The 47,452-nt window shown below is 70.6% G+C and carries 44 protein-coding genes; 24 read left to right on the forward strand and 20 right to left on the reverse strand.

Annotated elements, in window-relative coordinates; all coding sequences use genetic code 11:
- The first annotated feature begins 239 nt into the window (after positions 1-239).
- Together AC1DXK_RS13940 and AC1DXK_RS13945 are read left to right on the forward strand one after the other, a co-directional pair.
- Entirely contained in the window at positions 240-845 is a 606-nt protein-coding gene (locus tag AC1DXK_RS13940) for a sulfite oxidase-like oxidoreductase (protein WP_457104523.1), read from the forward strand.
- Positions 820-1,557 carry an FAD-binding oxidoreductase gene (locus AC1DXK_RS13945; RefSeq protein WP_457104522.1) on the forward strand — a complete coding sequence of 246 codons (738 nt, stop codon included), beginning with the start codon at positions 820-822 and terminating at the stop codon, positions 1,555-1,557. The genes AC1DXK_RS13940 and AC1DXK_RS13945 overlap by 26 nt, the downstream gene beginning before the upstream one ends.
- Before the next feature lie 10 nt (positions 1,558-1,567).
- Here AC1DXK_RS13945 and AC1DXK_RS13950 read toward each other — a convergent pair whose 3' ends face one another.
- Positions 1,568-2,665, reverse strand: a complete 1,098-nt coding sequence (locus tag AC1DXK_RS13950) for a calcium:cation antiporter (RefSeq protein ID WP_457104521.1) — start codon at positions 2,663-2,665, stop codon at positions 1,568-1,570.
- A gap of 258 nt (positions 2,666-2,923) precedes the next feature.
- Here AC1DXK_RS13950 and AC1DXK_RS13955 point away from each other — a divergent pair, with 258 nt between their 5' ends.
- Complete coding sequence (locus AC1DXK_RS13955) at positions 2,924-4,678, forward strand: DEAD/DEAH box helicase (protein ID WP_457104520.1); 1,755 nt, start codon at positions 2,924-2,926, stop codon at positions 4,676-4,678.
- A gap of 115 nt (positions 4,679-4,793) precedes the next feature.
- Here the strand turns inward: AC1DXK_RS13955 and AC1DXK_RS13960 are convergent, their stop codons facing one another.
- Complete coding sequence (locus AC1DXK_RS13960) at positions 4,794-5,699, reverse strand: hypothetical protein (RefSeq protein WP_477298074.1); 906 nt, start codon at positions 5,697-5,699, stop codon at positions 4,794-4,796.
- 259 nt (positions 5,700-5,958) lie between these two features.
- Here AC1DXK_RS13960 and AC1DXK_RS13965 point away from each other — a divergent pair, with 259 nt between their 5' ends.
- The 7 genes from AC1DXK_RS13965 (at position 5,959) to AC1DXK_RS13995 (ending at position 11,334) form a co-directional block, all read left to right on the forward strand.
- Positions 5,959-7,440: an ATP-binding protein gene (locus tag AC1DXK_RS13965; RefSeq protein WP_457104518.1), complete on the forward strand. Its 1,482-nt coding sequence runs from the start codon at positions 5,959-5,961 to the stop codon at positions 7,438-7,440.
- On the forward strand, positions 7,437-8,111 hold the full coding sequence (locus tag AC1DXK_RS13970; protein WP_457104517.1) for a response regulator: 675 nt from the start codon (positions 7,437-7,439) through the stop codon (positions 8,109-8,111). Before AC1DXK_RS13965 ends, AC1DXK_RS13970 begins: the two co-directional genes overlap by 4 nt.
- A 3-nt stretch (positions 8,112-8,114) precedes the next feature.
- Positions 8,115-8,816: a thiaminase II gene (tenA, locus tag AC1DXK_RS13975; RefSeq protein ID WP_457104516.1), complete on the forward strand. Its 702-nt coding sequence runs from the start codon at positions 8,115-8,117 to the stop codon at positions 8,814-8,816.
- Positions 8,817-8,823: 7 nt separating this feature from the next.
- Positions 8,824-9,618, forward strand: coding sequence for a DJ-1/PfpI family protein (locus AC1DXK_RS13980; RefSeq protein ID WP_457104515.1), 795 nt, complete (start codon positions 8,824-8,826; stop codon positions 9,616-9,618).
- A gap of 114 nt (positions 9,619-9,732) precedes the next feature.
- The gene (locus AC1DXK_RS13985) at positions 9,733-10,194 is read left to right on the forward strand and encodes a tellurite resistance TerB family protein (protein ID WP_457104514.1); all 462 of its coding nucleotides are present in this window, start codon (positions 9,733-9,735) and stop codon (positions 10,192-10,194) included.
- Between the two features lie 15 nt (positions 10,195-10,209).
- On the forward strand, positions 10,210-10,614 hold the full coding sequence (locus tag AC1DXK_RS13990) for a CidA/LrgA family protein (protein ID WP_457104513.1): 405 nt from the start codon (positions 10,210-10,212) through the stop codon (positions 10,612-10,614).
- Between the two features lie 3 nt (positions 10,615-10,617).
- Entirely contained in the window at positions 10,618-11,334 is a 717-nt protein-coding gene (locus AC1DXK_RS13995) for an LrgB family protein (protein WP_457104512.1), read from the forward strand.
- Between the two features lie 4 nt (positions 11,335-11,338).
- On the opposite strand, the gene AC1DXK_RS14000 is transcribed toward AC1DXK_RS13995, so the two are convergent.
- Positions 11,339-12,436 (reverse strand): NAD(P)/FAD-dependent oxidoreductase, encoded by a 1,098-nt coding sequence (locus tag AC1DXK_RS14000; RefSeq protein WP_457104511.1) that lies wholly within the window; start codon positions 12,434-12,436, stop codon positions 11,339-11,341.
- A 299-nt stretch (positions 12,437-12,735) separates the two neighbouring features.
- Here AC1DXK_RS14000 and AC1DXK_RS14005 point away from each other — a divergent pair, with 299 nt between their 5' ends.
- Positions 12,736-13,029: a MucR family transcriptional regulator gene (locus AC1DXK_RS14005; RefSeq protein WP_457104510.1), complete on the forward strand. Its 294-nt coding sequence runs from the start codon at positions 12,736-12,738 to the stop codon at positions 13,027-13,029.
- A 137-nt stretch (positions 13,030-13,166) separates the two neighbouring features.
- On the opposite strand, the gene AC1DXK_RS14010 is transcribed toward AC1DXK_RS14005, so the two are convergent.
- The 3 genes from AC1DXK_RS14010 to AC1DXK_RS14020 all read right to left on the reverse strand — a co-directional run bounded on the left by AC1DXK_RS14010 (position 13,167) and on the right by AC1DXK_RS14020 (position 17,479).
- Positions 13,167-15,824, reverse strand: coding sequence for an MGH1-like glycoside hydrolase domain-containing protein (locus AC1DXK_RS14010; protein WP_477298079.1), 2,658 nt, complete (start codon positions 15,822-15,824; stop codon positions 13,167-13,169).
- 85 nt (positions 15,825-15,909) lie between these two features.
- The gene (locus AC1DXK_RS14015; protein WP_457104508.1) at positions 15,910-16,692 is read right to left on the reverse strand and encodes a fumarylacetoacetate hydrolase family protein; all 783 of its coding nucleotides are present in this window, start codon (positions 16,690-16,692) and stop codon (positions 15,910-15,912) included.
- Between the two features lie 121 nt (positions 16,693-16,813).
- The gene (locus tag AC1DXK_RS14020) at positions 16,814-17,479 is read right to left on the reverse strand and encodes an HAD-IA family hydrolase (RefSeq protein ID WP_457104507.1); all 666 of its coding nucleotides are present in this window, start codon (positions 17,477-17,479) and stop codon (positions 16,814-16,816) included.
- 210 nt (positions 17,480-17,689) lie between these two features.
- Between AC1DXK_RS14020 and trpA the strand changes: the two genes are divergently transcribed.
- The 4 genes from trpA to AC1DXK_RS14040 all read left to right on the forward strand — a co-directional run bounded on the left by trpA (position 17,690) and on the right by AC1DXK_RS14040 (position 21,974).
- Positions 17,690-18,529, forward strand: coding sequence for a tryptophan synthase subunit alpha (gene trpA, locus AC1DXK_RS14025; protein ID WP_457104506.1), 840 nt, complete (start codon positions 17,690-17,692; stop codon positions 18,527-18,529).
- An 80-nt stretch (positions 18,530-18,609) separates the two neighbouring features.
- Complete coding sequence (gene accD, locus AC1DXK_RS14030; RefSeq protein WP_457104505.1) at positions 18,610-19,506, forward strand: acetyl-CoA carboxylase, carboxyltransferase subunit beta; 897 nt, start codon at positions 18,610-18,612, stop codon at positions 19,504-19,506.
- A gap of 8 nt (positions 19,507-19,514) precedes the next feature.
- The gene (locus tag AC1DXK_RS14035) at positions 19,515-20,840 is read left to right on the forward strand and encodes a bifunctional folylpolyglutamate synthase/dihydrofolate synthase (RefSeq protein ID WP_457104504.1); all 1,326 of its coding nucleotides are present in this window, start codon (positions 19,515-19,517) and stop codon (positions 20,838-20,840) included.
- 234 nt (positions 20,841-21,074) lie between these two features.
- On the forward strand, positions 21,075-21,974 hold the full coding sequence (locus AC1DXK_RS14040; protein ID WP_457104503.1) for an outer membrane protein: 900 nt from the start codon (positions 21,075-21,077) through the stop codon (positions 21,972-21,974).
- Positions 21,975-22,096: 122 nt separating this feature from the next.
- On the opposite strand, the gene trxA is transcribed toward AC1DXK_RS14040, so the two are convergent.
- Together trxA and addA are read right to left on the reverse strand one after the other, a co-directional pair.
- Positions 22,097-22,420 (reverse strand): thioredoxin, encoded by a 324-nt coding sequence (gene trxA, locus AC1DXK_RS14045; protein WP_010682902.1) that lies wholly within the window; start codon positions 22,418-22,420, stop codon positions 22,097-22,099.
- Positions 22,421-22,625: 205 nt separating this feature from the next.
- Positions 22,626-26,123, reverse strand: coding sequence for a double-strand break repair helicase AddA (gene addA, locus AC1DXK_RS14050; RefSeq protein ID WP_457104502.1), 3,498 nt, complete (start codon positions 26,121-26,123; stop codon positions 22,626-22,628).
- A 115-nt stretch (positions 26,124-26,238) separates the two neighbouring features.
- Here addA and minC (AC1DXK_RS14055) point away from each other — a divergent pair, with 115 nt between their 5' ends.
- From minC (AC1DXK_RS14055) to AC1DXK_RS14075, 5 genes are all read left to right on the forward strand, one after another.
- The gene (minC, locus tag AC1DXK_RS14055) at positions 26,239-26,988 is read left to right on the forward strand and encodes a septum site-determining protein MinC (RefSeq protein WP_457104501.1); all 750 of its coding nucleotides are present in this window, start codon (positions 26,239-26,241) and stop codon (positions 26,986-26,988) included.
- Positions 26,989-27,098: 110 nt separating this feature from the next.
- On the forward strand, positions 27,099-27,827 hold the full coding sequence (gene minC / locus AC1DXK_RS14060) for a septum site-determining protein MinC (protein WP_457104500.1): 729 nt from the start codon (positions 27,099-27,101) through the stop codon (positions 27,825-27,827).
- 13 nt (positions 27,828-27,840) lie between these two features.
- Positions 27,841-28,656, forward strand: a complete 816-nt coding sequence (gene minD / locus AC1DXK_RS14065) for a septum site-determining protein MinD (RefSeq protein WP_149311042.1) — start codon at positions 27,841-27,843, stop codon at positions 28,654-28,656.
- Positions 28,653-28,994 (forward strand): cell division topological specificity factor MinE, encoded by a 342-nt coding sequence (gene minE / locus AC1DXK_RS14070; protein WP_457104499.1) that lies wholly within the window; start codon positions 28,653-28,655, stop codon positions 28,992-28,994. Before minD ends, minE begins: the two co-directional genes overlap by 4 nt.
- 168 nt (positions 28,995-29,162) lie before the next feature.
- Positions 29,163-30,047, forward strand: a complete 885-nt coding sequence (locus AC1DXK_RS14075; protein WP_457104498.1) for an alpha/beta fold hydrolase — start codon at positions 29,163-29,165, stop codon at positions 30,045-30,047.
- On the opposite strand, the gene AC1DXK_RS14080 is transcribed toward AC1DXK_RS14075, so the two are convergent.
- Together AC1DXK_RS14080 and AC1DXK_RS14085 are read right to left on the reverse strand one after the other, a co-directional pair.
- Positions 30,037-31,473, reverse strand: coding sequence for a cytochrome P450 (locus AC1DXK_RS14080; protein WP_477298086.1), 1,437 nt, complete (start codon positions 31,471-31,473; stop codon positions 30,037-30,039). The genes AC1DXK_RS14075 and AC1DXK_RS14080 overlap by 11 nt on opposite strands.
- A gap of 77 nt (positions 31,474-31,550) precedes the next feature.
- The gene (locus tag AC1DXK_RS14085; protein ID WP_457104496.1) at positions 31,551-34,199 is read right to left on the reverse strand and encodes an ABC transporter transmembrane domain-containing protein; all 2,649 of its coding nucleotides are present in this window, start codon (positions 34,197-34,199) and stop codon (positions 31,551-31,553) included.
- A gap of 963 nt (positions 34,200-35,162) precedes the next feature.
- Here AC1DXK_RS14085 and typA point away from each other — a divergent pair.
- Together typA and AC1DXK_RS14095 are read left to right on the forward strand one after the other, a co-directional pair.
- Positions 35,163-36,986, forward strand: coding sequence for a translational GTPase TypA (gene typA, locus AC1DXK_RS14090; RefSeq protein ID WP_457104495.1), 1,824 nt, complete (start codon positions 35,163-35,165; stop codon positions 36,984-36,986).
- 239 nt (positions 36,987-37,225) lie between these two features.
- Positions 37,226-37,366: a hypothetical protein gene (locus AC1DXK_RS14095; RefSeq protein ID WP_457104494.1), complete on the forward strand. Its 141-nt coding sequence runs from the start codon at positions 37,226-37,228 to the stop codon at positions 37,364-37,366.
- Positions 37,367-37,419: 53 nt separating this feature from the next.
- On the opposite strand, the gene AC1DXK_RS14100 is transcribed toward AC1DXK_RS14095, so the two are convergent.
- The 5 genes from AC1DXK_RS14100 to cysK form a co-directional block, all read right to left on the reverse strand.
- On the reverse strand, positions 37,420-37,581 hold the full coding sequence (locus AC1DXK_RS14100; protein WP_457104493.1) for a hypothetical protein: 162 nt from the start codon (positions 37,579-37,581) through the stop codon (positions 37,420-37,422).
- Positions 37,578-37,892, reverse strand: coding sequence for a hypothetical protein (locus AC1DXK_RS14105; protein WP_457104492.1), 315 nt, complete (start codon positions 37,890-37,892; stop codon positions 37,578-37,580). The genes AC1DXK_RS14100 and AC1DXK_RS14105 overlap by 4 nt, the downstream gene beginning before the upstream one ends.
- Positions 37,892-38,071, reverse strand: a complete 180-nt coding sequence (locus tag AC1DXK_RS14110; protein WP_457104491.1) for a hypothetical protein — start codon at positions 38,069-38,071, stop codon at positions 37,892-37,894. Before AC1DXK_RS14110 ends, AC1DXK_RS14105 begins: the two co-directional genes overlap by 1 nt.
- A gap of 82 nt (positions 38,072-38,153) precedes the next feature.
- Complete coding sequence (locus AC1DXK_RS14115) at positions 38,154-38,657, reverse strand: hypothetical protein (RefSeq protein WP_457104490.1); 504 nt, start codon at positions 38,655-38,657, stop codon at positions 38,154-38,156.
- A 408-nt stretch (positions 38,658-39,065) separates the two neighbouring features.
- Positions 39,066-40,040, reverse strand: a complete 975-nt coding sequence (gene cysK, locus AC1DXK_RS14120) for a cysteine synthase A (RefSeq protein ID WP_457104489.1) — start codon at positions 40,038-40,040, stop codon at positions 39,066-39,068.
- Between the two features lie 353 nt (positions 40,041-40,393).
- Between cysK and AC1DXK_RS14125 the strand changes: the two genes are divergently transcribed.
- On the forward strand, positions 40,394-41,269 hold the full coding sequence (locus tag AC1DXK_RS14125) for a TAXI family TRAP transporter solute-binding subunit (RefSeq protein WP_457104488.1): 876 nt from the start codon (positions 40,394-40,396) through the stop codon (positions 41,267-41,269).
- Positions 41,270-41,281: 12 nt separating this feature from the next.
- On the opposite strand, the gene AC1DXK_RS14130 is transcribed toward AC1DXK_RS14125, so the two are convergent.
- A complete protein-coding gene (locus AC1DXK_RS14130; protein WP_457104487.1) occupies positions 41,282-41,809 on the reverse strand; it encodes a GcrA family cell cycle regulator in 528 nt (175 codons plus the stop codon).
- A gap of 440 nt (positions 41,810-42,249) precedes the next feature.
- On the opposite strand from AC1DXK_RS14130, the gene AC1DXK_RS14135 reads away from it, so the two are divergent.
- Positions 42,250-43,437 (forward strand): patatin-like phospholipase family protein, encoded by a 1,188-nt coding sequence (locus AC1DXK_RS14135; protein WP_457104486.1) that lies wholly within the window; start codon positions 42,250-42,252, stop codon positions 43,435-43,437.
- A 55-nt stretch (positions 43,438-43,492) separates the two neighbouring features.
- On the opposite strand, the gene AC1DXK_RS14140 is transcribed toward AC1DXK_RS14135, so the two are convergent.
- The 4 genes from AC1DXK_RS14140 to AC1DXK_RS14155 form a co-directional block, all read right to left on the reverse strand.
- Positions 43,493-43,621 carry a TFIIS helical bundle-like domain containing protein gene (locus tag AC1DXK_RS14140; RefSeq protein WP_457104485.1) on the reverse strand — a complete coding sequence of 43 codons (129 nt, stop codon included), beginning with the start codon at positions 43,619-43,621 and terminating at the stop codon, positions 43,493-43,495.
- 95 nt (positions 43,622-43,716) lie between these two features.
- Entirely contained in the window at positions 43,717-45,129 is a 1,413-nt protein-coding gene (gene pyk, locus AC1DXK_RS14145) for a pyruvate kinase (protein WP_457104484.1), read from the reverse strand.
- A gap of 152 nt (positions 45,130-45,281) precedes the next feature.
- The gene (locus AC1DXK_RS14150; protein ID WP_457104483.1) at positions 45,282-45,776 is read right to left on the reverse strand and encodes an SRPBCC family protein; all 495 of its coding nucleotides are present in this window, start codon (positions 45,774-45,776) and stop codon (positions 45,282-45,284) included.
- Positions 45,777-45,857: 81 nt separating this feature from the next.
- A partial coding sequence (locus AC1DXK_RS14155) for a potassium transporter Kup (RefSeq protein WP_477298091.1) occupies positions 45,858-47,452 on the reverse strand: 1,595 nt, incomplete at its 5' end.

A 47,452-nucleotide genomic window follows, 5' to 3' on the forward strand; every position in this document is an offset into this window, starting at 1 on the left:
ATCCATCCCGTCGCGCGCCTGCGCGGCCGGCGCGAGGGTGGCGAGGCTCCCGACGACAAGGCTCGTCGCGAGAAGGTACTTCATGACTTCCCCCTGAAAGCAGGTGATTCGTGCCGGGGACCGGCACAGTCCAGCTAGCACACCCGAGCTTTGGGGCGTTTGTTCGGCCGCACGTGGCGGCTTGACGTGAGGTGTTCCGCCGCACCAAACCGGGCCGGAAGCGTGGATCGGAGGCCGGAATGGTGACACGGGGCTTCGTCGGGCGCAGGCAGCCGCCCGAGACCGGTGCGCGCCTGCCGCCGGGCCAATATCTGACCGACGATTTTCCGATCCTGCAGATCGGCCCCAACCCGGCCGTCGACCTCGCCGCGTGGCGGTTCACGCTGCGCGAGGGATCCCGGCCGATCAAGGCGTGGAGCTGGGAGGCGTTCGAGGCGCTGCCGCGGACGACGTGGCACGGGGACATCCACTGCGTCACCAAGTGGTCGAAGTTCGACACGACCTGGGAGGGCGTCAGCTTCGACGACCTGCTGGCGGATGCCGGGATCACGGCGCCGACCGGCTTCCTGTTGGCGGAATCCCACGACGACTACACCACCAACGTGCCGGTGGCAGACCTCGTGGGCGGTCGCGCCCTGGTGGCGACGCGCTACGAGGGCCAGCCGATCCACCCGGATCACGGCGGCCCGGCTCGGCTGTTCGTGCCGCACCTCTATTTCTGGAAGAGCGCCAAATGGGTGAAGGGCCTCCGCTTCACCCAGACCGATACCGCCGGCTTCTGGGAGCTGCGCGGCTACCACATGTACGGGGATCCCTGGCGTGAGCAGCGCTACATCGGTGATTGAGCCCATCGTCTTCCGCTGGCATCAGGCGGAGATCACCGCGATCGCGCCGGTCACGCCCCATGTGAAGAGCGTCCGGCTGCGCTGCAGCCTCGCGGAGGCCTATCGGGCCGGGCAGCACGTCGATGTCCGCCTCACCGCCGAGGATGGCTACCAAGCCCAGCGCAGCTATTCCGTCGCCTCGGCGCAGGACGGCAGCGGCACCCTCGAGCTGATGATCGAGACGCTGCCGGACGGCGAGGTCTCCGGCTGGTTCTCGCACGTCGCCGAGGTCGGCGACCGGGTCGAGCTGCGCGGGCCGATCGGAGGCTCATTTTCCTGGGACGGTCCCGATGGCGGGCCGTTGCTGCTCGGCGGCGGCGGGTCCGGCGTCGTGCCGCTGCTGGCGATGCTGCGGCGGCGGGCGCAGGGCTGGCGCGCGATCCCGGCGGCCCTGATCTACTCCGTCCGCAGCCGCGCGGAGGCGATCGCGCTGGCCGAGCTGGAGAGGTTCGCGCAAGCTGATTCCAACTTCTCCCTGCATCTGGCGACCACCCGGGAGCCTGGAGGCAAGCGCATCGACGCCACCCTCGTCGCCGACGCCCTGGCGCGGCTCGGAGCGCCCGGGAAGGTGTTCCTCTGCGGCTCGAACCGGTTCGTGGCCGCGGCCTCCGACCTGATCCTGGCGGAAGGCGTCGCCCCGGGCCTGATCCGCACCGAGCGCTTCGGCGCCTGAGCGCCGTGCGTCAGGGGCTGAAGATCAGCACGAGGTAGACGAAGAACAGCACGAGGTGCACCGCGCCCTCCAGCACTGTGGTGCGCGAGCCCGAGAAGGTCTGCGCGCTGAGGATGAGCGTCACGGCGAGCAGGGCCATCTCGGTGGGCTTGAGGCCGAGCACCACGGTCTGGCCGGTCAGCAGCCCGATGGTCAGGACCGCCGGCACGGTGAGGCCGACCGTCGAGGTGGCCGCGCCGAGGCACAGGTTGATCGCCCGCTGGAGTTCGTTGCGCGCCACCGCCCTCAGCGCCGAGATGCCCTCCGGGGTGAACACGATGGCGGCGATCAGCACGCCGCCGAGCGCCGACGGGGCGCCGAGCGCGGCGATGCCGTGGTCGAGGATCGCCGCGAGGCTCTTGGCCAGGATCACGATCGGCAGGACGTTGGCGAGCAGAAGGCCGATATGCTTGGCGACGCTGCCGCGCGAGGCCGGAGCCCGATCGGTCGCGGGCTCGCCCGTCTCCCGGGCCTCCGCGTCGATGAAGAACTCGCTGTGCCGGCCGGTCTGGATCAGCAGGAACACGCCGTAGAGCGCCAGCGTGAAGGCCGAGAATGTCACCGCCTGAAAAGTCGTCAGGGTGCCGTCGCTGGTGGAGCTCGTGAAGTTCGGGATGATCAGCGCGATGGTGGTGAGCGGGATGATCACCGACAGGAAGGCCGAGGCGCCCTGCAGGTTGTAGCGTTGCTGATGGTGGCGCAGGCCGCCGACGAGGAGCCCGAGGCCCACGACGCCGTTCAGCACGATCATCAGGACCGCGAACATCGTGTCGCGGCCGAGGGTCGGCGCGTCCTTTGCCGACAGCATGACGGCGGAGATCAGCGCCACCTCGATGATGACGATCGCCAGCGTCAGGACCAGGGTGCCCAGGGGTTCGCCGAGGCGGTGAGCCAGTTCCTCCGCCTCGTGCACCACGCCGAAGGCTGCCCAGACGATGACGGCGAGCAGCCACGCGAATAACCCGCTGGCGAAGAGAGGCTGCGACAGGTCGCCGAGCCAGGCCTTGCCGAACCACGCAAAGGCCAGAACCGTCGCCCAGGCTGCCGCCACCCGAAGGGCTGCCGTCATGTCGGTGGTGTTCCTTGGTCGACCCGCATCGATGATGCCGTATCCGAGACTTGACCGTTTCATAGGACAGGCGTCGGCCGGTGCCAGTGATGACCGCACCGATTGAGCGGGCGCAACCGCCCCATGCTGCGGCGGGAGTGGTCAGTCGGCCCGCGAGGCGTTACCGTGCCGCCACCCGAATAAAGTCCGGCGCCTGATTCCTATGCTGCGCGATGGCGCGCTGCCGGGCGCGGYGCGGCCGTTGAGAGTTCCCGAAACTTGCCTTTCCCGACCCTGCCCGCCCCCCTCGCGCGGGCTCTAGCCGACCGCGGCTACGCCGATCCGACCCCGGTCCAGGCCGCCGTGCTGGAAGCGGCCGCCGGTTCCCGCGACCTCCTCGTCTCCGCGCAGACCGGCTCCGGCAAGACCGTGGCCTACGGTCTTGCCATGGCGAGCATCCTCATGGGCGAGTCGGAGATGTTGCCGCCCCCGGCGGCCCCCCTCGCCCTCGTGATCGCCCCGACCCGGGAACTCGCCCTGCAGGTGCAGCGCGAGCTGTCCTGGCTCTATGGTCCCGCTGGCGGCCGCGTCGCCGCCTGCGTCGGCGGCATGGATCCGCGCCGGGAGAGCCGGATGCTCGCCGAGGGCACCCACATCGTCGTGGGCACGCCGGGTCGCCTGCGCGACCATCTCGAGCGCCGCAATCTCGACCCGACCGCCCTGCGGGCCGTGATCCTCGACGAGGCCGACGAGATGCTCGATCTCGGCTTCCGGGAGGATATCGAATTCATCCTCTCGGCGACGCCGTCGGAGCGGGCCACCTATCTGTTCTCCGCCACCCTGCCGAAGGCGATCGAGACGCTGGCCGAGCGGTATCAGCGCGGCGCCCTCCGCCTGGCCATCAAGAGCGAGACCAAGGGGCACGCCGACATCGCCTACCGGGCGGTGCGGATCATGCCGCGGGAGACCGAGCACGTCGTGCTCAACCTCTTGCGCGAGGCGGATGCCACGACCGCGATGGTCTTCTGCAACACCCGCAACGCCGTCCGCCACCTTCAGGCCAGCCTGACCGAGCGGGGCTTCTCCGTGGTCGCGCTCTCGGGCGAACTGGGTCAGGGTGAGCGCAACGCCGCTCTCCAGGCCCTGCGCGACGGCCGCGCCCGGGTCTGCGTTGCCACCGACGTGGCCGCCCGCGGGATCGACCTGCCGTCGCTGAGCCTCGTCATCCACGCGGATCTGCCGCACGACGCCGAGGTGCTGCAGCACCGCAGCGGCCGCACCGGCCGCGCCGGTCGCAAGGGCACCTCGGTGCTCCTGATCCCGAATTCCCGGCGGCGGCGGGCCGAGCAGATGTTCGCCATCGCCAAGGTCAGCCCCGAATGGTCGGGACCGCCCTCGGCCGACGAGATCCGGCGCCTCGACGGCGAGCGCATGCTCTCCGACCCCCTCTTCGCCGAGCCGCCGGCCGAGGAGGACGTCGCCCTCGCCGACACGCTGCTGGCGAGCAAGAGCCCGGCGGAACTGGCCGCCCTGCTGGCCCGCGTCTACCGCACCCGCCTGCCGGCGCCCGAGGAGGTCAGCGATCCCGGTGAAGGTCGTGCGCCGCGGGGCGAGCGGCCGCCCTACGACCCGATGGATCCGGAGCGGATCGCCGCGATGGGGCCGGCGGTCTGGTTCAGGCTCAATCTCGGCCGCCGGGACAATGCCGATCCCCGTCGCCTTCTGCCGATGCTGACGCGCCGGGGCGGGATTGGGCGCCAGGAGATCGGTGCCATCCGGATCTTCGACCGCGAGACCAAGTTCGAGATCCGCGGCAACGCGGCGGCTCGCTTCGCGGAGGCCTTCGCCCGAAACGGCTCGCCGGAGATCCAGGTCGAGGCCCTCGCGGGCGACGGCGGACCGGCCGAGCGCAATGATCGGCCGAGTGGTCCGAAGGGGTTCGCTAGCCCGCGCGCCGGCAAGCATCAGCGCAAGGTGGAACGGCCCGGGCCGAAGGGCGACCACAAGCCCGGACGCAGTTCCGGCCGGGCCTGAACCCAGCCTCCGCCCGTAGGGCGGGGGCCTTTTCGGGAAGCGGTCCGCAGCGCGGCGACTGTCGTCCGCGCGGGCCAGCGGCCGGTTCAGCCGGCGCCGCGCCCGGAGCGACGGATCAGAACACGTTCTTGACGGCGTCGCCGAGGGCGTCGACGCTTTCCTTCAGCTTCCGCCCGGCCGGCGCCAGGGACGGCAGCTTTATACCCAACACCTCGGTCTCCTCCGCCTCGGCGGGCTCAGCCTGGGCGAGGGTGGCGGGGGCGGCGCCCTTGGCTTTGTCGGCCGGTCTCGCCGTCGCGGGCGCCTTGCGCGCGGCGACCGGCTTGGGCGCCGGCTTCTCGGCCCGGTCGGACTTCTGTGCGCGCTCGGCCTTTTCGGCCTTCTCGATCTTTGGGGCGCGCTCGACCGCCTCGGGCCGCTCGGCCCGCTCGGCAACCGGAGCCGCGTTCGGCACGGCCGGCTCGACCAGTTCGCGAGCCCGGACCGTCTCGGCGGGCCGGGGGGGCTGCAGCGTCGCCGTGCGGGTCGGCCCCAGGGGCGCGACTTCCCGCGTGGCCGTCATCGGCGCGACGGGGGACGGGACTGGGATGCGCTGCGTCGGGGGCACAGGGGCCGCGGCGCCCGTTACGGGCTTCGACGCCGCCGGCGGCGGGGCGGCGGGCGCCTTCGGTGCGGGCGTGACGGGTGCGAAGGCCTCCGGCAGGGACGCCATCCGCAGGGCCGGCGTCTCGGGCTTGGCGGCCTGCACCAGTGCGGGCGCCGCCTGGACGGAGCCCTTGATCACGGGAAGCCCGTCCTTCAGCTCGGGCCAATCTCCGGCTCGGCCGGACGCGACGAACTTGACGGGTGACGGCGCGGCGAGACCGGCCATCACCGTCGAGGCCGCGACGCCGAAGCCCGCCAGCGCGCTCGCGCCAGCGAGACTGAACAGGACGACCCGAAGGTTCAGTGCCGGCCCGGAGCGGCCTGTCGGCATCCGCTGGGTCCGCGTCTCGGACGGGTCGAGATTGAGATCATTCATAGGCCGGGGTCTCTGACACGATGCACGCCGCGCGCGACCGGGCTCCCCATGACCGGCCGCCATCCCCCAGGTAGGTGGAGGTGGTTCGACTCTGTCGGCGATAGAGAAGCTGCAATACGGCGCAATGATGTCGGTCCGGATTGCTTGCCCAGCCAGTCCTGGCTTGGCTATCCACAAGATTACGCCTCGGCGCTTAAGAATCGGTGTTCGGCGCACCGGCCGGGTCAACGCGTCCGCGGCGTCGCCGGCCACGGTCGGCATGGACTTCGCCGACGTGGTCGCTATGCGTCTCGGCGTGGATACACGCCCGAACCTGCCCCCGAGATCTGCGGCGACCCCGCCGCCGCCCGGCCTGCGTGCCAACCGCTGGCCCTGGTCGGCTTGGTCCACGCGCGCGCGGCTCGTCGCGGTGGTCCTCCTCATCGACGCCTTCGCGGCCCTGATCTCCTGCGCGGTGATCGTGTTGAACGCCCGCTCGGCGGTGCGGGTCGAGACGCGCGCCTCCCTGGCCACCGTCGAATCGCTGGTGGCCGACACGATCCGCCTCTCCGACACCGCCGCGCCGGACTCGCTGCTCCAGACCCTGGACCTGCGCTTCAGGGTGCTGCGGCACGTTCGGGTGGCGGTCCTCGACGCGGACGGCGAACAGATCGGCCAGCCGCTGCCGCCGGCGCGCGCCGACCGGGAAGCCCCGCGTTGGTTCGCCGAGCTGATCATGCCGCCCATCGAGCGCCACGCGCTGCCGATCGCGGTCGAGGGGAAGCGCCTGGGCACCGCCCAGATCACCACCCAGCCGATGGACGAGATCGACGAGATCTGGGGCTATGCCCGCGCGCTCTCGCTGACCACGCTGGCGATCAACGCCGCGATGCTGATCGCCCTCTACATCGCGCTGGGCCGCATCCTCGCGCCGCTGCGGCGGCTCGGCGCCGGCCTGACCCAGCTGGAGCACCACGACTACACCGCCCGCCTGGAGCCGCCCGGCGCCCGGGAGCTGGCGGTGATCGCCGAGCGCTTCAACAAGGTCGCCGAGGCCCTGAGCGAAGTCCGCTCCGCCAACGGCCGGCTCAATCGCCAGTTGCTGACCGCCCAGGACGACGAGCGCCGGCGCACAGCGCTGGAACTGCACGACGAGTTCGGTCCCTGCCTCTTCGCGCTGGAGGCGAACGCCGCTTCGATTGGCCGTATCGCGTCCGGAACCGCCGAGCCCAGCCGGGAGAAGCTCGCCGCCCGGGCGGCCGAGATCAGCGCCATCGTCGGTCAGGTCCAGACCGTCAACCGCGAACTCCTCAACCGCCTGCGGCCACACGGCCTGGGACAGGCGCCGCTGGCGACCTGCCTCGACCTGCTCCTGCGCGGTTTCAGGCAGCGCCATCCCGGCCTGACGCTCGTGGGCCGGTTCGACGGGCTGGCCCGGGGCTACGGTGACCTCGTCGACCTCACGGTCTTCCGCTGCGTGCAGGAAAGCGCCACCAACGCCGTGCGGCACGGCGCCGCGACGCGGGTGGAGGCCGAGGCGACCGAGACCGGCGGCCGGCTCGACCTCACCATCCGCGACAACGGGACCGGGATTCCACCGGAGCACGGCACGGGGCTCGGTCTGTCGGGGATGCGTGAGCGCGTCGAGGCCCTCGGCGGCACCTTCACCCTTGACAATGCCGGCCCCGGGGCGATCGTCCGGATCACGATCCCCGTTCCGCCTGGCCGGGGCGAAGAGACCAGCACCGCGCCGAGCGCATGAACGCCATCGCATCCCAGATCGACGCCGCCGCCACGCGCCTGCCGGTTCTCGTGATCGACGATCACCCGATCGTCCTGCAGGGCTGTCGACGCGTCCTTGAGGATTCCGGCGTCGAAACCATCGCCGAAGCGACCACCGTAGTCGGCGGCTACCGCATCTTCCACCGGCTCCGGCCGCCGGTGGTGATCTGCGACCTGACCTTCCAGGGCAGCGGCATGGCCGGGCTCGGCCTGATCCGCCGGATCCGGGCAGTCGCTCCCGAGACGCGCATCCTGGTCTTCAGCATGCACAACGATCCGGTCATCGTCGCCCGCGCCCTCGAGGCCGGCGCGCTCGGCTACGTCCTCAAGGATCACGCCTCGGCCGAGCTGTTCGAGGCCTTCGCCAAGGTCCGCGTCGGCGAGGTCTATCTCGATCGGCGGCTGGCCACCGAGGTGGCGATGCTGCGCGCCGACGCCCGGCGCACGCCGGAATCGCAGCTCACCCCGCGCGAGCAGCAGATCCTGGCGCGCCTCGCCCAGGGGCGGTCTTACGGCGCCATCGCGGCCGACCTGTCGGTGAGCTACAAGACCGTGACCAACGCGTGCTCGCAGATGCGTCAGAAGCTCGGCGTGCGCACCCTCGCCGAGCTGATCCACGTCGCCGTCACGCACGCCCAGCGGCAGGGTTAGGGCATGGCGCCGCCCGAGACCGCTGACACGCGCAAGGGGCCGGATTCCTTCTCCCGGGAGGCCTGGACGCGCAACGCCGGCGCCTACGAGACCATCCGGTCGATGCCGTTCAACGCCGAGCTTGCCGCCGGCACGTTGCCGCAGGACCGCTTCCGGCACTACATCGTGCAGGACGCGCATTACCTGATCGGCTTCGGCCGGGCGCTGAGCCTCGCCGCCGCGAAGGCGCCGGATCCGGACGCGATCGTGCACTTCTCCCGCGCGGCGCAGGAGGCGATCGTCGTCGAGCGCGCGCTCCATGGCGGCTTCTTCCGCGACTACGGCATCGATGCGGAGACCTTCGCGGCCACGCCGCTGACGCCGGCCTGCGACCACTATGTCAGCTACCTCGTGGCCACGGCCTATGCCGAGACCTTCCCGGTGCTGTGCGCGGCCCTGTTGCCCTGCTTCTGGATCTACAAGGCGGTGGGCGACGACATCTTCGCCCGCGCCGCAACGGATAACCCGTACCGGGCCTGGATCGACACCTATGCGGGTGCGGATTTCGCCGAGGCGGTGGCGGCGATGATCGCCGCCACCGATCGGGCGGCCCGGGACGTGGCGGCCGCCGAGCGCGCCCGCATGCACCACGCCTTCGCGCAGGCCACGCGCCTCGAATGGCTGTTCTGGGACAGCGCCTACCGCGACGCGGCCTGGCCCCTGTGACCCGTCCGTGATCGCCCCGGAGGCTCGCCGCCGCGACGTCGTTGCCGCTGCGCTCGCTGCTGCCCTGCTCTGGCCAACCCGTCCCGCTGCGGCCGCCGTCGCGGCGGATGGGCCGGGTCCGGTCCCGGCCGACCGGCCCGTCCGGATCGCCATGCTGCTCTATCCGGGCCTGACGGCCCTGGATCTCGTCGGGCCGCAGACGCTGCTGGCCGGATTGGCCCCGGGCAGCCTCCATCTCGTCGGCGAGGCGGCCGGCCCGGTGACGAGCGATACCGGCCTCGCCCTGGTGGCGACCCACACCTTCGCGACCTGCCCGGCGGATCTGGACGTGCTGTTCGTCCCCGGGGGCGACGGTACGCCGGCCCAGATGGGCAACCCGGCGCTCCTCGACTTCCTGCGCGACCGTGCCGCCCGGTCGGCCTGGGTCACGAGCGTCTGCACCGGGTCGCTGATCCTGGGGTCTGCGGGCCTGCTGCGCGGCTACCGCGCCACCTCGCACTGGAGCGTGCGCGACACGGTGCTTCCGCTCCTGGGCGCCGAACCGGCGGCGGAGCGCGTCGTGTTCGACCGCAACCGCGTCACCGCGGCCGGCATCTCGGCGGGACTGGATTTCGGGCTGGCGCTCGCCGCACGCCTGCGCGGGCCGGATTACGCCCGCACCGCGCAGCTCGTCGCCGAGTACGCCCCGGCGCCGCCCTTCCGGTCCGGCACGCCCGCGGAGGCAGGCCCGGCGGAGGCCCGGGCTGCCGAGGCGATCCTGGCCCCCCTCGTGACGGGGGCCGAGGCGGCTGCGCGCCGCTGAACCCCACGGCGGCGATGCAAGCCGGCCACGGTCGGGCGTCACGTGCGGTCGCATGCTTGACGGCGCGACACCAGGGACCGAACTGTTGCACTGCACGATCCCCCCGGAGCCGCCATGTCCCTGATCGCACGCCTGCGCGCCTACGCGGCCGAGGCCCTCGGCGTCGGCACGCAACAGGCCGTGGACGAGACGCATCTCGCGGCCACCGCGCTCCTCGTTCACGTCGCCCGCGTCGACGGCATCCTGGCGCCCGCCGAGAGCGAGCGCCTCTCGCGCCTCGTGCAGGGCCATTACGCCGACGGTCCGGACGCGGCGCGGGCTCTGATCGCGCGCGCCACCGCCATGGACGCGGAGGTGCGCGACGTGGCGAGCCTCGTGGAGATGATCCCGCACGAGGCCGACCGGACGGAGCGTCAGGACCTGCTGACCATGGCGTGGTCGGTCGCCGCTGCGGACGGCAACGTCGACGAATTCGAGGAGGCCCTGGTGGAGCGCCTCGGCCGCCTGCTCGGCTTCGACGAGGCCGCCATCGCGGCCGCCCGGCGGAGCGGCCAGCAGGGCGTCGCGGCCGCGTAGGCCCGGCCTCCCGCGATGATCGCCAGCCTGGCCCTGATCCTTCTCGCCCAGCTGCTGGGCGAAGCCCTCGCGCGCGGCGCGGGCGTGCCGATCCCAGGCCCGGTGATCGGCATGGGCCTGATGTTCGCCTTCCTGCTGCTGCGCGACAACGCCCGCCTCGGCTTGCCGCGCGTGCTGCCGAAGCCGCTCACCGACGGCACGCTCGAATCGACCGCGCGCGGGCTGCTGATGAACCTGTCGCTCCTCTTCGTCCCCGCGGGCGTCGGCGTCGTCGGCCGCCTCGACCTCCTGCGGGCGCAGGGCGCGAAGCTGGCCCTCGTGCTGGTCGTCTCGACCGCCCTGTCGCTGCTCGTCACAGTCCTGGTCTTCCGCGCCGTCGCGGCCCTGGTCGAGCGGCGCGGGACCGGCCGGGAGCCCTGACGCGTGGGCGGCGACTTCTCGCTCTGGGTCTACCTCGCCAAGACGCCGCTCCTCTGGCTCACGGTGACGCTGACCGCCTACGTCCTGGCGGACCGGATCGCCGCCGCGACGGGGCGGCACCCGATCGCCAACCCCGTGCTCATCACGGTCACCATGGTCGGTGCCGTCCTGGCGATCACCGGAACGCCCTATCCAGCCTATTTCGAGGGCGCGCAGTTCGTCCACTTCCTGCTCGGGCCGGCGACCGTAGTGCTGGCCATGCCGCTCTACGAGCGGCGGGCCACGGTCCTGCGCGCGCTGGCGCCCATGCTGGCCGCCCTGGCCGCGGGCTCGGCCACCACGCTCGCCGTGGTCATCGCCCTCGCGCGGCTGCTCGGCATCCCCCAGCCCGTCCTCGTCTCCCTCGCCCCGAAATCCGTGACCTCGGGTGTCGCGATGGGCATCGCGGAGGCCCTGGGCGGCGACCCGACGCTCACGGCCATCCTGGTGATCCTCACCGGCATCATCGGTGCGATCCTGGTGACGCCGATGATGGACATCCTGCGGATCCGCGACATGCGCGCCCGGGGCTTCGCGGCGGGCCTCGCGGCCCACGGTATCGGGACGGCGCGCGCCTTCCAGGTCAGCGAGGTGGCGGGGACCTTCGCGGGCATCGCTATGGGGCTCAACGCCTTCGTGACCGCGATCCTCGCGCCCCTGGCGCTGCACCTGCTCTTCTGACCGTTCAGGCGTCCAGGCGGTCGGCCACCGCCTCGGCCAGCGACAGGCTGGAGGTCAGCCCCGGGCTCTCGATCCCGAACAGGTGCACGATCCCCGGCAAGCCGTGCTCGGCCGGCCCGTCGATCCAAAAGTCCGCCGCCGGCTCGCCCGGCCCGGTCAGCTTCGGGCGCAGGCCGGCATAATCGGGATAGAGCGCCCCGTCGGGCAGGCCCGGCCAGTAGCGCCGGATCGCCCCGTAGAAGGCCTCGGCGCGCTGCGGATCGACCCGGTAGTCGAAGCCGTCCACCCATTCGACGTCGGGTCCGAAACGGGTGCGCCCGGCAAGGTCGAGGGTCAGGTGGATGCCGAGGCCGCCGTCGATCCGCGGGGCCGGATAGATCAGGCGTGAGAAGGCCGGCTTGCCGGTGCAGCCGAAGTAATTGCCCCGGGCGAGGCGCAGGGTCGGGACGCGCGCGGCCGGATAGCCGTCCGTGCGGGCCGCCAGGGCCGGGGCACCGAAGCTCGCGGCGTTGATCACCGCGTCGAAGGCCATCGTGCCCGGCTCGGCGCCGCCGAACGCGGCCTGCCACTGCCCGTCCCGCCGCGAAAGGCCCTCGACCGGAGTGCGCAGGGCGAGGGCGCCGCCGTGATCCTCGATCGCGCCGAGCAGGGCGAGCATCAGCGCGTGGCTGTCCACGATGCCGGTGCGCGGCGAATGCAGCGCCACGGTGCAGGCGAGATGCGGCTCCAGGCGCCGGGCGGCGGCCCCGTCGAGAAGCTCCAGGCCGGCGACGCCGTTGGCCTCGCCCTGCCGGCGGATCGCCGCGATCTTCTCGGCCTCCGCATCGTCCGACGCGACGATCAGCTTGCCGCACGCGCGATGCGGGACACCGTGACTCGCGCAAAAGTTGTATAAGCGCTTTGCGCCTTCGACGCAGTGATGCGCGCGTTCGGAGCCGCTCGGATAGTACATGCCCGCATGGATCACTTCGGAGCTTCGGGCCGACACCCCGGTTCCGAAGGTCTCCTCGGCTTCCGCCACGATGACGGCATGCCCACGCAGCGCGAGCGCCCGCCCGATGGCGAGACCGACCACGCCAGCGCCGACGACCAGGGCTTCCATGTGTTCGCTGTCTCCTCGGCGCCCGGCGGGCAGGTAAGTCCTCAATACCGCACTTGAGCCGGAACAACGACGCGTCCGTTGATTCGTCGTTGACCGTAATTCTCAATCCTAAGTAGAAATATCGACGCGATAAATGCGCGGCTCGGTTGTAGCGGCAGCGGCAGGGCGCATAATGCGCGGTACCGCCGCCTCCGGCACGGGTCGACCTGTAATCGGAATAACGACCGGCCGTCGGCGGCGAAGCACCCGACGAAACCGATGAGCTGACATCTGAAACGTGTAGAATCGAGGTGACGACCATGCAGACGACATCGCCGAGCGTCGAACTCGCCGCAAAGATCCTGAGTGCCTACATCACGCGGAACAGCGTCCCCGCCGGAACGCTGCCCGACCTGCTCTCCGAGGTTCATCGCTCGATCACTGCCTTGGACCGGCCGGTCGAACCCCTGGTGAGGCGCCCGACCGAGGCGCAGATCCGCGCTTCGATCCGGCCGGATACCTTGATCAGCTTCGAGGACGGCAAACCCTACAAGGCGCTGCGGCGACACCTGACGATGCGCGGTCTCACGCCCGAGGCCTACAGGGCCAAGTAGAGCCTCCCGGTGGATTACCCGCTGGTCTCCGCGGTCTACAGCGCCCGCCGGTCGACGATCTCCCGCCAGATCGGGCAGGACCAGAGGCTGCGGATGCAGCAGGCGGCCGAGTAACGGCCAAGTCGGCGCCGCGACCGCTAGAGCCAGTCCGAGGCCGGTGCCTCGGCGGCTGCGGTCGCCACCTCCTGGATCAGGAGGGCCACGAGCCCCGACCAGCCGGTCTGGTGCGACGCACCGACCCCGCGGCCCGTGTCCCCGTGATAGTATTCGTAGAACAGGATCAGGTCGCGGAAATGCGGATCCTCCTGTTCGATCCGGCTGTCCCCGTAGACGGGCCGACGCCCGTCCGGACCGCGGGTCGAGAGGCCGATCAGGCGCCGGGAGAGGTGATCGGCGATCTCGCGCAGCGAAAAGGTCCGGCCCGAGCCCGTGGGGGCCTCGACCCGGAAATCCGGACCGTAATAGTCGTGGAAGCGGTTCAATCCGGCGATGAGCAGGTAGTTGACCGGCATCCAGACCGGCCCCCGCCAGTTCGAATTGCCGCCGAACAGCCGCGAGCGCGACTCGGCGGGCTCGTAGGCGAGGCCCAGGTCGCGGCCGTCCCAGGCGAAGCAGAACGGCGTGTCGGCATAGACGCGGGAGACGGCCCGCAGGCCGAAATCCGAGAGGAACTCGTCCGGATCGAGGGCGCGGTGCAACAGCGCCTTCAGCCGGTGCCCGCGCAGCAGCGAGAGCAAGGCCGACTGGCTGTCGCCGGGCTCGTTCCAGCGCGAAACCAGGGTGGCGAGGTCGGGTCTGTTCTTCAGGAAGAACTGCATCCGGTCGCGCAACGAGGGCAGCCGGTCCAGGTCGCATGCGTTGATCACCGCGACGGCGAGGATCGGGATCAGGCCGACCATGGTCCGAGCTCGGATCGGGAGGCGCTGGCCGTCGCGGGTCTCGATCACGTCGTAGAAGAAGCCGTCCGGCTCATCCCAGACGCCCGCGCCGGTGGCGCCTGCGATGAGGAGAAAGTGCTCGAAGAACTTCTCCGCCATGTCCTCGTAGGTCGGATCCCCGAGCGCCAGCTCGATGGCGATCCGCATCAGGTTGAGGGCGTAGGTCGCCATCCAGGCGGTGGCGTCGGACTGGGTGAGTGAGGCGCCGTCGCCCAGGGGCTTGGACCGGTCGAAGATGCCGATGTTGTCCAGGCCGAGGAACCCGCCCTGGAACAGGTTGCGGTCCTCGGAATCCTTGCGGTTCACCCACCACGTGAAGTTCAGGGTCAGCTTGTTGAAGATCCGCTTGAGGAAGGCGTGATCCGGCGTGCCGGTGAGCGAGCGGTCGAGTTCGAACACCCGCCAGGCGGCGAGGGCGTGGACCGGCGGGTTAGCGTCCCCGAAGCCCCATTCGTAGGCGGGCAGCGCGGCGTTCGGATGGGTATAGGCCTCGTCGACCAGCAGCAGCAGCTGGTTCTTGGCGAAGTCGGGATCGATCAGGCCGAACACGATCGCCTGGAGGGCCAGATCCCAGGAGGCGAACCAGGGATATTCCCAGGCATCCGGCATCGAGATGATGTCGTTGGCCCGCAGGTGCGCCCAGTCGCCATTGCGACCGTGCCGGCGCCCGGGGGCCGGCGCGGGCTGGGCCGGATCGCCGGCGAGCCACTCGCGCACGTCGTAATGGTAGAGCTGCTTCGACCAGAGCATGCCGGCCAGCGCCTGCCGCTGCACGAGCCGCATCTCGGGGTCGGCAATCGGCGCCTGCAGCGCCCCGTAGAAGGCGTCGGCCTCCGCCTGGCGGGCGGCGAAGACGGCGTCGAACTCCGCGAAGGGCTCGCCGGGCGCGGTCTCGGGGCGCAGGCGCAGGCGCAGGGTCCGGCTCTCGCCGGGGCCGAGATGCAGGTCGTAGCGGGCGGCGCACTTGGTGCCCGACAGCGCGTTCGCGGCGGACCGGTCGCCGCCGACCACGCACCGGTCGATCCCGTCCTTGTAGAAACCCTCGGCAGGGCCGCTTCCGAAGAGCCGGTGCGTGTTGGTCTCGTTCTCGGTGAACAGCAGCTCGGCTGCCCCCTCGGCGAAGAAGCGCAGGGGCGGCATCGCAGGATGGCGCGCCCAGACCGAGCCCTCGGATCCCACCGTCAGCTCCGGCTTCGGCGTCCCCTGCTTCCACGACCACGTGTTGCGCGCCCAGAGCTGCGGCAGCAGCGTCACGGCGGCGGGGTCCGGGCCGCGATTGGTGACGGTCACCCGCATCAGGATGTCGTCGGGCGCGGCCTTGGCGTAGGCGATCGCGACGTCGAAGTAGCGGCCCTCGTCGAACAGGCCCGTGTCGAGGAGCTCGAATTCCGGGTCGTCGAGGCCGCGCCGCGCATTCTCCTCGACCAGGCGCGCGTAGGGGAAGGCGCCCTGCGGGTACTTGTACAGCATCCGCATGAAGGCGTGGGTCGGGACTCCGTCCAGGTAGTAATAGAGTTCCTTGACGTCCTCGCCGTGATTGCCTTCCTCGTTGGTCAGGCCGAACAGGCGCTCCTTCAGGATCGGGTCTTGTCCGTTCCAGAGGGCGAGGGACAGGCACCAGTTGAGGTGCCGGTCGCCGAAGCCGCCGATCCCGTCCTCGCCCCAGCGATAGGCGCGGGACCGGGCGTGGTCGTGGGGCAGGTAGTCCCAGGCGTCGCCCCCCGGGCTGTAATCCTCCCGGACGGTGCCCCACTGCCGATCGCTGAGATACGGCCCCCAACGGCGCCACGCCGGATCGGAGCGGGCCTCCACGAGCCGGCGTCCCTCGGCGGTCTCGAAGAGGTTCGGCTTGATCATCGACTGGCTGCTCCCGGCCCCGCCGTTCCGCACCGGATAAGGCCGCGCCGTCCCCCCGCCAAGCCGGCGTCGGCGCCGCGGCGGCTCACACGATGCGGATCGACAGGTCCGGCAAGCCCTCGATCGTCCCCGCGAGCACGTCCCCGCGGACCACCGGCCCGACATTCTCCGGCGTGCCGGAGAAGACGATGTCGCCGGCCTTGAGTTCGAAGGCCCGCGACAGCTCGGCGATCTGCTCGGCCACCGACCAGATCATGTCCGACAGGTCGGCCTCCTGCCGGACCGCGCCGTTGACGGCGAGGCGGATGCGCCCGCGCGCCAGATGGCCGACCCGCGCCACCGGCAGGATCGGGGTGATCGGCGCGGAGAGGTCGAAGCTCTTGCCGATCTCCCAGGGCTTCTTCTGGTTGCCCATGCCGCGCTGGAGGTCCCGGCGCGTCATGTCGAGGCCGGTGGCGTAGCCGTAGACGTGATCGAGCGCCTGGGCGGCGGGAATATCGCGGCCGCCCGACTTCAGCACGGCGACCAGTTCGATCTCGTGGTGATAGTTCTGGGTCAGCGACGGGTAGGGATGATCGGCGATCCCGCCGGCGACCACCTGCACGGCGTCCGCCGGTTTCTGGAAGAAGAACGGGGGCTCACGGGACGGGTCGGAGCCCATCTCCCGGGCATGGGCCGCGTAGTTGCGGCCGATGCAATAGATCCGGCGGACCGGGAAGACCTGCGGTTCACCGAGGACCGGGATGACGGATTGCGGCAGCGGGAACAGCGTGGCCGGCGTTGCCTCGGCGGCGGCGGCTGGGCCGAGACTTCCGGCGCCTCCGACGGCGATGGCTCCGAGGACGCGGCGTCGATCGATCGTTGCCATGACGACTCCCGTTGCCCGGACCCCCGATACGGGGCGCCCCGTGGGCGCGTTCGGTCGCGGCCGTCGGCGATACGCTGACGCAAGGCAGGCCGCCAGCGGGGCCGCCGCCGGGACGCGCCGTTCAGGCGCCCGCTGTCACCCGGAATCCGTCCGCCGCCGCCGCGATGCGGAGCCGGCTGTAATCCGCGATCGCCGGATGGCCGGTCCGCATCGCCTCGTGATGGGTGGCGGTGACCACCACCACGCACGCACCCGCGGCTTCGGCCGCACGGATTCCGGCCGGCGCATCCTCGAACACGAGGCAGTCCGGCGCCGCCACGCCGAGGCGGTCGGCCGCCATCAGGAAGCAATCTGGCGCGGGCTTGCCCTGCGTCACGTCCTCGGCGGCCACCATCGTGGCCGGGACCGGCATGCCGGCCGCCGCGAGGCGGCGCGCCGCCAACGCCCGGGGAGCCGAGGTCACGATCGCCCAGCGGTCGCGCGGCAGCGCCTCCAGGAAGGCCCGCGCACCCGGGATCGCGACGATGTCGCCGACATCCTCCATCTCGGCCCGGGTGATCGCGTCGGCCTCGGCTTCCGGATCGACCCCGGGCAGGTTCAGCCGCCAGATCGTCTCCACCGAGCGCACGCCGTGGATCGTCGGCAGGAAGGACGCCACGTCGAGGCCGTGCGCTTCCGCCCAGCGCGACCAGACCCGCTCCGCCGAGGCGATCGAGCTGATGATCGTCCCGTCCATGTCGAACAGGAGCGCGGCCAGGGGGCGCGTCGGCAGAGGTATTTCGGGCATGGGGGACCGCTAGGCCGCCGCCGTCGCCGCGGCAACCGGGCGGCACGCATGGCCGCGTTTCGCCGGCGGCCGATGCCCCGGATCGACGCCATCCCGCAACCGCCACGACGTGTTGCGGGCGCCGCCCGCTTCACGGGCCGATGCCTTTGGTGTAGCGCGGGTGCAACCCCGGGCCGTCGGAGGCCCAGCAACCGCGAATATCACCAGACCATGCCGAGCCGCATCGACGCCACCTTCGCCCGCGCCCGCGCGGAGAACCGGGCCGTCCTCGTCACCTACGTGATGGCCGGCGACCCGGATGCCGAGACCTCTCTGGAGGTCCTCAAGGCCCTGCCGGACGCGGGTGCCGACATCCTGGAATTCGGCCTGCCGTTCACCGACCCCATGGCGGACGGTCCGGCGATCCAGGCGTCGGGCCTGCGGGCGCTCAAGGCGGGCCAGACCGTCTCCCGAACCCTCGACCTCGTCCGCCGCTTCCGCGCCGGCAACGACAGCACCCCGATCGTGCTGATGGGCTACTACAACCCGATCCACACCTACGGCGTCGATCGGTTCCTCGATGACGCGGTGTCGGCCGGCGTCGACGGGCTGATCGTCGTGGATCTCCCGCCCGAGGAGGATTCCGAGCTGTGCCTGCCGGCCCTCGGCAAGGGCCTCGCCTTCATCCGCCTCGCCACGCCGACCACCGACGAGCGCCGCCTGCCGGTTGTCCTMGCGAACACGGCGGGCTTCGTCTACTACGTGTCGATCACCGGCATCACCGGGACCGCGACGCCCGATTTCGGCAAGGTCTCGGAGGCTGTCGCCCGCATCCGTCGCCACACCGACCTGCCGGTGGTGGTCGGATTCGGCGTGAAGACCGGCGCGCACGCGGCGGCGATCGCCAAGGGCGCCGACGGCGTCGTGGTCGGCTCGGCGCTCGTGGACGCCCTGGTGCGCTCGCTCGACGGCGACGGCCGGCCGCAGGCCGGAAGCGTCGCGGCGGTGACGGATCTGGTCCGCGAACTCGCCGCGGGCGTACGGTCGGCGGGTGTGGGACGCGCGGCCTGAGGGACGGATCGGGCACCCCTGGCGGCGGCATGCGCCGCACCTGATATCTGCGCGGGCATGAAGCGGACGGACGCAAGTCGATGGTCGAACCGATGAACTGGATCTCGGAGGTGGTACGCCCCCGGATCAAGACCCTGTTCAAGCGCGAGACGCCCGAGAACCTGTGGGTCAAGTGCCCGGATACGGGGCAGATGGTGTTCCACAAGGAGGTGGAGGCCAATCACTGGGTCATCCCCGGCTCGGAACATCATCTGAAGATGGCCGCCCAGGCGCGCCTGAAGATGATGTTCGACGAGGGCACCTGGATCGACGTGGCCCTGCCCGAGGTCGCCCCCGACCCGCTGAAGTTCCGCGACGAGAAGCGCTACGTCGACCGGCTCAAGGAGGCCCGCGCCAAGACCGGTTTGCAGGATGCGTTCAAGATCGGGTTCGGCCGGGTGGGCGGGCTGCCGATGACGCTCGCCGCGCAGGAATTCGGATTCATGGCCGGGTCGCTGGGCATGGCGGCCGGCGAGGCCTTCGTGCGCGGCGCCGAGACGGCGCTGGAGAAGCGCACGCCCTACGTGCTGTTTTCGGCCTCCGGCGGCGCGCGGATGCAGGAGGGGATCCTGTCGCTGATGCAGATGCCGCGGACCACCGTGGCGGTGCGCCGGCTGAACGCGGCCCGGCTCCCCTACATCGTGGTGCTGACCAATCCGACCACCGGCGGCGTCACGGCCTCCTACGCCATGCTGGGCGACGTCCACCTCGCGGAGCCGGGCGCCCTGATCTGCTTCGCGGGACCGCGGGTGATCGAGCAGACCATCCGTGAGAAGCTGCCGGACGGGTTCCAGAGGGCGGAATACCTGCGCGAGCACGGCATGGTCGACCAAGTGGTCCATCGGCACCAGCTCAAGGAGACGATCACCCGCCTCTGCAGCCTCCTGACCAACAAGTCCGAAGCCGGCGCGCCGCTCGCGGCCTCCGAGGCGGCCTGAGCCCGGCGATGGCCTCGTCCGACGCCCTGATGGCGCGCTTCCTGGCGCTCCATCCCCGCACGATCGACCTGTCGCTGGGCCGGATCGAGCATCTGCTCGCACGGCTCAACCACCCCGAGCGCCGGTTGCCGCCGGTGATCCACGTCGCCGGCACCAACGGCAAGGGCTCGACCATCGCGTTCATGCGGGCGATCCTTGAGGCGGGCGGGCTGGCGGCGCATGTCTACACCTCGCCCCACCTCGTCCGCTTCCACGAGCGGATCCGCATCGGTGGGATCGGCGGCGGCCACTTCGTCGACGAGGACCGCCTCGCGGACGCGTTCTCGCGCTGCGAGACGGCCAATGCCGGCGAGCCGATCACGATGTTCGAGATCACGACGGCCGCGGCCCTGCTGCTGTTCTCGGAGAGCCCGGCCGACGTGCTGCTGCTCGAGGTCGGCCTCGGCGGGAGGCTCGACGCCACCAACGTCATCGACCGGCCCGCCTGCGCGGTGGTGACGCCGATCGGCCGCGACCACGCCGAGTATCTCGGCGACACGGTCGAGTCGGTCGCGACCGAGAAGGCCGGGATATTCAAGCGCGGCTGTCCGGCGGTGATCGCCGCACAGGATTACGCCGAGGCGGACGCCGTCCTCTGCCGGCGCGCCGAGGCCGTCGGCGCCGGGCCGGTCTTCGTGGGCAACCAGGACTTCTCCGTGCACGAGGAGCGCGGCCGGCTCGTCTATCAGGACGAAACCGACCTGTTCGATCTGCCGCGGCCGCGCCTCGCCGGTCGCCACCAACTGGTCAATGCCGGCACGGCGATCACCGCGCTGCGCGCCGCCGGGTTCGGTGACATCGGCACGGCGGCCCTGGAGCGGGGCCTGACCGAGGTCGATTGGCCGGGACGGTTGCAGCGCCTCGGCCGCGGTCGTCTGGCCGCCCAGCTCGATCCCGGTACCGAGCTGTGGCTCGACGGCGGCCACAACATCGATGGCGGCCGGATCCTCGCGGCCGCCATGGCCGATCTCGGCGAGAAGAGCGACGTGCCGCTCGTGCTGGTGGTCGGCCTGCTCGGCACGAAGGACGCCGACGGCTTCCTGCGCAACTTCGTCGGCCTGGCCCGGGCGCTCGTGGCCGTCCCGATCACCGGAACAATGGCGGCCCGACCGGCCGAGGAGGTCGCGCGAATCGGCGAGAGCGTCGGCCTCTCGACCTACGCGGCGCCAAGCATCGAGGCCGCGCTCGCCCTGGTACGGGACATCGCCTTCGAGCGACCGCCGCGGATCCTGATTTGCGGATCCCTCTACTTGGCCGGCATGGTTCTCGCCGCCAACGACACGCCGCCCGTCTGAGTGCTCCTCAGTCTGGGCGCAACGCGTTGGCCCGCCGTACCTTGCGGCATCACCGCTGGACACTCGGGGGAATTTGGTTTCCGCGTCTGAAACGTCGTCGATTCGCCGCAATTGACCCGACGGAAACACACTTACGGCCACGCTTTCCATCGGCTGTGGCAGCTTAGCTACATCCTCGGTCGGCCCGATCGCATAATTTCCCCCTCGATCGGGCTTTTGCTGGGGATCACAGTAATGAAGACGCTTCTCACCTCTCTCGCGGCGTTCACCGCGCTCACTGCCGCGGCTTCGGCCGCCGACCTGCCGCGCCGCGCTGCGCCGCCGCCGGTGTTCACCCCCGTTCCGGTGTTCACCTGGACCGGTGCCTACTTCGGTATCAACGCTGGCTACGCCTTCGATGCCAGCAGCAACGCCACCCGCGGCTTCGTGCAGACGCCCGGTAACCCGGTCGCTCTCGTGCCGGGCGGTCTCGTCCCCTACCAGGCCCTGCGGCCGAACGGCTCGTCGCTGGTCTACAGCAACGACAGCCGCGAAGGTTTCTCGGGCGGTGGTCAGGTCGGCTACAACTGGCAGCTGACCCCGGGCAACGGCGCCGTGTTCGGCGTCGAGGCCGACGCCCAGTACCTCGACTTCGGCCGTCGCGCCCGCTTCGCCACCAACGCCGTGGCGATCAACCCGGGCTTCGTCCCGGTCAATGGCACGCTCAACACCATCGACTTCTTCGGCACCGTCCGCGGCCGTCTCGGCTACGCCTTCGACCGGACCCTGGTGTACGCCACCGGCGGTTTCGCCTACGCCACCGGCACGGATGACGGCGCCCGCGTCGGCCTGCAGAACTTTGCTGGCCGCCGGAACGACTTCAAGACCGGCTGGACCGTCGGTGGCGGTGTCGAATACGCCCTGCCGACCGACTCGTTCCTGAACTTCTTCCGCTCCTCGGCCGTGACGCTGAAGGTGGAAGGTCTCTACGTGAACCTCGACAACAACAACAACCGCGCCCAGCTGCCGCTGGTCGGCGCCGCCATCTCGCCGGTCGGCCTCGTGCCGGTCTACTCGCTGACCAACGCCAGCCGGAACGAGAACGCCTTCGCCGTCGTCCGCGCCGGCCTGAACTACAAGTTCGGCTCGTACTGAGATCGGACGCGGGATCCCGGGTTTCAGCCCGGGATCCATTAAAAAAACATGGTCTCGAAACCGAGAAAGCCCGGCCTCGCGGCCGGGCTTTCTTTATGTCCGATGCGCGGTTTCCCGAGCGGTCAGGCGGTCTGGGCGCCGATCCAGCGCGACAGGTCGCCCTTCGGCGCGGCGCCGACCTTCTGGTCAACCCGCTCGCCGTTCTTGAACAGGAGCAGCGTCGGGATCGAGCGGATGCCGTACTGAGCGGCGATCTGCGGGTTCTCGTCGACGTTGACCTTGGCGATCTTCACCTTGCCCTGAAGGTCGGTCGCGATCTCCTCGAGCGCCGGGCCGATCTGACGGCACGGGCCGCACCACTCCGCCCAGAAATCCACCACGACGGGCTCGGCGGACTTGAGAACGTCCTGCTCGAAGCTCGCGTCGGTCACTTTCACCGTCGCCATAACGTCACCTTTCGGAAGTCGCCGCCCGTCGGGCGGCGTCGAACGGGCAGGGGCCCGCGCGGTCCGTTCAGAATTGGCAACGGCTCCCCCCCCGGTCAAGAAGTCAGGCCGCAGGGGTGCCGCCGCTGTCAGTCACGTGCTGCGCAATGTGCGTTGGCGCATGTGGATAGAGGCATTCGTCCCGCGGCCCCGTGAGACGCTCCCGTCACGCCTCGATGCCGGCTCGGTCCAGCGCCGCGGCGATATCGTCCGCGCCGAGGACGCGGACCACCGGACCCGACGTCCAGACGAGGATCGGCCGAACCGTGCGGCCCGGATAGATCTGCGCGAGAAGACGCGCGTAGAGCGCGATCTGGCCCGCCTCTGCGGCGGGCAGCGGCGCGTCGGGCTCGGGCGGCCGCCCGGTTTTGAAGTCGGCGAGGCAGACCATATCGGACGTCACCGCGAGGCGATCGACGCGCCCCTGAACCATCCGCTCCGAGCCCGCCGCCCGGACACGACCCGACAGGGCCACCTCCGCGCGGGCATCCCGGGCGAACAGGACGGCCAGCTCAGGGTCCGCGATGATTCGGAGGACCGATCGGACGATCGCGTACGGGGCCGGCCTGGGCAGGCCGGGTGCCCGGGCGCGCACGAAGGTGAGCCCGGCCGCCTCGCGCCGGGCGGGGTCGACCCGGGGCAGATGCTGCAGCAGGGCGTGGATCAGGATTCCGCGCCGTCGGGCCTGCGCGTCCGCGAGACGCGGCGGCGGCACGCGGGTGCCGTCCGCGGCCTGGAGCGCGCCGGACGGGTTCAGGGTCGGCACCTCCGGTTCCGCCGGGACCGGACTGCGCAGCCAATCCGGCTCCGGATCCGGCTCAGCCGCAGTCGCCGCAGTCTCCGCCGAGGGCGTCACCGGCAGGGCGGCGCCGTCCTGCCAGAGCGTTGCCGGTCCATAGGACAGATCGAGGCCCCGACCGGCTCCCAGCGCGGCTTCCAGACCGGCGCGGATCATCCGGCACCAGGCGGCCTCGCTCTCGCGTTCGTGGCCGCGAAAGGGCGCCACGATCAGCCGGTCGGCCGCGCGGGTCATGGCGACGTACAGTAGACGGTTGTGCTCCTGCCGCGCGCGGGCGAGCAACGCTGCGCGCGCCACCTCGGTGGCCGCACAATCCTGAGTCCGCCCTCCGGACCAGACCGGAGGCACTACGGCCTCCGTCGCGGGCAGCGGCAGGAGAGGCGGATCGTTCCGGCCGAGCGGTTCGCACCCGTCGAGGATCACCACCACGGGCGCCTCCAGCCCCTTGGCGCCGTGGACCGTCATCACCCGGACCTCGTCGCGACCCGATTCCAGGTCGCGCTTGACCGTGTGCCCGGCCTCGGCGCCGACGTAGCGGGCCAGGAAGCCGCCGAGGGATGGCGCGTCCTCGCCGGTCTCGGCCTGCGCGGCGGCGGCGAGGAACACGTCGATGGCGTCCCCCGCCTCGCCGCCGAGCCGGGCCACCAGCTTCGCCCGGCCACCCTGCGGACCCAGGAGCCGCGCGTAGAAGCCGAACGGACCGTGGAGGCCCGCCAGGGCGATCCAGCCCGACAGCGCGGCCACGCCGCACGTCGCGGCCGGATCGCCCGCGGCGGCGTGGCGGTGCAGGGCATCCTCGAGGGTTTCGGCGCGGTCGCGGCGGGCGGCGATCCGCACGAGGTCCTCGTCGGTGAGCCCGACCAGGGGCGTCTTGAGGGCGGTGGCGAGGGTCAGGTCGTCGGCCGGCAGGAGCCCGGCCCGGCCCGCGGCGACCAAGTCGGCCACCGCGATGTGGGCGGAGACTTCGAGCCGGTCCTGCCCGGCGACCGGCACGCGGAGCCCCTTCAGCGCACGGATCACCTCCTCGAAGGCGGGTCCGCGCTTCCGGACCAGGATCAGCACGTCCCCGGGACGCCAGATGCGTCCGGTCGCGTCGCCCGTCGTGGTCCAGTTGCGCACCGCCTGTGCCACCCGGCGGGCGGTCACGATCGCCGGGGCGCTGGTCTCGGGCGCGTCGACGGGAGCGGTCCAGGCGTCCGGCTCCGCCGCGGGCTCGGGCTCGGCGATCGGCCACATTTCCACCGCCCCGGGCGCGCCCGGCCGGGCGCTGGCATGGACGGTCGTGCGCACCGTGTCCTCGAAGGACAGGCCCTCGTTGTGCGCCTCAAGGGCGAAGACCGCGTCGACGGCCCGCAGGACGAGGCTGGTCGAGCGGAACGACAGGGTCAGCGGTACGTCCGCGAAGGTCAGTCCGGCCGCGCGGGATTCCGCGATCCAGGACGCGCGGGTGAGGGCGAATTCCCGCGGTTCCGCGCCCTGGAACCCGTAGATCGACTGCTTGGGATCCCCCACCGCGAACCGTGTGCGGCTGCCGACGCGGGCGCCCTCGCCGGCGGCGAATTCCTGGGTGATCGCCCTCAGGATCGCCCATTGCTCCGGATTGGTGTCCTGCGCCTCGTCGACCAGGACATGGTCGATCCCGCGGTCGAGCTTGTACAGGACCCAGCCGGCGCCGACCCGGCCGAGCAGATCCAGCGCCTTGTGGATCAGGTCGTCGAAATCCAGGGCACCGAGGCGGGCCTTCTGCGCCTCGACCCGCCGATGGATCTCGGCCGCGATCTGGAACAGCGCCTGGGTCCGGGCATGGGCTCGGGCGGCGCGCAGGCGGTCGAACAGGGCCTCCAGCCGGTCCCGTTCGACGATCAGGACCTCCTTGGCCTCGGCCGGGACGCTCTTGGTTCCGAGGCTGCTGTCGGCCTTGGGCTCGTCCTTCTGGGTGAAGAACACGGCCCGGTAGAGCGCCAGGGCGTCCGTCCGGTCGGACAGGTCCGCGGCGCGCACCCGCTCGGCTTCGGCGGCCGCCAGGGCATCGGCGAGCTTCTCGTCGTTGGCCTTGCCGGTTCGCAGCGCCGCGATCAGCGCTTCGCGATCCTCAGGGCGGCATCCGGGGCCGCCGTCGAGGATCGCCGTCTCGATCTGCTCGGCGGTCTCGTCGGCGGCGAGACCCAGCGCGCCGTGCAGCCGCGCGAAGGCGCCGTCCAGGCCGGCCGCATCGCCGATGACGCTGCGCGCCCGCATCGCCGATCGGATCGCAGCCCGCAGGGTATCGCCCGTCGCTTCGGGAGTGACCCGCGCGAGGGCGGCGCTGAGGGGCGTGTCGCCGTTCGCGACGGCGTCGGCTAGGACGTTGGCCATCTCGAGATCGAACAGTTCCTGGGCCTTGGTCTCGTCGAGCACCACGAACCGGGCCGGCACGTTCGCCTCGAAGGGGAACATGTGCAGCAGCCGCTCGCATAGGGCGTGCAGGGTCTCGATCTTGAGGCCGCCCGGCGTCTCCACCGCCCGGGCGAAGAGGCGTCGCGCCAGCCGCAGGCGCTCGGCTCCGGCCCGCTCGCCGGTGAGCTCGGCGAGTTCGGCGGAGAGCGTCGCGTCGTCGAGCGTCACCCAGCGCCCGAGCAGGCGGAACACGCGGATCGCCATGTTGGCCGCCGCGGCCTTGGTGAAGGTCAGGCAGAGGATGCGGCCGGGCGGGGCGCCGTCGAGGAGCAGCCTTACCACCCGGTCGGTGAGGACCTTGGTCTTGCCGGCGCCGGCATTGGCCGAGACCCAGGCGGAGGCCCGTGGATCGGCCGCACGGCGCTGGTTGGCGCGGGTGAGGTCGTCGACGACGAAGGGGGCGGGGGCTCGGGAGGTGGCGCTGCTCAACGGTCCGGTCCGGCTCGGCTGCCGGCTCTCTCTACAACAGAAACGGGCCGGCTGGTCCGCCAAGGCGTCACACCGGGCATTGCGGGATTGCCCCGGGCGCGGCGCCGTCCCATGGATGCGGACGATCCCTGCCGCGACACCGAACACGCCCGTGACCCAGCCGACATCCGAGCCGGCGCGCCCGCCGATCCGCTTCCGCGGCCGCTCCTTCATGGCCACCGTCCTGGCGCCGATACCCCCGGTGGCCGACTGGTTCGGCGACCTCGACGCCCTCAACCGCCGCGCCCCGAACTTCTTCGCCGGCCGGCCCGTGATCCTGGACCTGTCCGGATTGCGGCTCACGCGGGAGGATCTCGACGGGCTGCTCGCGGAACTTCAGGCGCGCAACATCGCGGTCCTCGGCATCGAGGGGGCTGCACCGGCGCTCCTGGGTTCCGGAACGCCGCCGGCCCTGTCGGGTGGGCGACCCGCGGGCGAGATCGACACGCCCGGCGACGCCGTCCCGGTCGAGCCGCAGCCCAGGGACACCGCGCGCTCGCTGATCCTGGACGCTCCGGTCCGGTCGGGCCAGACCGTGATGCATCTCGAGGGCGACGTCACCGTGCTGGGGGCCGTGGCCTCCGGTGCCGAGGTCATCGCGGGCGGCTCGATCCATGTCTACGGCGCCCTGCGCGGCCGGGCGATCGCCGGCGCCGCCGGCAACCCGGCCGCGCGGATCTGGTGCCGCCGCTTCGAGCCGGAGCTGGTGGCGATCGACGGCCTCTACCGCGCGGCCGACGACCTCGATCCGGCCTTCCGGGGGCAGGCCGTGGAGGTGCGCCTGTTCGAGGACGCCATCCGGCTCAACCTGTTCGAGCGGGGTTGAAGCCTCCGATACCGGGATCCCGGCAGAATTTGCCGACCGGATCAGAAACTTAACCCTTCGGTAACCATACCCACCGTCAATGGTCCGGTAAGGACTCTTAACGGGCGGACATGAGCGAGACCCACCCCGAGCCGATCGATCCGGAGACCGCCCCCGCGGCGGCTCCTTCCGCGCCCCGGCCGCTCAGCCTGCGCGGACGGGCCTTCAAGGCCCTGGCCCTCTCCCCCGAGCCGCCGCTTCCCGAGTGGCTCGCGGGTCTCGACGCGGCGCTGAAGCGCTCGCCGACCCTGCTGAAAGGCCGGGCCGTCATCCTCGACTGCGCCCAGCTCAAGCCCGAGCCGGACGCCCTTGAAACCTTGATGCGTGAACTCAGGGCGCGCGGCATCGCGGTCCTGGGCATCGAGGGTGCCGACGCGGTCCCCGAAGGTCTGCCGCCGCTCCTGATCAAGGGACATCCGTCCGAGCGGCTCGAGATCCCGAGCGTCCCGGCCGAGCCGGAGCCGCAGGTGGTCACCTCGATCACCGTCGAGGGCTCGGTCCGCTCCGGCCAGAGCGTCATCAACCCCACCGGCGACGTGACCGTGATGGGGTCGGTCTCCTCGGGGGCCGAGATCCTGGCCGGCGGCTCGATCCACGTCTACGGCGCCCTGCGCGGTCGCGCGATCGCTGGAGCCGCGCGCAACCCGCGCGCACGAATCTACTGCCGCAAATTCGAACCCGAGTTGCTTGGGATCGACCGCCTCGTGCGGACGGCGGAGGACATGGGCACGGCCCTGCGCGGCAAGGCCGCCCAGGTCTGGCTCGATGGCGGCAACATCCGAATGGCAAGCCTGGATTAAGGGAGATCGACGCGTGGCAAAGGTTCTCGTCGTCACATCGGGCAAGGGCGGCGTCGGCAAGACGACGACGACCGCGGCCCTCGGAGCGGCCCTGGCCCAGGGCGGGCAGAGCGTGTGCGTCGTCGATTTCGACGTCGGCCTGCGCAACCTCGACCTCGTCATGGGTGCCGAGCGCCGGGTGGTCTACGACCTCATCAACGTGGTCAACGGCGACGCCAAGCTCCCGCAGGCGTTGATCAAGGACAAGCGGCTGGAGACCCTGCACCTTCTGCCGGCCTCGCAGACCCGCGACAAGGACGCGCTCACCGATGAGGGCGTCGCCCGGGTGATGGACGAGCTGCGCGCCAAGTTCGACTGGGTGATCTGCGACTCCCCCGCCGGCATCGAGCGCGGCGCCCAGCTCGCCATGCACCACGCCGACGTGGCGGTGGTCGTGACCAACCCCGAGGTCTCCTCGGTGCGCGACTCCGACCGGATCATCGGCCTCCTCGATTCCAAGACCGCCAAGGCGGAGAAGGGCGAGGACATGGAGAAGCACCTGATCCTCACCCGCTACGACCCGATGCGGGCCGACCGCGGCGACATGCTCAAGACCGAGGACGTGCTCGACATCTTGTCGATCCCGCTGCTCGCGATCATCCCGGAGAGCCAGGAGGTGCTGCGCGCCTCGAACCTGGGCTGTCCGGTGACCCTGAACAACCCGCTCTGCGCCCCGGCGCGGGCCTATGCGGATGCTGCCCGCCGGCTCAAGGGCGAGACCGTGCCGATGAGCCTGCCGGTGGAGCGCAAGTCCTTCCTCGACAAGCTGTTCATGCGGAGGGCGGCGTGAGCATCCTGGGACTGTTCCAGAAGCGCAGCTCCGGCGCGGTCGCCCGCGACCGCCTGCAGCTGATCCTCGCCCACGAGCGCGCGGAGTCGGGTCGCCCCGATCTCGTGATCCAGCTCCGGGAAGAGATCCTGGCGGTGATCGCCAACCACGTCGCGGTCGAGCCCGACAAGGTGAAGGTCACCCTGGAGCGCGGCGAAGGCGTCTCGACCCTCGGCCTCGACATCGAGCTTCCGCTCGGTGCCTCGGCCAAGCTCGATGCCAAGCTGGCGGCCAAGCTCGCCGAGGTCGCGGCCAATAAGGGGTCGGCCAAGCCGGCCTCCACCAAGAAGGCCGCTTGAGCCGGGCGGGGACCGTCCCCGCCGGACTGACGGACTTAGAGCCGCGCCCGGCCAGCCGGGTGCGGCTTTGCCATGTCGGGCCGTCGTCATGCTGCAATCTCGGCTCTCGACCGGGCACGCCGCCGCCCCATGTCGGGATCCTCGGGGGAGGCCGATGAGAGGAGCGCCATGCCGAGCGCAACCACGGACGATGGAATCCGCCTCCATTACGAGGAGAGCGGGCGGGGAACGCCGCTGATCTTCGTCCACGAATTCGCGGGCGATCACCGCAGCTACGAGGCTCAGCTGCGCCATTTCGGCCGCCGCTTCCACGCCGTCGCGTTCAACGCGCGGGGCTACCCGCCGTCGGACGTTCCGGATTCCGTCGCCGCCTACTCGCAGGCGCGCGCCGCCGACGACATCCTGGCCGTCCTCGACCATCTCGGCGCGCCGAAGGCCCATGTCGCCGGCATCTCGATGGGGGCCTTCGCGACCCTGCATTTCGGCCTGCGGCACCCCGACCGCGCCCTGTCGCTGTGCCTCGGCGGCTGCGGCTACGGTGCGGAACCCGAGCGGCAGGCACCGTTCCGCGCCGAGGCCGATGCCACCGCGGCGATGCTCCGTCGCGACGGCATGGCCGCCTTCGCGGTGCGCTACGCCTACGGGCCGACGCGGGTGCAGTTCGAGGTCAAGGATCCGCGCGGCCATGCCGAATTCAAGCGGATGCTCGCCGAGCACTCGGCCCTCGGCTCGGCCAATACTCAGGCCGGCGTTCAGAAGGACCGCCCGTCGCTCTACGATCTCACGGACGTCCTGGGCCGCATGACCGTCCCGACCCTGATCGTCGCGGGCGACGAGGACTGGCCCTGCCTCGCCCCGAGCCTGATGCTGAAGCGGGTGATCCCATCGGCGGCCCTGGCGGTCCTGCCTCATACCGGCCACGCCCTCTCCGTCGAGGAGCCGGATGCCTACAACCGCCTGCTCGACGATTTCCTGGCGCAGGTTGAGAGCGGCCGCTGGCCGATGCGCGATCCCCGGGCGATCTCGGAGACCATCACGGGGATCAAGGGCTGACCGGATCGCGGGGGATCAGCCGGAACAGGGCCGATCGGTCCGGCTGCGTCGTCACCACTGCCTGCGGCAGCACCGGCGCACCCTCGTCGAGCACCAGCCGGAACCGGGCCAGGAGGCGCGCCAGACACAGGACCGCCTCGCTCAGGGCGAACTGGGCGCCGATGCAGACACGCGGGCCGGCCCCGAAGGGCAGGTAGGCGAAGCGCCGCGGCGGCGGCGCCCCCGGCAGGAAGCGCCCCGGATCGAAGGCCTCCGGATCGGACCAGAGCATCCGGTGCCGGTGGAGCACCCAGGGGCTGACCATGACGATGTCGTCGGCCTTCACCGCGTGCCCGGCGACCGAATCGGGACCGAGCGCCCGCCGGACGACCACGAAGGCGGCCGGATACAGGCGCAGCGTCTCGTCGATCACCGCGCGGGTCAAAGGCAGGCGGCCGTCGGTCTGACAGCCGGTGGGATCGGTCAGGTCGGCGGCCCGCGCCTCGGCGGCGACCCGCTCCTGTACCTCCGGGGCGAGGGCCAGCAGGTAGGCCGCCCAGAACAGCGTGCCGGCCGTGGTCTCGTGGCCGGCGAGGATCATGGTTGCGACCTGGTCGCGAAGCTCTTCCGGCGTGAAGGCCGCTCCGGTGTCCGGGTTGCGCGCCGCCGCGAGCAGATCGAGGAGGTCGCGCGAGTGCGGCCTGTCGCGCTCCGTTTCCCGACGCGCCGCGATGATCCGGTCGAGGAACGGGATCCAGCGGCGGCGGAACCGCGCGCGTGACCAGTCGAGCGGCACCGGCCAGCCCGGGGGGATGACGATGTCGAGGAGGTGGGGCCGGCCCATCCGCTCGGCGTATTCGGCGATGAACCGGCGCAACTCCCCGCCGTGCTCGTCCATGCCCACCGAGAACATGGCACGCCCGGCGATCTCGAGGGCGAGCCTGTAGAACGACGAGAACAGGTCCACCGGCCCCGCCGCGGCCTCGGCGGCGATCCGCTCCATCCCGTCGGTCACGGCGGCGGCGATATGGGGCACCAGCCCGTCGATCGCCCGCGGAGTGAAAGCGGGCGCCAGGGTCCGGCGCTGGTGGCGCCAGGCCGAACCCTCGCTGATCAGGAGTCCGTCCCCGAGGATCGGGCGCAGGATGCGGGTCGTTCCGGTGGTGCGGGCGTAGTTCGCCTGATTCTCGACGAGGACCCGCCGGATCGCATCCGGGTCGCTCAGCACGAAGCTCGACCGCCCGAGAAGCCCCCGGCGCGTGACCGGCTCCTCGTAGGCGCGGCGGGGGAAACCCGCCAGCGCGTTATCGCGGATCGAGCGCAGGTAGGCGGTGAGCGGCAGCTCCCGCTCCGGAGGGGCACGGTGCGGCGGCACCACGCGCGGCAGGCCGGCAAGGCTCGGGGTCGTCCGGTCCGGGGTCGCGGTCGCGTCCGAGGGTATGGGCATGTCGCGCCATCCTGTGCCGGAGACGGGTGAGCCTGTAAACCGCGGCCCGCGCGCGGTGCAGGCCGGTCACGCCTACGTCATTCCGCCGCCGTGCGCAGGCGCGTTTCGGAACCCTTCACCGGCAATCGCGTCGGGAACCGGGCGGGATCGGCCTCCGGCGACAGGCTCGCCACGAGGCTCGCCCGGGGGAGGGCGGCCTCCGTCACGTCGAGCAGCGTGTCGACGCCGCGCTCGAGATGTTCGTCCACCCGGTCCACGACGAGAACCTCCGGCTCGCGCAGGATCGCCCGCGCCAGACCGACCCGCACCCGGACGCGCTCGGCGAGCAGCTGGCCCCGGTTGCCGACCTCCTTTTCGAGACCGCGCCGCTGGATCGGCCGCTCCAGGTCGAACTCCCGGAAGACCTCGCGCGCCTCTCGCTGGATCAGCGTCTCGCCGTGCATCCGCGCCGTATCGATCCGGCCGAAGAGCAGGTTGTCGAGCACGGTGCTGCGCGGATTGATCAGATTGGGATCGTAGGATTCGACGTCGCAGCCGTCGTCGCCGTGCATGAAGCCCTGGACCACGCCCCGGGCACCGACGATGCGCTTGGTGAGCGCCTGGTCGAGCAGGCCGAAACGCATCCGCGGCTCCACGTAGGCCAGGGCCAGAGCCAGGAAGGCCGCGCTGTCCGCCTCGCTCAGGCGTCCCTCCGCGGGCAGGCGGGCGAGCCGGCGCAGGTAATCCGGCAAGGCGTCGGGGGTGATCAGAGAGAACCGCCGGAACAGCGGGTGGCCCGGCGGCACGTCGGCGAAGATGTCCTTGAGGTTGCTGGCGATGGCGACGCCCATGCGGTCCAGTTCGTCGAGGAGCTTCACCTTGTCGAGCGCGTCGCGGAACAGGGGAACGCCGGCGAGGCGGCGCGGATCGGTCAGGGACGGATCGCGGGGAACACCGAACAGCAGGTTCTCCGCCACGGTCGCCTGATCGTTGTAGTGACCCCGCGAGAACGGGATCACCAGATCGGCGAGGCCCGCCCGGACGAAATGCTCGCGCAGGTGCTCGCGCGCCGCGATCATGCGCTGGCCCACCGGCGTGTCATGGGCCACCGAGCTGAGGGCGCCGAGCCCGAACCGGTAGAGATCGTCGCCGAGGTCGAGCCGGGCCAGCAGATCGAGCAGGCGCTCGTCGAGGGATCCGGCATCGTGGACGCCGAGCCGCGCGTAGTCGATCCAGGGGTCGTCGACGCTGTCGCAGGGATTGCCGGTCTTCACCGCCTCGTTGATCCGCGCCTTGCTGAGATCGAGGCTGTCCGTGCGCAGCGGCCGCACGCGCAGACCGTAGAGGATGTTGTCGCGCAGCGTCCCGGGGAACAGCACGGGCTGGATGCCCGCGAAGGCGATCCGATACGCGCGGGCCTGCTGCGGCAGGGTCGCCAGGTCGTGCTCGCCGATCCGGAGGGTTCCGCCGGGCGGCGATTGCAGCCCCGCCAGCGCCCGGGCGAATTCCTGCGCGACCGGGCCGGGGGGAACCAGGGCGACGTGCCCGGGCAGACCGACCTCGAGGTCGCCGACCTCGATCGGTGCGCCGCCCTGCGGATCTCGCAGCGACAGGCCCTCGGCCCGAAGGGGGCTGCCGAGGCGCGGCGGCGCGTGCTCGGACTTGTGTTCGGCCGGCCGCAGGCGTTGCGGACCGAAATGCGCCGCCACGGTCTCGTATTTGACCTCGACGTCCAGGCGCTGCTGGTCCCAGTCGATCAGCTCCTTGAGGGGCGGAGGCAGATCGCGATAGGCCGCGAGCACCGCCACCAGCTGCCCGATGTCGAGCTGGCCCTTCAGAGCGAAGTAGCCGCCGATCGCGTAGAACAGGAACGGCGTGACCTGCGCGAGGAGGTTGTTGAGGTACTTCACCGCGAACTTGCGGCGGTAGATCCGGAGGCGCAGGTCGTAGAGCCGGTAGAGCCGGCCGCCGATCTCCGCCCGCTCCCAGCGGCCGGTGTCGTTGAGGACCACGGCCTGCAATCCGTCGAGCACCTCGGCGACGCGCCCGGCGAGGGCGCGGGACGCGATCTGGCGCTGACGGCTGAGGCGGATGATCTCGCGCCGCAGCCGCGGGATCACGATCATCTGCACGCCGACCATGCTGCCGGCCGCGATGCCGAGCCAGATGTTCTGCATCATGATGAAGGCGAGCGCGGTGGCGGCCTGGGTCCCCAGGAACACCGGCACCACGATCGCGTCGCCGATGAACGAGCCGATCGGCTCGACCTCGTCGCGGATGATCGTCGCCGTCTCGGAGGATTTCACCTCCCGCTGCGTCTCCGGCGAGAAGCGCAGCATGAGGGAGAACAGCTGGAATCGCAGCCGGCGCAGCATCCGCTCGCCGAGGATTCCCTTTTGCAGGTTGATCCAGAACTTGAACGCGCCGTTGATCAGGACGAGCGTCAGGAACAGGGTCGAGAGGCTGAGGAGCAGCTCGAACCGGTCGAGCTGAAACCCCTCGAACAGGCGCGTCGCGCCGCCGCCGAGGGCGTCCGGCCATTGGATCGTGAGTTCGAGGAACGGGGCGGTCGCCTCGCCATGCGCGTAGGCCTTGCCGGTGATCGCGTCGTTGACGATGCGCTTCGGCAGGTCGAGGGACGCGAAATAGAACGGCAGCGACGCCAGCACGACCGCGCAGATTTTGAGCTGATCGCTCTTCGAATAGCGCCAGATGTAGGGGAACAGCCGCGGGTCAAGCGCGCGCATCGGACACGCCCGGTGAGAGCCCGATATGGCAAAATCGCTGCCGGCTCGGTGTGCGGCCACGCACGGATCTGAGCGAAAACTCCATCGACCGCTGCGGTCCCATCCGACAAGCCTGTAGACGACCGGCGTTGCGCGCCCCGCCGCCTCGACGCGGCGGTGCGGCCGAGACGCCGGTCCGCACCGTCGTCGCGTCGTCATATAGGACAGGGCGGCTGCGTGGTGGCGTCATCCGTTCACGGATTGCATATTCCCACGGCGATGCGGGGTGTCCTCTTAAAAATGCGGAGGACTCTGCCCCGCACACGAAGGCGGGAGCGCGTACCCGTCCGAAGGCCCAGGTTGTCGAGATCTTGACGATAGCGGCGGCCCAATGACGCGGAATCACCGGCGTCCGGCGGGGTACGGGCCGCACGGCGATCAGGAAGCCTGTCTTCAGGCCAGCCGGTCGCTGCGTGTCGGCGGTGACGCGCGGTTCTGCCCGCTGATCGTGTTCAGCCTCGCTTCGGCAAGGCCGGCAGTGGCTATCTCGCGGGCCGGCGCGGTCCCCGTCCCGCTGTCGGCCGCCGTCCCGACTGTGGCCCTCCGCGCCGCTATTGCCGGCGATGCGGCCCCTGTCGTCCCGCTTGCGGGGGCGGCGAATCGCCACCGCCGGAAACCCCGCTCGGCCTCCGGTACACCGGCGGCGGAACGGCGCGGGATAATTGACCTGCCTCCGGGCGTTCATCAAACTGCCGCGAAGAGGGTGCGCGGATCCCGAGCACCGCACTCATGTCGGTGACCCTCAGAGCTGTCGCTTGGCGGAGCCGGAGCGCTTAACAGGACACCGCCATGCGCGCGGCGGCCTTGCTCATGGCCGCGCGTCCTTATATTGCGACGCAACCACCACGACTCCGTACCTGAACCGGCGCGGACGGCCGCGCCGCGCGGCCGCCAGGGAGCCGGCACAACCCGTTTCGGGCCGCCATGAATCTGCGCAACATCGCCATCATCGCTCACGTCGACCACGGCAAGACGACTCTCGTCGACAAGCTGCTGGCCCAGTCCGGCACCTTCCGCGAGAATCAGCGGGTCGAGGAGCGGGCGATGGATTCGAACGACCTTGAGAAGGAACGTGGCATCACGATCCTGGCCAAGGCGACCTCGGTCCTCTGGAAGGATACCCGCGTCAACATCGTCGACACCCCCGGCCACGCCGATTTCGGCGGCGAGGTCGAGCGCATCCTGTCGATGGTCGATGGCGTGATCGTGCTGGTCGACGCCGCCGAGGGTCCGATGCCGCAGACCAAGTTCGTGGTCGGCAAGGCGCTCAAGATCGGCCTCCGCCCGATCGTGGCGATCAACAAGGTCGACCGGCCGGACGCGCGGATCAACGAGGTCGTGAACGAGGTGTTCGACCTGTTCGCCGCCCTCGACGCCACCGACGACCAGCTCGACTTCCCGATCCTCTACGGCTCGGGCCGCAACGGCTGGATGGCCGATAGCCCGGAGGCCGATCCGTCGGTCGGCCTGGAGCCGTTGTTCGAACTCGTGCTGAAGCATGTGCCGCCGGCCAAGACCGAAGAGGGGCCGTTCCGGATGCTCGGCACCCTGCTGGAGGCCAACCCGTTCCTCGGCCGGATCATCACCGGCCGGATCGCGTCGGGCTCGGTGAAGCCCAACCAGTCGGTCAAGGTCCTCGACCGGACCGGCAAGGTGGTCGAGACCGGCCGCGTGTCGAAGATCCTCGCCTTCCGTGGCCTCGAGCGTGCACCGATCGATATCGGTGAGGCGGGCGACATCGTGTCGATCGCCGGTCTCGTGAAGGGCACGGTGGCCGATACCTTCTGCGACCCGCAGGTCGAGACCCCGATCCAGGCGCAGCCGATCGATCCGCCGACCGTGACGATGTCGTTCATCGTCAACGACAGCCCGCTCGCGGGCACCGAGGGCGACAAGGTCACCAGCCGCATGATCCGCGACCGCCTGTTCAAGGAGGCCGAGGGCAACGTCACGCTCAAGATCGAAGAGGCCGCCGACAAGGACTCGTTCTACGTTTCGGGCCGCGGCGAGCTTCAGCTCTCGATCCTGATCGAGACCATGCGCCGCGAGGGCTTCGAGATCGCCGTGTCGCGGCCGCGGGTGGTGTACGAGAAGGATGAGGCCGGCGGCCTGCTCGAGCCGATCGAGGAGGTCGTGATCGACGTCGACGAGGAGCATTCCGGCGTCGTCGTGCAGAAGATGTCCGAGCGGAAGGCCGAGATGCTGGAGATGCGGCCGTCGGGCGGCGACCGCCTGCGCCTCGTGTTCCACGCCCCGACCCGTGGCCTGATCGGCTACCAGGGCGAGCTGCTGACCGACACCCGCGGCACCGCGATCATGAACCGCCTGTTCAAGGCCTACGAGCCCTACAAGGGCGAGATGCCTGGCCGCCGCAACGGCGTGCTGATCTCCAACGACCAGGGCGAGGCCGTGGCCTACGCCATGTGGAACCTGGAAGACCGCGGCCCGATGATGATCGAGCCGGGCTGGAAGGTGTACCAGGGCATGATCGTCGGCGAGCACAACCGCGAGAACGACCTCGAGGTGAACGTCCTCAAGGGCAAGAAGCTCACCAACATCCGCACCACGTCGAAGGACGAGGCCGTCCGCCTCACCCCGCCGATCCGGATGACGCTGGAGCGCTCGCTGGCCTGGATCCAGGATGACGAGCTCGTCGAGGTGACCCCGAAGTCGATCCGCCTGCGCAAGGCGATCCTCGACCCGAACGACCGTAAGCGGGCCGAGCGCTCCAAGGACAACGCCGCCTGAGCTGAACGACCGGCAACCGGGCGCTCAGGCCCGGTTGCTGATGCGGCCCTTATTCCAGGCGGGGCTCCGGTCCATCGAACCCTTATGCCGAGGGTCCTACCTCGGTGCGGCGGACCCGAGAGGCTCGTGTGAACCCCGTGACTCCAATGCCTGTCGCGTTGAATTCCCTTCCGTCGCTCCAGCCTGCTGGCGCGGCACCACCCTCTTACGTCGTCGGCCAGGACGGGGAGGGGCATTGGGTGGCCGTCGAGGCCGGTGGCCGAGCCGGGGGTATCTTCCGGACCCGTCAGGATGCGATCCGCTACGCTTCCGTCGAGACCGGCTGCCGGCCGAACGACGTGCCGCTGGCCGCCGACCCCATCCCTTTCCGCCTCTCCTGACGTTGTGCGGCCGCGGCGGGTGTCCCGACGCGGCGCCGTGCGGCCCGGCTGCGTCAGCTGCTCCCGGGATCAGTCTCGTCGTGCTGGGTTCCGCCGGCTGGAATCCCCTGGCCGGGCTTGCCGTCGGTCTTCTCGTTCGGGTCCTTGACCGCGTCGGGGGCGATGTTCTTCGGCTTTTCCGGCGGCGGCGTGCCGGTATCGCGACGCTCGGTCATTCCCCGTTCTCCCGCTCCGCACGAGAGAGGCCGTCGGCGACTTTCGTGTCGCCGGTCGAACCTCGCGAGGCCTTCTGGTCCGAATGGCCGCCGGATGAGCCGCCGAGGGCGGGCGGCGAGCGTCCCGGCTCGCCGGCGGCGCCCCACCTGTCCTTGGGTTCGGATTGCGGCGTTCCGCCGGATTCCATGTCGGTGATCGCCGCCTGATCTGCGGTCTGGTGCCCGCCTCCGCTTGGCGGGGTCCCGCGCGATCCGACCGCGTCGTCGGGCTTGCGGGTGACCGTTCCGGATTCGCTCGTCGGCCGGACCATCAGCGTTTCCCGTCGTCCTGACCGACGGCCGCGGTGGCCCTGTCGATCGCTTCGCCGAGATCGCTGCCGGGCTTCGCTTGATCTTCCATCTGGCGGAGCGTCGCGCGCGGCGTCTCGGACCCGGTATCTGCCTTGCCCTCGGGATTCTCCCGCGGAGATCGTCCGGTCTGGTCTGTCATGGTTTGCCTCGCTGCGCCGTCCTGAGACAACGGGGGCGGCGAAGGAGGGTTGCGCCGAGCGGGGCGACCGCAGGCGCGCGGTTCAGGTGTCCGGGCCGACGATCCGGGGCAGGACAGCCTGCATCAGCTGCCGCACCGAATCCTCGGCGGCCCCGCGATTGGCCGCCCGGGCCGCGATGGTCAGCAGATCGCCGTTGCGGAGGATCACGGCGGTCGCGCCCGCACCGTTCTCCAGGGCGTAGACGCTCAACCAGCCGATCGCCGAGCCCGCGGGCAGGGCGGAGAGCCGGCAATCCGGATTCCGCCGCAGACAGACCGCCTCGAGGGCGGCGAAGGTTGTCCTGCCGGAGCGGACCCGCTCTTCGGTCCCGTCGGTCAGGCGCCCGATCTGCAGCTCGATCGTCGGGGCGCCCGCACAGGGCATGCAGTTCAGGCTGAGATGCAGGGGCTCCGCCTGCGCCGTCGCCTCCGGCCCGAGCGCCGTCCTGGCGGCCTCGGCCAGCCCGGTCAGATCGTGGCGGGCAAAGCCCAGAGCCACCGCCGCCTGAGCCCAGAAGCTGAACAGCAGAACGAGGAGGCCACGCATGAGAGACTCACCATCCGGTCGCCCGAGCAGGCGTTAGCGGAAAGATGTCGTCACGTCTAGATGCAATCTTTAGCGCAAATATATGATCTAATTCTGGTGATCAAATCATTAACAGGGAATAATTGTCAAATAATTATCTTGGTTGATGCCTGAATGTCTGCGCCGTGACTTCTAAAGTAGAAGCCATGACGGATACAGGGGGTCGAATTCTGACATCCGTCAGGGGAAAGGCGCGTGCCGAACGTCGGCGGCGCGCGCTTGTGCGAGCGTCTCGAAGCGGCCCGAGGGCCGCTCCGGTGTCGCCTCGTGCTCAGACGCGGTCATTGCATTCCCGCGCCCGAGCTATCGGTCTCTGTCGAGGCGTCAATTTTTCCAGACTTCGCTGACGCTTGCGTTCGGAGCGATGCCCTAACCGATGCCGTCGAACAGGGCCGACGAGATGTACCGCTCGGCGAACGAGCAGGCGATGGTCACGATTCGCTTGCCCTGGAATTCGGGCCGCTTGGCCAGCTCCAGCGCTGCGGCGACGTTGCCGCCGGTCGAGATGCCGCCGGGGATGCCTTCCAGGCGGGCCAGAGCCCGGGCCGTCTCGAACGCCGCCTGGTTGCTGACCTTCAGGACGCCATCGAGGATGCCGGTGTGGAGGTTGTCCGGGATGAAGCCGGCGCCGATGCCCTGGATCTTGTGCGGGCCGGGCTGGCCACCCGAGATCACCGGGGAATCCTCGGGCTCCACGGCGAAGATCTTCAGGTTCGGCAGGCGCGGCTTGAGTACCTCGCCGACGCCCGTGACGGTGCCGCCGGTTCCGACGCCGGCCACGAAGGCGTCGAGCTGGCCCCCGGTGTCGCTCCAGATCTCCTCGGCGGTGGTCCTCCGGTGGATCTCGGGGTTGGCGGGGTTCGAGAATTGCTGCGGCATCACCGAGCCGGGGATCTCCTTCAGGAGTTCCTCGGCCTTGGCGATCGCACCCTTCATGCCCTGCGCGCCGGGGGTGAGCGCCAGCTCCGCGCCCAGGAAGGCGAGCATCTTGCGCCGCTCCAGGGACATGGTCTCCGGCATCACCAGGATGAGCCGATAGCCACGGGCTGCGGCCGTGAAGGCCAGGGCGATGCCGGTGTTGCCGGAGGTCGGCTCGACCAGCGTGCCGCCGGGCTGGAGCTTCCCGGAGGCCTCCAGCGCATCGATCATGTTGACGCCGATGCGGTCCTTCACGCTGGCGATCGGGTTGAAGAATTCCAGCTTCAGCAGGATCTCGGCATCGACGCCATGCTCCTTCGGCAGCCGGTTGAGGCGCACCAGGGGGGTATTGCCGATCGTCTCGGTGATGGAGCCATAGACACGGCCGTGGCCGACCTTCGCCGGTGCGTTGGGGATATCGGCCATCGCGGAACTCCTGCTCGTGGTGACGAATCGGACAGATGTCGTGTCCGGAATAGGCCCCGCCGAAGGAACGCCTTCATGCCGATGGCTCGACCAGTTCCGGACGGGAGGCTGCGATATCGCGTTGCCGCGGCCGGAGCAATCGGGCTAAGTGCCGTTACCGAAAGTTCTTTCCGGAATCCGGTGAACTTTCGGACTGGGTTGGAAGACCATTGCTGGGTAGCCGGTTCCCGATGGAATTTAATTCTCCGGCCTGCGCCGCCGCGACCGACGGCCTCGGATCTCCGGCTACACCCGCAGCGCGCCCCCGTCGGCGAGGGCCGACCCGCCGGGCCGGCCTGCTGGCGGGAATCGGGTTGATCCTGGCGCGGCCGGTCCGAGCCGAGGAGACGGTCCGGATCGTGCTCGCCACGGCGACGCCGGGCGGTGGATTTCCCGCCTTCGGGGAGACGTTCGCCAGCGCCATCGCGGGGGCCGACCCGACCCTCGCGATCGAGCGGCGCGCCACCGGCGGGTCGTCCGAAAATGTCGGCCTCCTGCGCGCCGGTCGTGTCGATCTCGGCCTCGTGCAGGGCGAATACGCCTCTCCCGCCCTTGCCGAAGGTGGCGGCCTGACGGTTCTGGCGCCGATGTACCCGACGCCCGGGCTGTTCGTGGTCCCCGCCGGCAGCGCGATCCGCACCGTTGCGGACCTGCGCGGGCGTAGCGTGGCGCTTGGCACGCACAAATCCGGGCTCACCGTCATGGGCCGCAGCGTGCTGAGCGCCTCGGGCCTTGATCCCGCGCGCGACATCCGCCCGATCCTGCTTGATCGGGCTGGCGACGGGCCGGCCCTGGTGCGCGAGGGGCGCGCCGACGCGCTCTGGGGCGGCGGCCTCGACTGGCCGGGCTTCCACGCCCTGGCCGGAGACCCAGGCGGAGCCCGCTTCTTCGGGCCGTCGGAGGAGGGCATCGCACGCCTCGCGCAGCCCGGCGCGACCCTGCGACGCCTTACCGTGCCGGCAGGCAGCTTTTCCGGGCAAACGGCACCGATTGCGACGGTGGGATCCTGGAGCTTCGTGCTCGCGCGCCCGGGGCTCGACGATGAGACCGCTTATCGCCTCGTCCGGGCGCTGGCGCGATCGGCCTTGGTGGCGGCCCAGCCGAAGAACCTCGTCGGCCTGATCCCGGCGGCGCAGATCAATCCCGGGACCGGTCGCTTCCTGCGCGAAACCGGTGTTGCGCTGCGCTGAGCTTGCGACTTCTCAGCGGAACGAGGCGACGCGCCGGTCACGCTTCCGCTCGGCTGCGGGCTGGTACGCGATCTCGGCATGATGGGTGCAGTAGGGCAGCCCGGTGATCGAGCGGGCGCCGCAGAAGCGGAATTCCGGGGTCGTCGGGTCGCCGAGCGGCCAGCGGCACATGGACTCGCGAAGGTCCATGATGGTGACGCGCTGCGAGACCGCCAGGGCCACCGGCTCGGGGGCGGGCGCAGGCGCCGGGAAGTTCGGTGCCGGGCGATGCGTCAGGATCGCCACCGGCTCTGGCGCCTGGGTCTCGACCACCGCGATGGCTGTCTCGATCTCGACGGTCTTCGAGACGGCCGTCCCGGCTGGCGTCTCCTCGCCGCCCCGCGCGCGACCGGCCAGGCCGAGGCGGTGGACCTTGCCGATCACCGCGTTGCGGGTCACGCCGCCGAGTTGCGCCGCGATCTTGCTGGCACTCTGCCCGTCTTCCCACAGCCGGCGCAGAAGCGCCACGCGATCATCCGTCCAGCCGAGAACCGGTTCCATTATCCCCTCCGCCCCCTGCGGCTCGGCCGCGTTCTCGCGGGCGACGACATCCGTTCCGGCTCGCCAGGAGCCGTCTTGCAACTGGCCCTGTCCGCCATACAGGCCGCGCCCTCGCGCGCCGGGTGTCACACGACGTGCGACACCCTGTCTCGCCAAGCCACCGAGGAACCCTACCGCGCCGTTCGCGAGCGTTGCAAGGGTGGCCTGACACACGGCGCGTGCCGCTGCGCCGCCTGTCCACCGACAATGATCCCCGCCGGCGGCAACCGGCAGCCTGCCCGAAGCAGCCACGCTTGCGCCCCGATCGCGTGGGATCGTGACCCCTTGGCAACAGCGCGGTCTTAATCTCCGTGCTGAGCCGGCTCAGTCGGAACAGAACATACGGCCAAGCTCGTTCCGTGTGGCAGAGTGGGCGTGTTCGGCGGTTCGAGGTAGCGACGATGGGTGTTCGTCAGGTCAGCCTGCGCACGGCGGTGGCGTTCGGGCTGGCGGCTCAGGTCGCGGCCTGCGGCAGCATTCCACGGGCGCCATACACCGCCGAGCAGGCGGCGCTGGCTACCGTTCCGGGCATTCCCGGCGCGCGCGTCTTCGCCGACGCCTCGGTGGATACGATCGCGGCGCTCGCCGCCAATCCGGAGCGTCGCCGCAAGGGCTTCACGTACCTGGCTCTGTCGGGCGGCGGCGGTGACGGCGCATACGGGGCCGGCGTGCTCAACGGCTGGACCGCCTCCGGCACGCGTCCCGAGTTCACCTTGGTCTCAGGCGTCTCGACGGGCGCGCTGATCGCGCCCTTCGCGTTTCTGGGTTCGGCCTACGACCCCTACCTCACGGAGTTCTACACCAGCGGCGTCGCCGGCGAGCTGGTGGCCTCGCCTAACCTCGCCAATGTTCTGTTCGGATCGGGCCTGTTCGGCGACGGGCGTCTGCGCAGCCTCATCGACCGCTACGTCACGCCGGACCTCATACAGGCGGTGGCCGAGGAGCACGCCAAGGGCCGTCGCCTCCTCGTCGTCACCACAAACCTGGATTCCCAGCGGGCTGTGATCTGGAACATGGGCGCCATCGCGGCGAGCGGCGTGCCGAATGCCAGAGAGCTTTTCCGCGACGTGCTGGCGGCATCCGCGAGCATCCCGGCAGTCTTCCCGCCGCAATTCATCGACGTCGCGGCCGGCGATTCCCGCTTCCAGGAGATGCATGTCGACGGGTCGGTGGTGACGCCGGTCTTCACCTTGCCGCAGACCCTGCTGCTGCGCGACGGGCGGATCCGCACAGGCGGCAAGGCCGAGATCTACGTCGTGATCAACGGCCGCCTGGAGCCTGATTTCGAGGTGACGAAGGACAACACACTCTCGATCGTGGAGCGCTCGTTCACGACGGCGAGCCGCGCGCGATCCCGCGCGACCTTGACGGCGACCTACGCCCTGGCCCGCGGCAACGGGATCGGCTTCAACCTGACCTATATCGACGAAAACGGACCCAAGGCCTCGGCCGCGAAGGGCTTCGACACCGCCTACATGCGCGCGCTCTACGAGGCCGGTCTCGAAAAGGGCCGCACCGGCACCTTCTGGCAGCACACGATCCCCGCCGCTCCGACGCTCAAGGAAACCGCCAGCGCCGTGGCGAACTGAGCGCGGTCGGGGCACTGCCGCGCGCCCGAACGGGCCGCGCGGCAGCCGGACTGGACTATCTGCCCAGGATCTTCGTCACGAGGCGGCCGATCGGCGACGCCGTGCTGGCGTTCCGGTCGTCGCGGTCGACGGGGCGGTTCTCGTTGCCGAGGATCTTGGTGACGATGCGTCCGATCAGGTTCATGGGTCGGCCCTCCGATCTCGCGCCAAAACAGCGCAGCTTTCCTATCAACGGGTCAGGCGCCGGCCGCGTTCCCAGCCCGCGGCCCATGCGAGGCCTCAGACCTGCATCAGACGGATGTTGTTGGTGTTGCCGGCCGTGTGGAACGGGATGCCGGCGGCGACCACGATGATGTCGTTCGGCTTGGCGAAACCCTCGTCCCGAGCGTGGTGGCAGGCCTTGGCGGTCATCTCCTCGTAGCTGTCGACGTCCTCCGTCAGGACGCTGTGCGCCCCCCAGAGCAGGCTCAGCCGCCGCGAGGTCGCGACGTTCGGCGTGAGCGCCAGGATCGCGGCCGCGGGGCGCTTGCGCGCCACGCGGGCCGCGGTCGTGCCGCTGGCCGTGTAGGTCACGATCGCGGCGGCATGCACGGCCTCGGCGAGAACGGCCGTGGCGGTCGCCACCGCGTGGGGCGGCGTCTCCTCCTCTCCGGGCTCGGAGGCCGCCACGATCGAGTGGTAGAGCTTGTGACCCTCCACGCTGCGGATGATCCGGTCCATCATCGCCACCGCCTCGACCGGATAGCGGCCGGTGGCCGATTCCGCCGACAGCATCACCGCATCCGCGCCGTCGTAGATCGCCGTGGCGACGTCGGACGCCTCCGCCCGGGTCGGTGCGGGCGCGCTGACCATCGAGTCGAGCATCTGGGTCGCCACGACCACCGGCTTCACCGCGAGCCGGCAGGCGCGGATGAGCTCCTTCTGCCGACCGGGGACGTCCTCGTGCGGGATCTCGACCCCGAGGTCGCCGCGGGCGACCATCACGGCGTCGGACAAGCGGATAATGTCGCTGATCCGTTCCAGCGCCTGCGGCTTCTCGATCTTCGACATGATGCCGGCGCGATCACCGATGATCCCGCGGGCCTCAATGACGTCCGACGGTTTCTGCACGAAGGAGAGGGCGACCCAGTCGACGCCGAGTTCGAGCCCGAAGGCGAGGTCCGCACGGTCCTTCTCGGTGAGGGGCGACAGGTCCAGCAGGGTGCCCGGCAGGTTCACGCCCTTGCGGTTCGAGATCGGTCCCCCGGTGATCACCTCCGCGGTGATCGCCGTCCGCTCCGGTCCGGTGACCCGCACCCGGACCCGCCCGTCGTCGATGAGCAGTTCCTGGCCGGGCACGACGGCGTCGAAGATCTCCGGGTGGTGCAGCGGAATCGACTGCTTGTCGCCGGCGGCACCGTCGAGGACGAAGCGCACCATCTCGCCGGCTTCGAGATCCAGACGGTCGCCCTTGAGCGTGCCGATCCGGATCTTCGGGCCCTGGAGATCCTGGAGGATGCCGATCGGCCGGCCGACCTCTCGCTCCAGGCGGCGAATCGCGGCGTAGACCCTGGCGTGATCCTCCTGGACGCCGTGGCTGAAATTCAGCCGGAACGTGTCCACCCCGGCGAGGAACAGGGCACGCAACTGCTCCGGGGTGGCGCTGGCGGGGCCGACGGTGGCGACGATCTTGGCGTGGCGGTGACGGCGCATGCGGGTCTCGCCCTCATGAGGCTGCCTCTGGGAACCGAGCCGGGCGATCGGTCGCACCGACGCCGCTCACATCGGTGCGAAGCGGCGGCGCGACGAGGCCCTGCGGCGGCGGCCGCGCGATTTTTCGCGCGGCCGTCCGATTCGGCTGCCGCCTATCTCGCCGCCTCTCGAGCGATCCCGGCAAGCCCGGTCTCGAACACGTCCGCGATGACGGCGGTCGCCTCGGCGTCGCTCATTCCCTCGGCGTCGAAGGTCGCACTCCACATCACGGTGGATCCCGCGCCGTTCGGACGGACCGCCAGCGTGGCATTGTAGGCGCGCACCGGCAGCGGACCCTGGATGAAGCTGTAGCTGTAGCTCATGCCCGCCTCGTCGCGCGTCGTCTCCACTTCGGTGATCGTGCCCTGGCCGCCCGCCACGACGAGCCCACGGATCTGGGCGCGAATGCCGTCATCGTCGTCGTCGCCCGGCAGGATGCAGCGCTGGACCTGAGGGTGCCAGAGCTGGATCGCGCAGAAATCGCCGACCAGCGCCCACACGGCCGCGGGCGGGGCCGGGATGTCCCGGCTGCGGGTCACGTCCAGGGCGCAGGCCGGTCCTGCGGCGAGGAGCGCGACACCGACCGCCATCAAGGGGGCGCGTTGCATGGGACGATCTCCTCGCATTCTGTCGCGCGACAGGACGCAGCCGTCCACACCGACGGCGGGGCACCGTGCCGACCCTGCGGCTCACATCTCGATTTCGGTCCCGACCTCGACGATCTGACGGGTCGGCAGGCCGAAATGGGCGCCGGTCCGCTCGGCATTGCGCTTCATGAAGGCGAACAGGCCCTCCCGCCAGAGCGCCATGCCGGGCCGCGTGGGCGACGGGATGACCACCTCGTGGCCGACGAAGTAGGTCATGTCCTCCAGGTATTCCGGCGGCAACAGGCCGCTCGCCACGGCGCATTGGAGCCCTTCCGGGATCGAGGCGGTCTGCATGAAGCCGTAGCGCAGCACCACCCGCTCCATGCCGGGCGTATACTTCGAGATCGCCTTGCGGATGCCCTGCGCGACGAGGGTGACCTGCGCCCGCTCGCTCGCGGGGATCACCGGCTCCTCTTCGTAGATCACGGTGATCAGGAGGATCCGCTCGTGCAGGCAGCGGCTGCGCTCAAGCAGGCGGCCGAGCGCCATCGGAATGCCCTCCGTGGCGGCCGACAAGAAGGCCGCGGTGCCGGGCAGTGTCACCGGCGGGTGCGAGGCGAGCTGGGCGAGGAAGGTCGCCTCGGACATGCGCATGGTCTGACGGACGGATTCGAGGACGTGGTTGCCCTTCATCCAGGTCAGCATCAGGAAGGCGACGACCGCGGCGAGCAGCAGCGGAAACCAGCCGCCCTCCAGCAGCTTCACGCTGTTGGCGGCGAAGAACACGGCGTCGATCGCGAGGAAGAAGCCGTTGACCGCGAAGACCAGGATCGGGTTGTAGCCCCAGCGGAGCGCGATCAACGCGGCGAGCAGCGTGGTGATGCCCATCAGCGCGGAGACCGCGATGCCGTAGGCGCCTGCCAGCGCATCGGACGAGCCGAAGACCACGACCGCGGTGAGCGTCGCGGCGGCGAGAAGCCAGTTCACGCCGGGCACGTAGATCTGGCCGCGCTCTTCCTGATCGGTGTGCACCACGCGCATCATCGGCATGAAGCCCAGCTGGATCGATTGCTGGGTCAGCGAGTACACCCCCGAGATCACCGCCTGCGAGGCGATGACGGTCGCCATTGTGGCGAGCGCGACCAGCGGGTAATGCGCCCAGTCCGGGGCCAGTCGGTAGAACGGGTTCTCGATGGCGCCGGGCTCGGCGAGGAGCAGGGCGCCCTGGCCGCAATAGTGGATCAGGAGCGCGGGCAGCACGAGGCCGAACCACGCGAAGCGGATCGCGGGTGCGCCGAAATGGCCGAGATCGGCGTACATCGCCTCGCCGCCGGTCACCGCGAGGAAGGCCGCGCCGAGCATCAGGAAGCTCACGTGCCAGCCGGCGTGGAACAGGAAATCCACCGCCCGCCAGGGATTGGCCGCCGCCAGGATCTCCGGCGCGCGCAGGATGCTGGGGACCGCGAGCACGACCAGCACCGCGAACCAGACGAGCATGACGGGTCCGAAGACGCGGCCGATGGCGGCCACGCCCTTGTGCTGGACCAGGAACAGCCCGACCAGGATGACGAGGGTGATCGGGACCACGTACGGCCCGAGCGCCGGCGCGTCGATCTTCAGGCCCTCGATCGCCGAGAGCACCGAGATCGCCGGCGTGATCGCGCCGTCGCCGTAGAGCAGGGCCGCCCCGATGAGCC

It is taken from the genome of Methylobacterium sp. P3_A11 (assembly GCF_056403155.1).

Coding starts and splice junctions, on each gene's coding strand:
- AC1DXK_RS13940 (WP_457104523.1), top strand. CDS start 240: ATGGTGACACGGGGCTTCGTCGGGCGCAGGCAGCCGCCCGAGACCGGT.
- AC1DXK_RS13950 (WP_457104521.1), bottom strand. CDS start 2,665: ATGACGGCAGCCCTTCGGGTGGCGGCAGCCTGGGCGACGGTTCTGGCC.
- AC1DXK_RS13960 (WP_477298074.1), bottom strand. CDS start 5,699: ATGAATGATCTCAATCTCGACCCGTCCGAGACGCGGACCCAGCGGATG.
- AC1DXK_RS13965 (WP_457104518.1), top strand. CDS start 5,959: ATGGACTTCGCCGACGTGGTCGCTATGCGTCTCGGCGTGGATACACGC.
- AC1DXK_RS13970 (WP_457104517.1), top strand. CDS start 7,437: ATGAACGCCATCGCATCCCAGATCGACGCCGCCGCCACGCGCCTGCCG.
- tenA (WP_457104516.1), top strand. CDS start 8,115: ATGGCGCCGCCCGAGACCGCTGACACGCGCAAGGGGCCGGATTCCTTC.
- AC1DXK_RS13985 (WP_457104514.1), top strand. CDS start 9,733: ATGTCCCTGATCGCACGCCTGCGCGCCTACGCGGCCGAGGCCCTCGGC.
- AC1DXK_RS13990 (WP_457104513.1), top strand. CDS start 10,210: ATGATCGCCAGCCTGGCCCTGATCCTTCTCGCCCAGCTGCTGGGCGAA.
- AC1DXK_RS14000 (WP_457104511.1), bottom strand. CDS start 12,436: ATGGAAGCCCTGGTCGTCGGCGCTGGCGTGGTCGGTCTCGCCATCGGG.
- AC1DXK_RS14005 (WP_457104510.1), top strand. CDS start 12,736: ATGCAGACGACATCGCCGAGCGTCGAACTCGCCGCAAAGATCCTGAGT.
- AC1DXK_RS14010 (WP_477298079.1), bottom strand. CDS start 15,824: ATGATCAAGCCGAACCTCTTCGAGACCGCCGAGGGACGCCGGCTCGTG.
- AC1DXK_RS14015 (WP_457104508.1), bottom strand. CDS start 16,692: ATGGCAACGATCGATCGACGCCGCGTCCTCGGAGCCATCGCCGTCGGA.
- AC1DXK_RS14020 (WP_457104507.1), bottom strand. CDS start 17,479: ATGCCCGAAATACCTCTGCCGACGCGCCCCCTGGCCGCGCTCCTGTTC.
- accD (WP_457104505.1), top strand. CDS start 18,610: ATGGTCGAACCGATGAACTGGATCTCGGAGGTGGTACGCCCCCGGATC.
- AC1DXK_RS14035 (WP_457104504.1), top strand. CDS start 19,515: ATGGCCTCGTCCGACGCCCTGATGGCGCGCTTCCTGGCGCTCCATCCC.
- AC1DXK_RS14040 (WP_457104503.1), top strand. CDS start 21,075: ATGAAGACGCTTCTCACCTCTCTCGCGGCGTTCACCGCGCTCACTGCC.
- trxA (WP_010682902.1), bottom strand. CDS start 22,420: ATGGCGACGGTGAAAGTGACCGACGCGAGCTTCGAGCAGGACGTTCTC.
- minC (WP_457104501.1), top strand. CDS start 26,239: ATGCGGACGATCCCTGCCGCGACACCGAACACGCCCGTGACCCAGCCG.
- minC (WP_457104500.1), top strand. CDS start 27,099: ATGAGCGAGACCCACCCCGAGCCGATCGATCCGGAGACCGCCCCCGCG.
- AC1DXK_RS14075 (WP_457104498.1), top strand. CDS start 29,163: ATGCCGAGCGCAACCACGGACGATGGAATCCGCCTCCATTACGAGGAG.
- AC1DXK_RS14080 (WP_477298086.1), bottom strand. CDS start 31,473: ATGCCCATACCCTCGGACGCGACCGCGACCCCGGACCGGACGACCCCG.
- AC1DXK_RS14085 (WP_457104496.1), bottom strand. CDS start 34,199: ATGCGCGCGCTTGACCCGCGGCTGTTCCCCTACATCTGGCGCTATTCG.
- typA (WP_457104495.1), top strand. CDS start 35,163: ATGAATCTGCGCAACATCGCCATCATCGCTCACGTCGACCACGGCAAG.
- AC1DXK_RS14100 (WP_457104493.1), bottom strand. CDS start 37,581: ATGACCGAGCGTCGCGATACCGGCACGCCGCCGCCGGAAAAGCCGAAG.
- AC1DXK_RS14105 (WP_457104492.1), bottom strand. CDS start 37,892: ATGGTCCGGCCGACGAGCGAATCCGGAACGGTCACCCGCAAGCCCGAC.
- AC1DXK_RS14110 (WP_457104491.1), bottom strand. CDS start 38,071: ATGACAGACCAGACCGGACGATCTCCGCGGGAGAATCCCGAGGGCAAG.
- AC1DXK_RS14115 (WP_457104490.1), bottom strand. CDS start 38,657: ATGCGTGGCCTCCTCGTTCTGCTGTTCAGCTTCTGGGCTCAGGCGGCG.
- cysK (WP_457104489.1), bottom strand. CDS start 40,040: ATGGCCGATATCCCCAACGCACCGGCGAAGGTCGGCCACGGCCGTGTC.
- AC1DXK_RS14130 (WP_457104487.1), bottom strand. CDS start 41,809: ATGGAACCGGTTCTCGGCTGGACGGATGATCGCGTGGCGCTTCTGCGC.
- AC1DXK_RS14135 (WP_457104486.1), top strand. CDS start 42,250: ATGGGTGTTCGTCAGGTCAGCCTGCGCACGGCGGTGGCGTTCGGGCTG.
- AC1DXK_RS14140 (WP_457104485.1), bottom strand. CDS start 43,621: ATGAACCTGATCGGACGCATCGTCACCAAGATCCTCGGCAACGAGAAC.
- pyk (WP_457104484.1), bottom strand. CDS start 45,129: ATGCGCCGTCACCGCCACGCCAAGATCGTCGCCACCGTCGGCCCCGCC.
- AC1DXK_RS14150 (WP_457104483.1), bottom strand. CDS start 45,776: ATGCAACGCGCCCCCTTGATGGCGGTCGGTGTCGCGCTCCTCGCCGCA.